Annotated in this window: 51 protein-coding genes and 1 tRNA gene (2 of these 52 only partly in view); 27 read left to right on the plus strand and 25 right to left on the minus strand. The window is 59.6% G+C overall.

Going from position 1 to position 56,189, the window contains the following annotated elements; all coding sequences use genetic code 11:
- Positions 1-637, minus strand: partial view of a sterol desaturase family protein gene (locus BK658_RS05665; protein WP_123581444.1) — the 5' portion only. 239 nt of this gene lie to the left of the window's left edge; the window shows 637 of its 876 coding nt (coding positions 1-637); the start codon lies at positions 635-637; the stop codon falls past the left edge of the window.
- A gap of 69 nt (positions 638-706) precedes the next feature.
- Between BK658_RS05665 and BK658_RS05670 the strand changes: the two genes are divergently transcribed.
- Entirely contained in the window at positions 707-1,690 is a 984-nt protein-coding gene (locus BK658_RS05670; protein ID WP_123581445.1) for an AraC family transcriptional regulator ligand-binding domain-containing protein, read from the plus strand.
- A gap of 79 nt (positions 1,691-1,769) precedes the next feature.
- On the opposite strand, the gene BK658_RS05675 is transcribed toward BK658_RS05670, so the two are convergent.
- Positions 1,770-1,846: transfer RNA gene (locus BK658_RS05675), tRNA-Arg, on the minus strand.
- A gap of 349 nt (positions 1,847-2,195) precedes the next feature.
- Between BK658_RS05675 and gabD the strand changes: the two genes are divergently transcribed.
- The 3 genes from gabD to BK658_RS05690 all read left to right on the plus strand — a co-directional run bounded on the left by gabD (position 2,196) and on the right by BK658_RS05690 (position 6,443).
- On the plus strand, positions 2,196-3,638 hold the full coding sequence (gene gabD, locus BK658_RS05680; protein ID WP_123581446.1) for an NADP-dependent succinate-semialdehyde dehydrogenase: 1,443 nt from the start codon (positions 2,196-2,198) through the stop codon (positions 3,636-3,638).
- A gap of 176 nt (positions 3,639-3,814) precedes the next feature.
- Complete coding sequence (gene gabT, locus BK658_RS05685) at positions 3,815-5,092, plus strand: 4-aminobutyrate--2-oxoglutarate transaminase (RefSeq protein ID WP_103319459.1); 1,278 nt, start codon at positions 3,815-3,817, stop codon at positions 5,090-5,092.
- A gap of 136 nt (positions 5,093-5,228) precedes the next feature.
- The gene (locus tag BK658_RS05690; RefSeq protein ID WP_123581447.1) at positions 5,229-6,443 is read left to right on the plus strand and encodes a response regulator; all 1,215 of its coding nucleotides are present in this window, start codon (positions 5,229-5,231) and stop codon (positions 6,441-6,443) included.
- 142 nt (positions 6,444-6,585) lie between these two features.
- On the opposite strand, the gene BK658_RS05695 is transcribed toward BK658_RS05690, so the two are convergent.
- The gene (locus BK658_RS05695) at positions 6,586-7,575 is read right to left on the minus strand and encodes a GGDEF domain-containing protein (protein WP_123581448.1); all 990 of its coding nucleotides are present in this window, start codon (positions 7,573-7,575) and stop codon (positions 6,586-6,588) included.
- 245 nt (positions 7,576-7,820) lie between these two features.
- Positions 7,821-8,999, minus strand: a complete 1,179-nt coding sequence (gene desA, locus BK658_RS05700) for a delta-9 fatty acid desaturase DesA (RefSeq protein WP_123581449.1) — start codon at positions 8,997-8,999, stop codon at positions 7,821-7,823.
- Between the two features lie 147 nt (positions 9,000-9,146).
- On the opposite strand from desA, the gene dibA reads away from it, so the two are divergent.
- The 6 genes from dibA to BK658_RS05735 all read left to right on the plus strand — a co-directional run bounded on the left by dibA (position 9,147) and on the right by BK658_RS05735 (position 15,493).
- The gene (dibA, locus tag BK658_RS05705; RefSeq protein WP_123581450.1) at positions 9,147-11,066 is read left to right on the plus strand and encodes a phosphodiesterase DibA; all 1,920 of its coding nucleotides are present in this window, start codon (positions 9,147-9,149) and stop codon (positions 11,064-11,066) included.
- Positions 11,067-11,384: 318 nt separating this feature from the next.
- A complete protein-coding gene (oscA, locus tag BK658_RS05715; protein WP_007899630.1) occupies positions 11,385-11,567 on the plus strand; it encodes a sulfur starvation response protein OscA in 183 nt (60 codons plus the stop codon).
- Between the two features lie 143 nt (positions 11,568-11,710).
- Positions 11,711-12,724 (plus strand): sulfate ABC transporter substrate-binding protein, encoded by a 1,014-nt coding sequence (locus BK658_RS05720; RefSeq protein WP_123581452.1) that lies wholly within the window; start codon positions 11,711-11,713, stop codon positions 12,722-12,724.
- A 71-nt stretch (positions 12,725-12,795) separates the two neighbouring features.
- A complete protein-coding gene (gene cysT / locus BK658_RS05725; protein ID WP_019691172.1) occupies positions 12,796-13,614 on the plus strand; it encodes a sulfate ABC transporter permease subunit CysT in 819 nt (272 codons plus the stop codon).
- Between the two features lie 13 nt (positions 13,615-13,627).
- Positions 13,628-14,500: a sulfate ABC transporter permease subunit CysW gene (gene cysW / locus BK658_RS05730; protein ID WP_054595058.1), complete on the plus strand. Its 873-nt coding sequence runs from the start codon at positions 13,628-13,630 to the stop codon at positions 14,498-14,500.
- Positions 14,501-14,503: 3 nt separating this feature from the next.
- Positions 14,504-15,493, plus strand: a complete 990-nt coding sequence (locus BK658_RS05735; RefSeq protein WP_123581453.1) for a sulfate/molybdate ABC transporter ATP-binding protein — start codon at positions 14,504-14,506, stop codon at positions 15,491-15,493.
- A 117-nt stretch (positions 15,494-15,610) separates the two neighbouring features.
- Here BK658_RS05735 and BK658_RS05740 read toward each other — a convergent pair whose 3' ends face one another.
- Complete coding sequence (locus BK658_RS05740) at positions 15,611-16,135, minus strand: Mpo1 family 2-hydroxy fatty acid dioxygenase (protein WP_123581454.1); 525 nt, start codon at positions 16,133-16,135, stop codon at positions 15,611-15,613.
- 85 nt (positions 16,136-16,220) lie between these two features.
- On the opposite strand from BK658_RS05740, the gene BK658_RS05745 reads away from it, so the two are divergent.
- Positions 16,221-16,907 (plus strand): Crp/Fnr family transcriptional regulator, encoded by a 687-nt coding sequence (locus tag BK658_RS05745; RefSeq protein WP_123581534.1) that lies wholly within the window; start codon positions 16,221-16,223, stop codon positions 16,905-16,907.
- Between the two features lie 88 nt (positions 16,908-16,995).
- A complete protein-coding gene (locus BK658_RS05750; RefSeq protein ID WP_123581455.1) occupies positions 16,996-17,361 on the plus strand; it encodes a response regulator in 366 nt (121 codons plus the stop codon).
- Positions 17,362-17,522: 161 nt separating this feature from the next.
- Here BK658_RS05750 and BK658_RS05755 read toward each other — a convergent pair whose 3' ends face one another.
- A complete protein-coding gene (locus BK658_RS05755) occupies positions 17,523-18,527 on the minus strand; it encodes an AraC family transcriptional regulator (protein WP_123581456.1) in 1,005 nt (334 codons plus the stop codon).
- A gap of 100 nt (positions 18,528-18,627) precedes the next feature.
- Here BK658_RS05755 and BK658_RS05760 point away from each other — a divergent pair, with 100 nt between their 5' ends.
- The 9 genes from BK658_RS05760 to BK658_RS05800 all read left to right on the plus strand — a co-directional run bounded on the left by BK658_RS05760 (position 18,628) and on the right by BK658_RS05800 (position 27,064).
- On the plus strand, positions 18,628-19,701 hold the full coding sequence (locus tag BK658_RS05760) for a fatty acid desaturase (RefSeq protein ID WP_123581457.1): 1,074 nt from the start codon (positions 18,628-18,630) through the stop codon (positions 19,699-19,701).
- A 246-nt stretch (positions 19,702-19,947) separates the two neighbouring features.
- Complete coding sequence (locus BK658_RS05765) at positions 19,948-20,274, plus strand: hypothetical protein (protein ID WP_123581458.1); 327 nt, start codon at positions 19,948-19,950, stop codon at positions 20,272-20,274.
- A 652-nt stretch (positions 20,275-20,926) separates the two neighbouring features.
- Positions 20,927-21,508 (plus strand): alpha/beta hydrolase, encoded by a 582-nt coding sequence (locus tag BK658_RS05770; RefSeq protein WP_123581459.1) that lies wholly within the window; start codon positions 20,927-20,929, stop codon positions 21,506-21,508.
- Between the two features lie 55 nt (positions 21,509-21,563).
- On the plus strand, positions 21,564-22,499 hold the full coding sequence (locus BK658_RS05775) for a sigma 54-interacting transcriptional regulator (RefSeq protein ID WP_123581460.1): 936 nt from the start codon (positions 21,564-21,566) through the stop codon (positions 22,497-22,499).
- 203 nt (positions 22,500-22,702) lie between these two features.
- Positions 22,703-23,485 (plus strand): MetQ/NlpA family ABC transporter substrate-binding protein, encoded by a 783-nt coding sequence (locus tag BK658_RS05780; RefSeq protein ID WP_123581461.1) that lies wholly within the window; start codon positions 22,703-22,705, stop codon positions 23,483-23,485.
- Between the two features lie 613 nt (positions 23,486-24,098).
- Positions 24,099-24,764, plus strand: a complete 666-nt coding sequence (locus BK658_RS05785) for an amino acid ABC transporter permease (RefSeq protein ID WP_123581462.1) — start codon at positions 24,099-24,101, stop codon at positions 24,762-24,764.
- Positions 24,745-25,404 (plus strand): amino acid ABC transporter permease, encoded by a 660-nt coding sequence (locus BK658_RS05790; RefSeq protein ID WP_123581463.1) that lies wholly within the window; start codon positions 24,745-24,747, stop codon positions 25,402-25,404. The genes BK658_RS05785 and BK658_RS05790 overlap by 20 nt, the downstream gene beginning before the upstream one ends.
- Positions 25,401-26,183, plus strand: a complete 783-nt coding sequence (locus tag BK658_RS05795; protein WP_123581464.1) for an amino acid ABC transporter ATP-binding protein — start codon at positions 25,401-25,403, stop codon at positions 26,181-26,183. The genes BK658_RS05790 and BK658_RS05795 overlap by 4 nt, the downstream gene beginning before the upstream one ends.
- Positions 26,180-27,064: a transporter substrate-binding domain-containing protein gene (locus tag BK658_RS05800; protein ID WP_123581465.1), complete on the plus strand. Its 885-nt coding sequence runs from the start codon at positions 26,180-26,182 to the stop codon at positions 27,062-27,064. Before BK658_RS05795 ends, BK658_RS05800 begins: the two co-directional genes overlap by 4 nt.
- 57 nt (positions 27,065-27,121) lie before the next feature.
- On the opposite strand, the gene BK658_RS05805 is transcribed toward BK658_RS05800, so the two are convergent.
- A complete protein-coding gene (locus BK658_RS05805; RefSeq protein WP_123581466.1) occupies positions 27,122-28,282 on the minus strand; it encodes an AAA family ATPase in 1,161 nt (386 codons plus the stop codon).
- 159 nt (positions 28,283-28,441) lie between these two features.
- Between BK658_RS05805 and BK658_RS05810 the strand changes: the two genes are divergently transcribed.
- The 3 genes from BK658_RS05810 to BK658_RS05820 are packed head-to-tail and all read left to right on the plus strand — an operon-like array spanning position 28,442 to position 33,656.
- Positions 28,442-29,542, plus strand: a complete 1,101-nt coding sequence (locus BK658_RS05810; protein WP_123581467.1) for an efflux RND transporter periplasmic adaptor subunit — start codon at positions 28,442-28,444, stop codon at positions 29,540-29,542.
- A complete protein-coding gene (locus tag BK658_RS05815) occupies positions 29,539-30,606 on the plus strand; it encodes an efflux RND transporter periplasmic adaptor subunit (RefSeq protein WP_123581468.1) in 1,068 nt (355 codons plus the stop codon). The genes BK658_RS05810 and BK658_RS05815 overlap by 4 nt, the downstream gene beginning before the upstream one ends.
- The gene (locus BK658_RS05820) at positions 30,606-33,656 is read left to right on the plus strand and encodes an efflux RND transporter permease subunit (protein ID WP_123581469.1); all 3,051 of its coding nucleotides are present in this window, start codon (positions 30,606-30,608) and stop codon (positions 33,654-33,656) included. Before BK658_RS05815 ends, BK658_RS05820 begins: the two co-directional genes overlap by 1 nt.
- Before the next feature lie 116 nt (positions 33,657-33,772).
- Here the strand turns inward: BK658_RS05820 and BK658_RS05830 are convergent, their stop codons facing one another.
- The 12 genes from BK658_RS05830 to BK658_RS05885 all read right to left on the minus strand — a co-directional run bounded on the left by BK658_RS05830 (position 33,773) and on the right by BK658_RS05885 (position 46,193).
- Entirely contained in the window at positions 33,773-34,399 is a 627-nt protein-coding gene (locus tag BK658_RS05830; protein ID WP_123581535.1) for a class I SAM-dependent methyltransferase, read from the minus strand.
- A gap of 106 nt (positions 34,400-34,505) precedes the next feature.
- Positions 34,506-35,150, minus strand: a complete 645-nt coding sequence (locus BK658_RS05835) for a methionine ABC transporter permease (RefSeq protein WP_103318299.1) — start codon at positions 35,148-35,150, stop codon at positions 34,506-34,508.
- Positions 35,140-36,264: a methionine ABC transporter ATP-binding protein gene (locus BK658_RS05840; RefSeq protein ID WP_123581471.1), complete on the minus strand. Its 1,125-nt coding sequence runs from the start codon at positions 36,262-36,264 to the stop codon at positions 35,140-35,142. The genes BK658_RS05835 and BK658_RS05840 overlap by 11 nt, the downstream gene beginning before the upstream one ends.
- Positions 36,265-36,266: 2 nt before the next feature.
- The gene (locus tag BK658_RS05845; protein WP_123581472.1) at positions 36,267-37,076 is read right to left on the minus strand and encodes a MetQ/NlpA family ABC transporter substrate-binding protein; all 810 of its coding nucleotides are present in this window, start codon (positions 37,074-37,076) and stop codon (positions 36,267-36,269) included.
- A 117-nt stretch (positions 37,077-37,193) separates the two neighbouring features.
- On the minus strand, positions 37,194-38,561 hold the full coding sequence (locus BK658_RS05850) for an LLM class flavin-dependent oxidoreductase (RefSeq protein ID WP_123581473.1): 1,368 nt from the start codon (positions 38,559-38,561) through the stop codon (positions 37,194-37,196).
- A complete protein-coding gene (locus BK658_RS05855) occupies positions 38,561-39,754 on the minus strand; it encodes an SfnB family sulfur acquisition oxidoreductase (RefSeq protein WP_123581474.1) in 1,194 nt (397 codons plus the stop codon). Before BK658_RS05855 ends, BK658_RS05850 begins: the two co-directional genes overlap by 1 nt.
- Before the next feature lie 24 nt (positions 39,755-39,778).
- Positions 39,779-41,020, minus strand: a complete 1,242-nt coding sequence (locus tag BK658_RS05860) for an SfnB family sulfur acquisition oxidoreductase (RefSeq protein WP_123581475.1) — start codon at positions 41,018-41,020, stop codon at positions 39,779-39,781.
- Positions 41,021-41,302: 282 nt separating this feature from the next.
- Positions 41,303-42,124: a hypothetical protein gene (locus BK658_RS05865; RefSeq protein ID WP_123581476.1), complete on the minus strand. Its 822-nt coding sequence runs from the start codon at positions 42,122-42,124 to the stop codon at positions 41,303-41,305.
- A 479-nt stretch (positions 42,125-42,603) separates the two neighbouring features.
- On the minus strand, positions 42,604-43,350 hold the full coding sequence (tcyN, locus tag BK658_RS05870) for an L-cystine ABC transporter ATP-binding protein TcyN (RefSeq protein WP_123581477.1): 747 nt from the start codon (positions 43,348-43,350) through the stop codon (positions 42,604-42,606).
- 4 nt (positions 43,351-43,354) lie between these two features.
- Entirely contained in the window at positions 43,355-44,020 is a 666-nt protein-coding gene (gene tcyL, locus BK658_RS05875; protein ID WP_123581478.1) for a cystine ABC transporter permease, read from the minus strand.
- Positions 44,020-44,814, minus strand: a complete 795-nt coding sequence (gene tcyJ, locus BK658_RS05880; RefSeq protein ID WP_123581479.1) for a cystine ABC transporter substrate-binding protein — start codon at positions 44,812-44,814, stop codon at positions 44,020-44,022. The genes tcyL and tcyJ overlap by 1 nt, the downstream gene beginning before the upstream one ends.
- A 386-nt stretch (positions 44,815-45,200) precedes the next feature.
- A complete protein-coding gene (locus BK658_RS05885; protein WP_123581480.1) occupies positions 45,201-46,193 on the minus strand; it encodes a D-cysteine desulfhydrase in 993 nt (330 codons plus the stop codon).
- Positions 46,194-46,387: 194 nt separating this feature from the next.
- Here BK658_RS05885 and epsC point away from each other — a divergent pair, with 194 nt between their 5' ends.
- A complete protein-coding gene (epsC, locus tag BK658_RS05890; protein WP_123581481.1) occupies positions 46,388-47,314 on the plus strand; it encodes a serine O-acetyltransferase EpsC in 927 nt (308 codons plus the stop codon).
- A 344-nt stretch (positions 47,315-47,658) separates the two neighbouring features.
- On the plus strand, positions 47,659-49,620 hold the full coding sequence (gene betT / locus BK658_RS05895) for a choline transporter BetT (RefSeq protein WP_185019785.1): 1,962 nt from the start codon (positions 47,659-47,661) through the stop codon (positions 49,618-49,620).
- A gap of 16 nt (positions 49,621-49,636) precedes the next feature.
- Here betT and BK658_RS05900 read toward each other — a convergent pair whose 3' ends face one another.
- Positions 49,637-49,894, minus strand: coding sequence for a hypothetical protein (locus BK658_RS05900; RefSeq protein WP_123581483.1), 258 nt, complete (start codon positions 49,892-49,894; stop codon positions 49,637-49,639).
- Between the two features lie 241 nt (positions 49,895-50,135).
- Here BK658_RS05900 and mgrA point away from each other — a divergent pair, with 241 nt between their 5' ends.
- A complete protein-coding gene (gene mgrA / locus BK658_RS05905) occupies positions 50,136-51,173 on the plus strand; it encodes an L-glyceraldehyde 3-phosphate reductase (RefSeq protein ID WP_123581484.1) in 1,038 nt (345 codons plus the stop codon).
- 117 nt (positions 51,174-51,290) lie between these two features.
- Here mgrA and tauD read toward each other — a convergent pair whose 3' ends face one another.
- The 5 genes from tauD to gshA all read right to left on the minus strand — a co-directional run.
- Positions 51,291-52,133, minus strand: a complete 843-nt coding sequence (gene tauD, locus BK658_RS05910; protein WP_123581485.1) for a taurine dioxygenase — start codon at positions 52,131-52,133, stop codon at positions 51,291-51,293.
- 124 nt (positions 52,134-52,257) lie between these two features.
- The gene (gene tauC / locus BK658_RS05915) at positions 52,258-53,097 is read right to left on the minus strand and encodes a taurine ABC transporter permease TauC (RefSeq protein ID WP_123581486.1); all 840 of its coding nucleotides are present in this window, start codon (positions 53,095-53,097) and stop codon (positions 52,258-52,260) included.
- Positions 53,094-53,888, minus strand: coding sequence for a taurine ABC transporter ATP-binding subunit (gene tauB, locus BK658_RS05920; protein WP_123581487.1), 795 nt, complete (start codon positions 53,886-53,888; stop codon positions 53,094-53,096). The genes tauC and tauB overlap by 4 nt, the downstream gene beginning before the upstream one ends.
- Positions 53,889-53,904: 16 nt before the next feature.
- Positions 53,905-54,882 (minus strand): taurine ABC transporter substrate-binding protein, encoded by a 978-nt coding sequence (tauA, locus tag BK658_RS05925; RefSeq protein ID WP_123581536.1) that lies wholly within the window; start codon positions 54,880-54,882, stop codon positions 53,905-53,907.
- 274 nt (positions 54,883-55,156) lie between these two features.
- Positions 55,157-56,189, minus strand: partial view of a glutamate--cysteine ligase gene (gene gshA / locus BK658_RS05930; protein ID WP_123581488.1) — the 3' portion only. 551 nt of this gene lie beyond the right edge of the window; only the last 1,033 of its 1,584 coding nucleotides appear in the window; its start codon lies beyond the right edge, outside the window — the gene reads right to left on this strand; the stop codon is at positions 55,157-55,159.

Below are 56,189 nucleotides of genomic sequence, written 5' to 3' on the forward strand. Positions count from 1 at the left end.
CGTTCAAACCATGATGGGCCGCATGGGTGGCGGGGGTCGAAATGGTTCGTTCGAGGACCCACATCAGCGGACGCAAGGCCGGAATGCGGTAGAGTTTTTCGTCCCAGGCGACGCCGCTGTGCGCGGCGAAGATTACCGTCATCTTGACGATCAAGTAACCGTAGTAAACCGGTGCCAGGCCCAGGTAGATGAGGGCTCCGGCCAGCCAGATGCCTGGCATCAGCAGGTAGTAAAAGCTGTTGTTTCGGTAAACGATGCGAATGCTCATGTAGGGCGCCGAATGATGAGCGCGATGCAGGGCATAGAGAAACGGCAATCGATGGGTCAGGCGATGCCACCAGTACTGGGTCAAGTCATCGAACAGCAGAAACAACCCGAGGCCGGCCACCCAGTGAATGTTGGCCAGGCTGTTCTTGAGTTGAGGAACCAGACCGCCGAGCAGCAGGTTGCTGAGGAACATCACCAATGGAAAGGTGACACCCAGCAGGAGCGACGAACCAATGACCTCGATCAGCGTATCGCGGCGCTGACCTTTGGGTTGGCGGAAACAGGCGCACGCAATTTCCAGCAGGATGAAGCCCAGAAAAATTCCGGCGACGACCAGAATTGGATTGTTGACGAGCATTATTGTATTCATGGCAATCTCGAGTCAGGCCCGACTTGGGCATTGCCTGAGCAATAAGAAACCATGAGCCTTCCGGACAACATGTGCGAAATGGACAAAATCACTCGAGAAGAGGCCAATCAGCCAGCCCGCCGTTTTCATCGAGGGCAGCTCGGACAGGTTCTGGAACGTGTACTGCATAAGCAGACACGCAATAACCGACGTGATTACAGCCTGCTTGAGCTTGAGCAATTGTGGACGGCGGCGGCACAACAAGATCCCGCCATAGGCCTGCACCTGTTCGCCGGGTTCACGCCGCAGGACTGCCACGAGCTGACGTACATCTGCATGTATTGCCCGGACGTCAGCGCAGCCATCCAGTGCTGGTGTGACTATGCGGGGCTGGCGTCGGATATGGACAGCGTCAAGCTGATCAACGATGCCAATGGTCTGGGCGTAGAATTGCGTATCGACGCCCCCGCCAAACTGGCCCGCTACGTGGTGGAACATTACTGCGTGATGGCGGTGACCCAACTGCGCAAAGCCACGGGCGAACCGGTCCGGCCGGTGCTGGCTCACTTCGCCCATCCGCGACCAACCTACCACGCCGAATACGCCCGATGGTTCGGGGATAACATCGTGTTTGAGTGCGCGCATAACTGCCTGTATTACGACCCGAGCGTCTTGCGGTTACCTTTGCTGACGCGACACGATGGAATGGCGGAGTTGTTGCGCAGTGAAATGGACCGACGGATTGCCCGGCATCTCCAGCTCAATGGCTGGACCGGAAAAGTCGCGGCCGGCATGCGACAAAGCCTGGCGCGCGGCGTGGTACCCAGCCTGGAAAATCAGGCAGAGGCTCTGCACCAGAGCCCGCGTACTCTGCGCCGGCGCATGGAAGAGCAAGGCATGACATTCCGCCTGCTGCTCGACCTGGTGAGGGCCGAGCTGGAACAGCATCTTGAATTTCTGGGTGAGAACCGCGCGCAAATTGCCAGTCAGCTGGGTTACGGGGACCTGGCTGCGTATCTGCATGCGCGTAAACGATGGAGGCGTGACGTTATAGGGGCAGACAGGGAAGGATAGCCAGAAACAAGAAAGCCCGCACGGGGCGGGCCTCTTGGGGTGTTTCGTAGACTGTCTGAGACAGATCTAGACTGCTATATGGTGCACCAGGCGGGATTCGAACCCACGACCCCTGCCTTCGGAGGGCAGTACTCTATCCAGCTGAGCTACTGGTGCAATGCGGGCGCCATGATACTCATATGCGCTGCGGGCGTCCATGCTGCTGAATAGCCTGATGTTTCGCGCCCGCTGAGCGGGTGGTTACTACGTTGATCAGAAAAATAGGGCAAATGCGGCGTTTTCGTTCTTTTTTTCGAACAGCCTATTGTCCTTTACCCCCTTTGATCCTAGGATTCGTTTGAGATTTCAAACGCTCTTGTCTGGGTGCTGAACCGCACGAGCTTCAATAGTGCGCTATTTATGTGCTTCAGCCCGGTGAATGATTTCCCTGACGGCAGCCTTCAAGGCGCCTTTCAACAATCATAATTTGCTCCGCGCGTGCGCGGTGCTGTTAAGGAAAGCCGACATGCAGCTTAAAGACACCCTGTTGTTCCGCCAGCAAGCCTTCATTGATGGCGCTTGGGTCGATGCGGACAGCGGTCAGACGATTAACGTCACCAACCCGGCAACGGGCGAAATTCTGGGCACCGTGCCGAAAATGGGCGCTGCCGAAACCCGCCGTGCCATCGAAGCCGCTGACAAAGCGCTGCCGGCCTGGCGTGCACTGACCGCCAAAGAGCGCGCGAACAAGCTGCGTCGCTGGTTCGAACTGATCATTGAGAACCAGGACGACCTGGCTCGCCTGATGACTCTGGAGCAGGGCAAGCCATTGGCCGAAGCCAAGGGCGAAATCGTTTACGCCGCATCCTTCATCGAATGGTTCGCCGAAGAAGCCAAGCGCATCTACGGTGACGTGATTCCGGGCCACCAGCCAGACAAGCGCCTGATCGTGATCAAGCAGCCGATCGGCGTGACCGCTGCGATCACCCCGTGGAACTTCCCGGCTGCGATGATCACCCGTAAAGCCGGCCCGGCCCTGGCCGCAGGCTGCACCATGGTGCTCAAGCCTGCTTCGCAAACGCCTTACTCGGCCTTTGCCCTGGCTGAACTGGCCCAGCGTGCAGGTATCCCGAAAGGCGTGCTGAGCGTTGTGACCGGCAGCGCCGGCGACATCGGCAGCGAGCTGACCAGCAACCCGATCGTGCGCAAGCTGTCCTTCACCGGCTCGACCGAAATCGGTCGTCAGCTGATGGCCGAATGCGCCAAGGACATCAAGAAAGTCTCCCTGGAACTGGGCGGCAACGCTCCGTTCATCGTGTTCGACGACGCGGACCTGGATAAGGCCGTCGAAGGCGCGATCATTTCCAAATACCGCAACAACGGCCAGACCTGCGTCTGCGCCAACCGCCTGTACATCCAGGATTCGGTGTACGACGCGTTCGCTGAAAAACTCAAAGTGGCCGTGGCCAAACTCAAGATCGGCAACGGTCTAGAAGAAGGCACCACCACTGGCCCGTTAATCGACGGCAAAGCGGTGGCCAAGGTTCAGGAGCACATTGCTGATGCCCTGAGCAAAGGCGCGACCCTGCTGGCCGGTGGCAAGGTCATGGAAGGCAACTTCTTCGAACCGACCATCCTGACCAACGTGCCGAAAAGCGCTGCTGTGGCCAAGGAAGAAACCTTCGGTCCATTGGCGCCACTGTTCCGCTTCAAAGACGAAGCCGAAGTGATCGCGATGTCGAACGACACCGAGTTCGGTCTGGCCTCGTACTTCTATGCGCGTGACCTGGGCCGTGTGTTCCGTGTGGCTGAAGCCCTGGAATACGGCATGGTCGGCGTCAACACCGGGTTGATCTCCAACGAAGTCGCGCCGTTCGGCGGCATCAAGGCCTCGGGCCTGGGCCGTGAAGGCTCCAAGTACGGCATCGAAGATTACCTGGAAATCAAATACCTCTGCCTGGGCATCTGATCAGGTAAGGAATTAAACGCAAAGGGCACGAGAGCGCTGTCCCTTTGCGGGCTTTAAACGTTATTTCTCGGTGGCCGGGAAAGCTGTGGCAGTCGATCATCGCATGCTGCCGTAGTTGCCTCCCCGCCACGTATTCCTTGGACCACGCCGCCCGATGAGCGGTGAATGAGGACTTTATGAGCAAGACCAACGCATCCCTGATGAAACGCCGCGAAGCTGCTGTACCACGCGGTGTTGGCCAGATTCACCCGATCTTCGCTGACCACGCGAAGAACGCTACCGTGACCGACGTTGAAGGTCGCGAGTTCATCGACTTCGCCGGCGGTATTGCCGTGCTGAACACCGGTCACCTGCACCCGAAAGTCATCGCAGCCGTGACCGAGCAGTTGAACAAGCTGACTCACACCTGCTTCCAGGTGCTGGCTTACGAACCGTACGTAGAGCTGTGCGAAAAAATCAACGCCAAGGTTCCAGGTGATTTCGCGAAGAAAACCCTGCTGGTGACCACCGGCTCCGAAGCCGTGGAAAACTCCATCAAGATCGCCCGTGCCGCCACTGGCCGTGCCGGCGTGATTGCCTTCACCGGCGCTTACCACGGTCGCACCATGATGACCCTGGGCCTGACCGGTAAAGTCGTGCCTTACTCGGCCGGCATGGGCCTGATGCCAGGCGGCATCTTCCGCGCGCTGTACCCGAACGAACTGCATGGCGTGAGCATCGACGATTCGATCGCCAGCATCGAGCGTATCTTCAAGAACGACGCCGAGCCGCGTGACATCGCTGCGATCATCATCGAGCCGGTTCAGGGCGAAGGTGGTTTCTACGTTGCGCCGAAAGAGTTCATGAAGCGTCTGCGTGCCCTGTGCGACCAGCACGGCATTCTGTTGATCGCTGACGAAGTACAAACCGGCGCTGGCCGTACCGGTACCTTCTTCGCCATGGAACAGATGGGCGTTGCGGCCGACCTGACCACTTTCGCCAAATCCATCGCTGGCGGCTTCCCGCTGGCCGGTGTGTGCGGCAAGGCTGAATACATGGACGCCATCGCTCCAGGCGGCCTGGGTGGCACCTACGCCGGTAGCCCGATCGCTTGCGCCGCTGCGCTGGCGGTGATGGAAGTGTTCGAAGAAGAGCACCTGCTGGATCGCTGCAAGGCAGTCGGCGAGCGTCTGGTCACTGGCCTCAAGGCTATCCAGGCCAAGTACCCGGTGATCGGTGAAGTGCGTGCCCTGGGCGCGATGATCGCGGTTGAACTGTTTGAAAACGGCGACAGCCACAAACCTAACGCCGCCGCCGTCGCCAAAGTCGTGGCCAAGGCGCGCGACAAGGGTCTGATCCTGCTGTCGTGCGGTACTTACGGCAACGTGCTGCGTGTACTGGTGCCGCTGACTGCGCCGGACGAGCAACTGGATAAAGGTCTGGCGATCATGGAAGAGTGCTTCTCCGAGCTCTGATTGCCCAGTGTGACCTGATCGACAGAAAACCCGCTTCGGCGGGTTTTTTTTGTCACTTGAAACACATCGGTGGCTTTTGCGCTGTATCGAATGGCCAGCATTGTCTAAGGTGCAAGCATTGTCTCGGAGTGAACTGATGACCGCTGTTGATTTACCGGTTGTACCGCGAGTGCTGATTGCCGAGGCTGACCCTTGGTCTCGAGACCTGCTCAAGCAGGTGTTGCTGCACGTGCGCTGCGATGCGCGGCTGGATCTGTGTGCTGATGGCCAGCAGGCGCTGGAGCTGCTGAGTGAAAATCCTTATGACCTGGTGATCGCCGATTGGGAGCTTTCCGGTGTCGATGGCCTGGGTTTGCTGCGCAGCGTGCGTCAGCGGCGACGTAACCCGGTGTTGCCGTTCATTTTGATGAGCAGCCGCAACGACAGTGCCAGTGTGCGCGAGGTATTGCCGCTGGCCCCGACGGCCTATCTGACCAAACCCCTGAACATGGAAGGTCTGACTCAGCGCCTGCAGGACTTGCTCCTGAGCGCCGGCCAGACGGTTTCCTGTGACGTCCCGGCGCTGGCGCCCGGCATGACCTTGTCGACCTTCCTTGAGCGTCGGCGTGAGTTGGCGGACGGCGCGCCGTTGCTCACTGACGTGCAACTGGCGGTCAAGCGCAGCCTGAACCCCAATGGCCTCGATCTGAAGCTGCTGGAGGAAGAAGTGCGCACTGACCCACAGATCACCGCCGTGCTGATCGCCGCCGCCAACAGCGCCTCGCAGCACCTTGGCGATACCGTGCAGACCGTGTCGCAGGCCTTGCATCGCCTGGGCACCGGACAAAGCATGAACCTGATCCTTGGCCTGGCCCTCAAGCGCAGTGCGAAGTTGAGTGATCCGTGCCTGGCCGATTACGCCGAGCGTTACTGGGAGCTGTCACTGCACACCGCCGAATATGGGCGGAGCCTGGCGCGCTTGCTCGATCTCGATCAGGAGCGTTGCTATTGCGCCGGCATGCTCCATCGTCTCGGCGATCTGGCGCTGTTACGTTGCTTGCAGGAGTGGATACAGGCGGGGGGCGAACTGGACGAGTTGGAAGAGGTCGGCGACGCGCTGGCTGAATTTGGCGCGGCCTACGGTTCGGCGTTGCGCACCCGCTGGCGGCTTCCGCTGGAGTTGCGAGAGCTGATTGCGGCGGTCTATCAGCTCGGTGGCGGGGTTTATTCCCGTGAAGCGCTGGTGATGAACCTGGCGGCGCAACTCGCTCGCCTGACCGAGCATGAAGGCGTTGAAGAACTGGCCAAAAGCCGAACGGCGCGCCTGCTAAAAATCGGCCTGCCGGAACTGATGCGCCTGCGCAAAAAGTAGGAACAAGGCTTGCCGCGGTGATCGTTCCCACGCTCTGCGTGGGAATGCCGCCCGGGACGCTCCGCGTCCCTTCACAGGCGTGACGCAGAGCGTCACAGGATGCATTCCCACGCGGGAGCGTGGGAACGATCGGCACTCAGCTTCAGCCGGAGGTGATGCGGTTCTTGCCCTGGCGTTTGGCTCGATACATCGCGGCGTCGGCGCGAGTGTAGAGGTTGTCCAGGGTGACATCTTCAGCCGTGAGGCTGGTCAGGCCCTGGCTGATGGTGATGCCAAACGTCTGCCCGTGATGGCTGAAACTCAAACGCTGGATTTCCCGTTGCAGGCGCTCGGCGACCTGTCTCGCCATCTCTGGCGCGCAGCCAGGGAATACCGCTGCAAACTCTTCACCGCCAATGCGCCCGAACAGGTCACCACGGCGCAATGCAGCACGCCCGCATTCGGCGAGTTGTTGCAGCACCTGGTCACCTTGCTGATGGCCGTACGTGTCGTTGATGAGTTTGAAGTCATCGATATCCAGCAACAGAAACGCCAGCGGTGAACCTTGCAGGAGAGCCTGTTCGAACTCGTGGCTGGCGCATTCGAAGAAGTGTCGACGGTTGCTGCTTTGGGTCAGCACATCGGTGGTGGCGAGGCGTTGCAGCTCGGTTTCCAGCTGCTTCTTTTCGGTAATGTCCTCGGCGAAGCCGACCACGATCAGCGGTTGCCCGGGTTCGGCCTGACGATTGATGAAACACTTGTCGCTGAGCCAGCGCACCTGGCCGTCGGCGGCGACGATTCGGTATTCGCGGTCTTCAACGGCGCCTTTTTCCAGCACTTGGGCCAGGCTGCGTTCGGCGTAGTCCAGATCGTCCGGGTATACGCTGTCGCGCCATTGGTGATAGTCAGCCAGCAGCAGGCCGGCCGAGCGACCGAAAATCCGTTCATAGGCCGGGCTGACATACAGCACCTGACGCGTTTCCCAGTTGAAAGCCCAGAGCACGGCATTGACGCTGACCAGCAACGAACTGAACAACTGTTCACGCTCGCTCAGGCGCGCGACCTCACCTTGAGCATGCATCAACGCCATCAGGGTTTGTGCGGCCTCGGGCCACTGCGGGTAGGGCAGGTCTTCCAGGTTTTTATTGACCATCGGCACAACTCTCAAAGGGCGTGCCGCGAGTACGATAGCGGCCACAGCAAAGCCCGCCTGGATGGCGAAGTGCTCTTTGAGATAGGGGATTTGGAGCTTAGTTCCCGCTTTTTGTGGCGAGGGAGCTTGCTCCCGCTGGGCGGTATACCGCCCCAATCTGACGACTGCGTTTTGTCAGTTAAAACGTGTCGCCAGGATTGCGAATGCTCTGCATTCGAGCGCGAGCAAGCTCCCTCGCCACAAGATCAGGCAGGGCGCAGCGAGTAGGTTTTCAACTGGTGGGCGAAGTCGCGCAGCGATTGAATACCGCTGGCTTCGGCTTCGTGAACCCAGTCCTTGATGGCCGCCAGCATGTCGTGGCCATTTGAGCTGGTCTTGATCCAGATCTGCTGCAAGGCCAGGCGTTTCTCGTAAATTACCTTCAGCGCCTGGCTATGCTCGAGCATGGTCTGGATGCGCACATGGTGCTTGTCATCCAGCAGGCTGGTTTCTCGCGAGAGCAGGCGCTTGGCGCGATGGAATTGGTGGCGAACCGAATGGTCGACCTTTTCCAGCTCTTGCTTGACCAGCGGGCCGATCACCAGCTTGCGGTACTGGGCCATGATCTGGAAGCGGTTGTTGAGGATCGCCATGGCGGTGTCCATGTCCAGGCTGCCTTTGCCTTCGACACGGTGGGCGATCGGCGCAACCCGCTGAACCTTGGCCAGGCGCAGGAAGCTGAAGACCTGGATCCATGCCCAGCCGAGGTCGAATTCCCACTTCTTCACCGACAGTTTTGCCGAGTTAGGGTAGGTGTGATGGTTGTTATGCAGTTCTTCGCCGCCGATCAGAATGCCCCAGGGCACCAGATTGGTTGCCGCATCACGGCATTCGAAGTTGCGGTAGCCAATGGCATGACCCAGGCCATTGACCACGCCAGCGGCCCAGACCGGGATCCACATCATCTGGATTGCCCAGATGGTGATGCCGATGGTGCCGAACAGCAGCAGGTCGATGACGCCCATGATCGCCACACCCAGCAGCGGATAACGGCTGTAGAGGTTGCGTTCGATCCAGTCTTCAGGGCAGTTCTTGCCGTAAATGCGCAGGGTTTCGGTGTTCTCCGCTTCGGCGCGGTACAGCTCGGCACCTTTGCGCAAGACCGTGGACAGGCCTTTGATCACCGGGCTGTGCGGGTCGTCGACGGTTTCGCATTTGGCGTGATGCTTGCGGTGGATGGCAGTCCACTCGCGGGTGTTCTGCGCCGTGGTCAGCCACAGCCAGAAGCGGAAAAAGTGTTTCAGGCCGGCATTGAGCTCAAGGGAGCGATGGGCTGAATAACGATGCAGATAAACCGTGACGCCCACGATGGTGATGTGGGTCATTAACAGGGTGACTGCCACCAGTTGCCAGGGCGACAAGCCGAGTAAACCTTCGTACCACATAGGCTGTATGGCCCTCGATAAAGAAAAAACAGCTCGCGCATTATCACTCAGCACACAGATAAAACCAGTCGCGCTTTCAGATATGAGTAGCGGGATGTTTCTTTAATCTATAATTCCAACCTTTTTTGTAAGGCCATGGACGACCGAATGTCTGCTTCTTATCGCGATGCCTTGCGTGCAGCGCTGCTCTACTTGGTGTTTTCTGTCGTTTGGCTGGAATTCACTGGTTATTTATTAACCAATTTATTCGATGAATCCGCTGATCTTCAGCGATGGCAACTGATCAACGGTTATGTCTGGGCGGTGCTTAGCGCGGGGGTTATCTTCATTGCCCGAGCGCATTTGCTGTGTTTTCTCGGGATCGGTGCCAAATTGCGCCACCGTAACGAAGATCGCACCCGATTGCGCCAGGCGCAGGCGGTGTTCGATTGCACCCGTGAAGGGGTATTGGTCACTGATCGTCAGAGGGTAATCGTCCACGTCAATCGGGCCTTCATGGAGATCACCGGTTATCAGGCCGAAGAGGTGTTGGGCCAGAGGCCCAGCCTGTTCAAGTCCGGCCATCATCCGCCAGATTTCTATCAAGCGATGTTCGAGAGCCTGAAACGCACCCGCGAATGGAGCGGCGAGATCTGGAACCGGCGCAAAAGCGGTGAAATTTATCCGCAATGGCAGAGCATCCGGGTCATTCACGATGACCATGGCCAGCTTAGCCACTATGTGGCGGTGTTTTCCGACATCAGCGCGATCAAAAACTCCGAACACGAACTCGCGCATCTGGCGCACCACGACCCGCTGACCGACCTGCCCAATCGTCTGCTGTTCAGCGATCGCGTCGAGCAGGCGCTGGCGTCGGCGCAGATCCACAAGCGTGGGTGTGCGTTGCTGATGATCGATCTGGACCATTTCAAGATGATCAACGACAGCCTCGGACATAACGTTGGCGATCAATTGCTCAAAGCGACGGCGGTGCGCCTGCAGGGCCTGTTTGGCCCCGGTATTACACTGGCGCGTTTGGGCGGCGACGAGTTTGCCGTGCTGGCCGAGAGCTGCCCGCAAGTGGTGCAGGCTGCCGCGTTGGCACAGCGGATCATTGATGGTCTGAAAGAGCCGTTTTTCATCGCTGCTCACCCGTTGTTCATCAACGCCAGTGTCGGTATCAGCCTGTTCCCCAGCGACGCGCTGAGCGCCGAACAATTGCTGCGCAATGCCGATTCGGCGTTGTTCAAGGCCAAGAATTCGGGGCGCGACGGTTATGCCTTGTACACCGAAGAGTTGACCGCCCACGCCCAGCACCGGGTCGAGATGGCCTTCGAATTACGCCGCGCGCTGGAGCAGCAGGAGTTGCGGGTGTACTACCAGCCGGTGCATGACCTCACAACCCGCCGTTTGATCGGTGTTGAAGCACTGGTTCGCTGGCAACATCCGCAGCGTGGGTTGGTGCCGCCGGGTGAGTTCATTCCGATTGCCGAGCGCACCGGGTTGATCGCCGAGATTGATGCGTGGGTGATGCAGCAGGCCTGCCAGCAGATGTGTGCCTGGCAGAACGCCGGGGTGGTGTTGTCGTTTGTTGCGGTGAACGTTTCTACCCGCCTGTTTGCCCGGCGCGAACTGTTTGAGCGGGTTGCCCAAGTGCTGCACGACACGGGATTGGACCCTGCGTGCCTGGAGCTGGAAGTGACCGAAAGCGCGGTGATGGACGATCCGGAAGTCGCGCTGGAACAAATGCACCGCTTGCGCGAACTGGGCGTGCGGCTGGCCATCGATGACTTTGGTACGGGGTATTCATCGTTGCTGCGACTCAAGCGTCTGCCGGTGCAGAAACTCAAGATCGACCAGGGCTTCGTTGCTGGCTTGCCGTTAGATGAGGACGATGCGGCGATCGTCCAGGTGATCATCGCCCTCGCGCAAAGCATGGGCATGCAGGTGCACGCCGAAGGCATCGAGCAGGTCGAGCAGGCGGCGTTTTTGCTCGAACAGGATTGTGATCTGGGCCAGGGTTACTGGTTTGGTCGGCCGATGCCGGCCGAGCAGCTGGACTGGGCTCGGGCGCCGGTGATTCGGTAAACACCGCGCTCTTGTGGCGAGGGGGCTTGCCCCCGTTGGGCTGCGCAGCAGTCCCGATATCAGCAGCCCGGTTCTTTCAGACATATCGCGTGTTCCGATTTTACGGCTGCTTCGCACCCGAACGGGGGCAAGCCCCCTCGCCACAGAGGCTGCGAAATTTTCAAAATCTGCAAACCCTTGTCCTGTCAGTTAATGCCTTTAAGTTATATAAACATTCTTAAATAGTATTTTTAAGAATATCTGCGCCTATCTACTATTGCCCTCACACCGTAAGCAGTGCCGCCACTGCCAGGCACATCTCATTGAAGGAGCAGCACCATGAGCGCATCTCTACGTAGCGTTGACGGCCAGGACGAAGCAACCATTTTGCGCGAGATCCAGAGTGCACTGCGCGATCTGCGCTTTGGGGCAGTGGAGATCACCGTGCACAACGCGCAGGTGGTTCAGATCGAACGCAAAGAGAAATTCCGTTTGCAGAGCCCGGGCAACAAGCCGAGCTGAAGCAAAGATCAAAAGATCGCAGCCTGCGGCAGCTCCTACGGGGGATTGGTGTGTAGGAGCTGCCGCAGGCTGCGATCTTTGAACAGGCAACCCGATTCCAGACCATAAGAACAGCCAACACAAAAGAATTCAGGAGCTGCACCATGTCGTCGATTCGCCGTTACGCTTTGGCCGCTCTGGCCAGCGCTATTTTTGCCGGTTCCGCGGTTGCCAAGGATTACGAACTGCTCAACGTGTCGTACGACCCGACCCGCGAGCTGTATCAGGACTACAACGCCGAGTTCATCAACTTCTGGAAGAAAGACCACGCTGGCGACAACGTGAAGATCCAGCAATCCCACGGTGGTTCGGGCAAACAAGGCCGGGCGGTGATTGATGGTCTGCGGGCCGACGTGGTGACCCTGGCCCTGGCCGGTGATATCGACGAAATCGCCAAACTCGGCAAAATCCTGCCAGCCGACTGGCAAAAACGCCTGCCGGACGCCAGCACGCCGTACACCTCGACCATCGTGTTCCTGGTGCGCAAGGGCAACCCCAAAGGCATCAAGGACTGGGGCGACCTGACCAAAAACGGTGTTGAAGTGATCACCCCGAACCCGAAGACCTCCGGCGGTGCGCGCTGGAACTTCCTCGCCGCCTGGGCCTATGGCCTGAAAGCCAACGGCGGTAACGAAGCCAAGGCCAAAGAGTACGTGCAGACCCTGTTCAAGCATGTCCCGGTACTCGACACAGGCGCTCGCGGTTCGACCATTACCTTCGTCAACAATGGTCAGGGTGACGTGTTGCTGGCCTGGGAGAACGAAGCCTTCCTGGCGCTGAAAGAACAGGGCGGTGCTGACAAGTTCGACATCGTCGTGCCTTCGCTGTCGATCCTCGCCGAACCGCCCGTAGCGGTCGTCGACAAGAACGCCGAGAAGAAGGGTAACGAGCAAATCGCCGAAGCCTACCTCAAGCACCTGTACAGCCCGGCTGGTCAGGAAATTGCTGCGAAAAACTTCTACCGCCCGCGTGACAAGGATGTGGCCGACAAGTACGCCAAACAGTTCCCGACCCTGGAGCTGGTGACCATCGACAAGGATTTTGGTGGCTGGAAATCCGCCCAACCGAAATTCTTCAATGACGGCGGCGTGTTCGACCAGATCTATCAGGCGCAGTAACCTGAAATAGATCGACAAACGAGCCCCGAATTCACCGTCGGGGCTTTATGCGTTCTCAACCAAGGACTTTTATGTCGCGTCGTATCTCCCCCGTCATACCCGGCTTCGGGCTGACGCTGGGCTACACCTTGGTGTACCTCAGTCTGATTGTGCTCATACCATTGGCGGCGATGTTCGTGCATGCCGCTCAACTCACCTGGGATCAGTTCTGGGCAATCATCTCGGCGCCACGGGTGCTGGCGGCGTTGAAGCTCAGTTTCGGCACCGCGCTGTACGCCGCGATCATCAACGGCATCATCGGCACGTTGCTGGCCTGGGTGCTGGTGCGTTACACCTTCCCCGGACGCAAGATCATCGACGCGATGATCGACCTGCCGTTTGCACTGCCGACGGCCGTGGCCGGTATTGCGCTGACGGCGCTGTACACGCCGACCGGTCTGGTCGGGCAGTTCGCGGCGGACCTGGGGTTCAAGATCGCCTACACGCCGCTCGGCATCACGCTGGCGCTGACCTTCGTCACGCTGCCATTCGTGGTGCGTACGGTGCAGCCGGTACTGGCCGACATCCCGCGAGAAATCGAGGAGGCTGCCGCGTGCCTGGGCGCCAAGCCGTTGCAGGTGTTTCGCTACATTCTGGTGCCGGCGTTGCTGCCGGCCTGGCTGACCGGATTTGCCCTGGCGTTCGCACGGGGCGTTGGCGAGTACGGCTCGGTGATTTTCATTGCCGGCAACATGCCGATGAAAACCGAAATCCTGCCGTTGCTGATCATGGTCAAGCTCGACCAATACGACTACACCGGCGCGACCTCCATTGGCGTGCTGATGCTGGTGGTTTCCTTCGTCCTGTTGCTGCTGATCAACTTGTTGCAGCGGCGCATCGAAACCCCATAAGGAGGCGCGCATCATGTCCCAATCGTCTATTGCTGCTGCGTCTTCGGCCAACGCCGCCCGTCGTGGCAGCGCCGTTTCACGACGGATTCTGATCGGCCTTGGCTGGCTGATTTTTGCGCTGTTCCTGCTGCTGCCACTGTTCATCGTGGTGTCCCAAGGCTTGAAGCTGGGCCTCGGCGCATTTTTTACCGCGATCTTCGAACCGGATGCTCTGTCGGCCCTGAAGCTGACCGTCATTGCGGTGCTGATTTCGGTGCCGTTGAACCTGGTGTTCGGCGTCAGCGCGGCCTGGTGCGTGAGCAAATACTCGTTCCGTGGCAAGAGCATGCTGGTGACCCTGATCGACTTGCCGTTCTCGGTATCGCCGGTGATCGCGGGTCTGGTCTACGTGCTGATGTTTGGTGCCCAGGGGATTTTTGGCCCGTGGCTGCAGGACCACGATATCCAGATCGTCTTCGCCTTGCCGGGCATCGTGCTGGCGACGATTTTCGTCACTGTGCCGTTTGTAGCGCGTGAGCTGATCCCGCTGATGCAGGAGCAAGGCACGCAGGAAGAGGAAGCCGCACGGTTGCTCGGCGCCAACGGTTGGCAGATGTTCTGGCACGTGACGGTGCCGAACATCAAGTGGGGCCTGATCTACGGCGTGGTGCTGTGTACCGCGCGGGCAATGGGTGAGTTCGGTGCGGTGTCGGTGGTGTCCGGGCACATTCGCGGGGTGACCAACACCCTGCCGCTGCACGTCGAGATCCTCTACAACGAATACAACCACGTTGCCGCGTTTGCCGTTGCGAGCCTGTTGCTGATCCTGGCGCTCTTCATCCTGCTGCTCAAGCAGTGGAGCGAAAACCGTATTAACCGCCTGCGCGCCAGCGCCGCGGAGGAATAAGTCATGTCGATCGAAGTCCGTAATGTCAGCAAGAACTTCAACGCGTTCAAGGCGCTGAACAGCATCAACCTGGATATCCAGAGCGGCGAGCTGGTGGCGTTGCTCGGCCCGTCCGGCTGCGGCAAGACCACCTTGCTGCGGATCATCGCCGGTCTGGAAACCCCGGACGCCGGCAGCATCGTGTTCCATGGCGAAGACGTCTCCGGCCACGATGTGCGTGATCGCAACGTCGGTTTTGTGTTCCAGCACTACGCGTTGTTCCGCCATATGACCGTGTTCGACAACGTCGCGTTTGGCCTGCGCATGAAGCCGAAAAACCAGCGGCCGAGCGAAAGCCAGATCGCGGTCAAAGTTCACGAACTGCTGAACATGGTGCAACTGGATTGGCTATCGGATCGCTACCCGGAACAACTGTCTGGCGGTCAGCGCCAGCGCATCGCCCTGGCCCGTGCCTTGGCGGTTGAGCCGAAAGTCTTGCTGCTCGACGAACCGTTCGGCGCACTGGATGCCAAGGTCCGTAAAGAACTGCGGCGCTGGCTGGCGCGGTTGCACGAAGACATCAACCTGACCTCGGTGTTCGTGACCCACGACCAGGAAGAGGCGATGGAAGTTGCCGACCGCATCGTGGTGATGAACAAGGGTGTGATCGAGCAGATCGGCTCACCGGGCGACGTCTACGAAAACCCGGCCAGCGATTTCGTCTACCACTTCCTCGGCGATTCGAACCGTCTGCACCTGGGTGACGACAACCACGTGCTGTTTCGCCCTCATGAAGTGTCGCTGTCGCGCACCGAGCTTGCGGATCACCACGCGGCGCAAGTACGTGATATCCGCCCGCTGGGTGCAACCACACGCATCACCTTGAAGGTCGAAGGCCAGAGCGAACTGATCGAAGCGGAAGTGGTGAAAGATCATGACAGCCTGACCGGGCTGGCCAAGGGCGAGACGTTGTTCTTCAAGCCCAAGGTCTGGCAGAAAGTCGCCAGCCTCTGAAAAACATCGTCGGATCGCCGCCCGGAGCAAGCTCGCTCCCACAATGGACCGGTGCTGACCACAAATCCTGTGATCAACCGAAAATCCTGTGGGAGCGAGCTTGCTCGCGATGGCATTCTACGCCGCAGCGCGTTTCCGATTGATCCGCACCCCGCCAACCCGCGCTTCGATCTGCTCTTTGAGCTCATGCCGCAAACCCAGCAAAAACGCCAATTCCACCACCACAAACAACGGCCCGACGATCAATCCCGTCACATCATCGACAAACGCCGGTTTGCGTCCTTCGTAGTGATGGCCGACAAACTGGATCGCCCAGCCGACCACAAACATCGCGATGCCACTGCTCAACCAGAGCAAGGTGCTTTGCGCTGCGAGAATTTGACCTAGCCAAACGGACAGGCCCAGCAGCACCGTCATCACCCCACCAAGGCGTACTTCAAGGCGCAAATAGAACCACGCCGACGCCAGTGCCAACAGCACCGCTGGAGACAGCCAGAGCCCGGCCACCGGCCATCCTGGCCGTGACAGCAATACCGCGGCGGCGACCACGATCAGCGGAATGCCAATGAAGTGGCTGGCGATGTTGCGCGGGTCACGGTGGTACGCGGCGTATTGACTGAGGTGGTCAACGAGGCTTTTCATTGTTATTCCTCCTGTAGGGATCCCGATCATGCCCTGCGGTCAGTCGTTGCTCTGTCAGCCAGACGACAATCATCTCGGAGTTTTCATGGATATGCAGGCCTGGCGGTCACGCCTGATGAGAGGCCAGTGGTTCAGCCATTTGCCGCCCTTGTTACAGGATAGTCTGCTGTCCCAGGCCCGCGTGCGGCGGTTGTCGCCGGGGCAACGGCTGTTCAAGCGCGGCGATCCGCCGTGTGGTCTGTACGCGGTGCTCGAAGGTGCGATACGCGTGGGCGCCGTGAGCGAGCAGGGCAAGGAGGCGTTGTTGAGCCTGATCGAGCCGCCGCACTGGTTCGGCGAAATCAGTCTGTTCGATGGCCAGCCACGCACCCATGACGCCTATGGTGTGGGCCACTGTATTCTGTTGCACATACCGCAGACAGCGCTGCTCACCTTGCTCGAAGAACAGCCGCACTACTGGCGACAGTTGGCCTTGCTGATGAGCCATAAATTGCGCCTGACGTTCATCAACCTCGAACAGTTGACCCTGCTGCCGGCCCCGGCCCGCGTGGCGCATCGCTTGCTGATGATCGCCGACGGCTACGGTGAGATCGAACCGGCACGGCGCTCCTTGCAGCTGCCGCAGGAGCAGTTGGCGTTGCTGCTTTCGCTGTCGCGGCAGACCACCAATCAGATCCTCAAGGACCTGGAGAGCCAGGGCATTCTCAACCTGAGTTATGGCGAAATCGAGATCCTCGATGCGCAGCGGTTGCGGGCTTTGGCGAGCGTTTGAGCCCGTCACCCCATCCGAAATAACCGTTAGTGATGGGCTTTGTGCGCCAAGGCGCCTAGCCTGTGGCGATGAATATTCGAGGTGTGCCATGCGTTTGCTGTTAGTGGAAGACGAACCCGAGACCGCGAAACATCTGGCCCAGGGTCTGAGTGAAGCCGGTTATGCAGTTGATGTGGCGGACAACGGCATGGCCGGACGACGTTTCATCGAAACGGGTGAGTACGATCTGATCATTCTCGATGTGATGCTGCCCGGTCTCAACGGCTGGCAGCTGTTGCAACAGATCCGCCAGCTCGGCGCAACGCCGGTGCTGTTCCTGACCACCCACGACGGCATAGAAGATCGGCTGCGTGGGCTGGAGTTGCATGAGGATGACTACCTGCTCAAGCCGTTCGCCGTGAGTGAGTTGGTGGCGCGGGCGCGCAAGTTGCTGCGCCGTGATCGGGGGCGCTGAGAGAACGATGGTTTTTTAGTGCCTGTTCAATTGCTATCGCGAGCAAGCCCGCTCCCACATTCGCTTTGCGTGAAGCACCGCTAGTGTGCACACCGACGATCCACTGTGGGAGCGGGCTTGCCCGCGATGAGGCCGGCAAAACCGGCGCAAATCCCGACGTTTTACCGCAACCCATCCCGAAACTGCCCCGGTGTCATCCCGGTCCAGCGTTTGAAGGCGCGGCTGAAACTGCTGGTGTCGGCAAATCCGAGCAGGTAGCTGATTTCGCTCAACGAGCACTGCGGGTCTCGCAAGTGCAGCAGTGCCAGATTTTCACGACACTCATTGAGCAGCGTATCGAACCGACAACCTTCGTCCGCCAGGTGCCGTTGCAAGCTGCGCAAACTCAAGTGCAAGGTCTCGGCGATTCGTTCGGCGCTGGGTTCACCTTCCGGCAGTTGTGCTTCGATGGCATCGAGCACCTTGCGCTCCCAGGTCAGCAGGCGCAGTTGCGTCAGGGCGCGCTTGAGTACGGTTTCGTTGTGTTCGGCCAGCTCCGGGTTGGCATCATCCAGATGGCTTTCGAAGTCTTCGATGGAAAACTCCAGGCGGTCTTCATCAGCAGCAAAGAAGATCGGCGCGCGGAACACCGCGTGCCATTGTTTCGGGTCGGCCGGTTCCGGGCGACGCAGGTACACCGCCAGCGGTGCGTAGTCCCGGCCCAGACGGTTGCGACAGGTGCGCACGTAGATCGCAGCGAAGGCGTCGATCGCTTCCCGTGCTGGCGCCGGGCTGCCTTCGGGAACCTTGAGGGTGAAGTAATAGCGGTCTTCGCCACGGGTCAGGTGCAGATCCAAAGCGTCGCTGATTACCTGGTGATAACGCACGATGCGCTCGAACACCTCACGCAGACTGCCACTGGCCACCAAGGCATAACCCAACGCGTGGAAGGTGGTCGGGCTGACGAACCGCGAAACCCGCAAACCAATCGCCGGGTCGCCGCTGACCTCGACCGCCAGCTCCCATAGCCGGGTGGTGGCCGATAACGGATAGCGGGCATTGGGGTCGTCCATCAGTTTTGGGTCGAGCCCGGCTTGCAGGCACAGAGCGTTGCTGTCGAGGCCAAGGGCGTCGAGTTGTTTGCGCAAAGCGCGGGTCCAGCTGGCGAGTGAGGTAGGTACAATCATGATGATTGGCGCTTCCGGTCAACAGGTTGGCGTTCACAGCTAACGCCCGAAGCAATCGCACAGGGCAGGATGCGAACATCAATAACTAGAGGATGGAAGCATGTACGGTACTTCTGCAAGTCCTGAACGCCTGAATGCACAACAACGATCTGCACATATTCGTGAAGTGGTGCTCGACCGCGGTGTCGAATTGCGCAAGCGCTACCCGATTCTCAATCATCAGGACGCCTTGGGCGTGGGCATTCTGGCCGTCGCTCTGGCCGGGATGATCGGTTCGGCGGGGCTCTACATGACCGGACACATGGCCTGGTGGGCGTGTTTGCTGCTGAATGCGTTTTTTGCCTCGCTGACCCATGAGCTGGAGCACGACCTGATTCACAGCATGTATTTTCGCAAGCAACGCCTACCGCACAACCTGATGATAGGACTGGTCTGGCTGGCGCGGCCAAGCACCATCAACCCATGGATCCGCCGTCATCTGCACCTCAACCACCACAAGGTGTCCGGCAGCGAAACCGATATGGAAGAGCGCGCCATCACCAACGGCGAACCCTGGGGCTTCGCCCGTTTGCTGATGGTCGGCGACAACGTGATGTCGGCGTTCATCCGCATGCTGCGGGCCAAGACCTGGGCGCACAAATTCAGCATCATCAAGCGCACCCTGAAGGTTTACGCGCCACTGGCGCTGGTGCATTGGGGCGCGTGGTACCTGTTTCTCGGTTTCCATGCGGCCAACGGCATTGCGTCTTTGCTGGGCTCCTCGGTGGAGTGGTCGGCGACCACGCTGTCGGTGATGCAAGTGATCAATCTCGCCGCCGTGGTAATCATCGGCCCGAACGTGCTGCGGACCTTTTGCCTGCACTTCGTCAGCTCGAACATGCACTACTACGGCGACATCGAGCCGGGCAACGTGATCCAGCAGACCCAGGTGCTGAATCCCTGGTGGATGTGGCCGTTGCAGGCGTTCTGCTTCAACTTCGGCAGCAGCCACGGCATCCATCACTTTGTGGTCAAGGAGCCATTTTATATCCGCCAGCTGACCGTGCCGGTGGCGCACAAAGTGATGCGAGAGATGGGTGTGCGCTTCAATGATTTCGGCACCTTTGGACGGGTGAACCGGTTTGTGCACAAGGAGCAGCAGACAATCGACGCGGTGCAGGAAGCCCAAGCGTAGATCGGTCACTATGATGTCTGATGGAAGTTGTAAAGTTTAATGACTTAGCGTGAACGGCAATAAGCGGACTTGTTCGAAGCATAAGTTATGAACAGTGTGTGCAGTGACTATAGCGTTTTCGTCCTAGCATAGGTTGATTTCGCGTGGACAATAAATGAATGTCCGGCCATGCTCTTTTTTGTGAGTTCTCAGGAGAGCACTTGCACTCATTGGATGATACTTATTTCACGGCAAAGGAAATCTATCATGTCGAGTATTAACGGAACTTATGTAAATGCCAACGCTGGCGCCAAACTGGTTATTACTGATGGCAATGATTCAAATGGGACCTTCAGCGGCAAATTGAGCCAGAACGGTGTGAATTATGATGTCAGTTATGGGCACTACCACTTCCAGAACAGCACAGGCCAGCCAACCATCATCACGATCGCAGCCCTTAACGATGGCACTGGCTATCAGGCGTGGACACTTTTCTCGCCCGATCATAATTACTCAAAACTCAAGGCTTTTGGTTCTCGCAATAACTTCGACGGCGATGTAGTAGGCTTGGCTGGCGAGTTCGTCAAACAATAAATTTCACGGTCAATGCTTCCCGGCTGCCCGCCTGTAAAAAGTGCGGGCGGCTTGTGTGTGTTTTTTGATTTTTAATCAGTCGGTGTTTATAGGTTTTGGCTGTTTTAGTTTGTTTGGTCCTGCCGCTTCGATAGTCGCAACGCTCCTTTTCTCTCTCGAAAAACCGTGCTTTCTCCGAATAGTTTTTATGCCTGCAAAGAAGGGTATTTACTGCATTCCTCTGTAGCCCTTTGGTTCCAGGGCCAGCAGGAGATATAGCCTTTGTTATGCGACATTGATCTATGTAAAGCATAAAATATTACTTTCGGAAATAAGCCATTGAAGCAATGATTCATCCATCGAAGCGGTCTGTGGGGGTGTCAGGCGCAGGCAGATCGATTCATTGAACCGCAACCTGTCCGTGTTAAACATTTGAGGGGTACCGAGCTGTCGGTGATTACCGCGGGTTAACAGATTTTCGATTTCCGGGGCCGTCTCCTTGGCAGGGTGCGGCCCCTTTTTTTGTCCTGAATAAACTGTCAACCCGTAACCCTGTGGGAGTACGGACTTATATTCGATATGGATCTTAATAAATAGCTTCTTATTCCTTAACGAATATAAATCCCGTCCCTATACTCGATCAGGAACAGACACGCACAGGAGAGCTCCCCCCATGCGCAACGAATCAATTCGCTACCTGATTGTGCCGGGCTGGCAAGGATCGCCAGAGGATCATTGGCAAAGCCATTGGCAGAACAGCCTGCCGAACAGCGCGCGGGTTGAGCAGGCCGACTGGCTGACGCCGCGTCGCGAGGATTGGGTCGCGGCGCTGGCCGAAGCGATTGATGCCGACAGCATGCCGGTGATCCTGATTGCCCACAGCCTGGGTTGCATCACCGTTGCCCATTGGGCTGCTACTGCGCCGTTGCAGGCGTTGCGTCAGGTTCGCGGGGCGTTGCTGGTGGCGCCTGCCGATGTCGAACGCCCGGCCTGCGCGCCTGCGTTGCGCAACTTTGCACCGATTCCGACGCACCTGCTGCCGTTCCCGAGCCAGGTTGTGAGTTCCGACAACGACGGCGCGGTCAGCGCTCCACGGGCGCTTGAGCTGGCGCGTAACTGGGGCGCCGAGGCGGGCATTCTGGCGGGGGCTGGGCACATCAATGTGAAGTCCGGTCACCATCGTTGGGAGCAGGGTTTTGCTTACCTGTATCGCCTGCAAAACCGCATGGAACATCACGCCCTGCGCCGCGCTTGAACATTTTTTTATTTAAACGCCCCCGTCTCCCGGCGGTTATGGGCGGGAGTCTGCCATGAGTTTGCATGAGTCTTTCGGTCAGCCCTTGCTGACCTTTCCCGACGCTGAAAAAAGCCCGTTGAGCATTCGCGCCAAGGCGCTGGTGTTTGTCGACCCGCGTTCGCGGCAGCTGCGCCAGGAGCTGGAGCAACTGGCACCGCGCTCGATCTCGGTGTTGATTCGCGGTGAAACCGGCAGCGGCAAAGAGCTGTTGGCGCGACATATCCACCGTGCCAGTGATCGCGGCGGTTTATTCGTATCGGTCAACTGCGGCGCCATTAGCCCGACCTACGCCGATGCCGAGTTGTTCGGTTATGCCGGCGGCAGTTTCAGTGGTTCGGCCAGCAGTCGCGCCGGCTGGTTTGGTTCGGCCAATGGCGGGACGTTGTACCTGGATGAAATCGGCGATTTGCCATTGCCGATTCAGATCAAACTGCTCGCCGCCTTGGAGAATCACGAAGTCACTCGCGTCGGCGCGCAGCAACCGAGTCCGGTGGATGTGCGCCTGGTGGCGGCAACCAGCATCGATCTGGCACAAGCAGTGGCGGCCGGTAAATTCCATGAGCGGCTCTATCACTACCTCAGCGAAGGTCAGCTCGAATTGCCGGCCTTACGTGAGCGAGTCGGTGACATTCAGTCATTGGCCGAGTATTTCCTCGGCATCTACAGCCAGCGCCTCAACCTGCCGGTGCCGTTTATCAGCGATGCGGCCCAGCAGGTTCTGGAGCGGCACAGCTGGCCGGGCAATACCCGTGAGCTGGAAAACGTCATTCACTTTGCCTTGCTGGTGAGCAGTGGCGAGGAAATTCTTCCAGAGCATTTGAATTTGCCTCAGGTGCTTGCGCCATTGGAGTTGATCGAACGACAGGCAACGCAGGTGATCACATCCGGTTCTGTCGGTGAGCGCGCAGCGCTTAAACGTTTGCTCGAAAGCCTGACGCAAGCCCTTTAACCCCCCGTGGCGAGGGAGCAAGCCCCCTCGCCACGGGGGTTAAGTGCCTTTTTTGGTGCATGAACAAAATGGAATATGAAAGTGAATAAAAGATATTGTTCGGGAATAAAAAATCCCGGTATTGTCCGCACCACACCAGCGATAGCACTTCACTGGCATTTCATTTTTTAGCCGTTGTCGATAACGACAAATAAGGACACTGCATGAAAAAGGTTCTGTTGTTCACCGCATTGGCGGCTGCCCTGACTGCGGGTTTGGCTCAGGCTGGCGAAAAACTGGTGGTTGCCGCAACGCCGGTGCCGCACGCCGAGATCCTCGAGCTGATCAAACCGACCCTCGCCAAAGAAGGCGTGGATCTGGAAATCAAGGTCTTCACCGACTATGTACAACCGAACGTGCAGGTCGATCAGAAGCGTCTGGACGCCAACTACTTCCAGACCCTGCCATACCTGCAAAGCTTCAATGAAGGCAAAGGCACTCACCTGGTAACCGTGATCGGCGTACACGTCGAACCGTTCGGCGGCTACTCGAAAAAGGTCAAAACCCTGGCTGAGCTGAAAGACGGCGCAACCATCGCTATCCCGAACGAAGGCAGCAACAGCGGCCGTGCGCTGATCCTGTTGCAGAAAGCCGGCCTGATCGAATTGAAAGACCCGAAAAACGCCCTGGCTACCCCGAAAGACATCGCCAAGAACCCACACAACTTCAAGTTCAAGGAACTGGAATCGGCGATGCTGCCGCGTGTGCTGGATCAGGTCGACCTGGACATGATCAACACCAACTACGCGCTGGAAGCGGGTCTGAACCCGGCTAAAGACGCACTGGTGATCGAAGGTGCGGATTCGCCCTACGTGAACTTCCTGGTCGCGCGTCCAGACAACAAGGACAGCGAAGCGATCCAGAAACTGGCCAAGGCCCTGACCAGCCCTGAAGTGAAGGCATTCATTGCCAAGAAGTACAACGGCGCGGTACTGCCGGCGTTCTGATTGAGCAGTAAACCCCTTCGAGGTTTCAACGCCGACGGCTTTCGATAGCGTCGGCGTTTTTTTGCTCGACCTGTGGCGAGGGGGCTTGCCCCCGTTGGGCCGCAAAGCGGACCCGAGACCTGCCACTGCGTTTCATCAGGCTCACCCGAGATGCTGGATTTACGACTGCTACGCAGCCGAACGGGGGCAAGCCCCCTCGCCACAAGATCAAAAGCCTGGGAGCTGGGGGCTTGAGTCAGGCCACTCTGGCCTTCAACGCCCGGCGTAACGCCGTCAATAACTTCACGATGTCCTGCGGATCCAGCCGCTGGGGTGTTTTCACGTCTGCCATTTTTATCGTCCTTGTGATGGTTCGGCCGGGGAGTGTGGCCGCACGCTGCTTATCCTTGGAGGGGCAATCTGAAAAAAAGATCCCTCCTACAGCGCAAAGGAAAATAGCTGTCTCCCGCTGCCGCCGCCAATCCACCGGATAGTTTTTTGCGTGATATCAATATGCTTTATCGGTATTTAAATGTTTATTTTTATACCTTTAAAGTTAGTGCCTGCCGGGTTGTTATCCACAGCCCAATGGACTGCGCCACCGTCGCTTACCCTGCGGCGTTCAGGATCTTCAATGACGTTCGATTACGCTTTCATCCTCAGCACCCTGCCGGCGTTTCTGCGCGCCGTGGGCGTGACGCTGCAGGTTGGTCTGATCGCCATCGGCACTTCGTTGCTGGTCGCCCTGATCAACGCGACGCTCCTGGTGTTCCGCGCGCCGTACTTGCAGCGCCTGGTGGCGTTGTACGTGGAGCTGGCGCGCAACACCCCGCTGCTGATTCAACTGTTCTTCGTCTACTTTGCGTTGCCAGCGCTTGGGGTGAAGGTTTCAGGTTTTGCCGCGGCGATCATCACCATGACCTTTCTTGGCGGCGCCTACCTCACTGAAGTGCTGCGTGCCGGCGTTGAAGCGGTGCCTGCGGCGCAACTGGAGTCGGGGCGCTCCATCGGCTTGTCTCGCTGGCAATTGCTGCGCTATGTGATCCTGCCGCAAGCGGGGATCCTCAGCTTGCCATCGCTGTTCGCCAACTTCATTTTCCTGCTCAAGGAAACCACCGTGGTCTCGGCGGTGGCGGTGCCGGAGATTCTCTACACCACCAAGAGCTACATCGCGCTGTATTACAAAACCTACGAAATGCTCGCCGTGCTGACGCTGATCTGCGTGTTGCTGTTCTTGCCGTTGTCGCTGCTGCTCAGCCGCCTGGAAAGGAGGCTCCAGCATGGCCAGTTCGGGTCTTGAGTTGCTTTGGGTGTCCTTGCCGCAGTTAGGTAAAGGCGCTGCGCAAACCTTGTCGATTTCGTTTTTGAGTATCGTCATTAGCACGGTGGGCGGGGTGCTCTACGGGGTGCTGTGCAGTCTGAATTCGAAAGGGTTGAACGTGTTGCTGCGGGTCTATCTTGAGCTGTTCCGGGCAATTCCGGTGCTGGTCTGGATGTATTTGCTGTTCTTCGGCCTGCCGATTTTTTTCGGCCTGAGCCTGCCGAGTTTCTGGTGTGCGGTGCTGGTGCTGTCGTTGTGGGGCGCCAGTGAAGTCGGCGAAGTGGTGCGCGGCGCCCTGCATTCCTTGCCTCGTGGCCAGCGTGAAGCGGGGTTGTCGATCGGGCTGTCCGGCCCCCAGCTGTTCGGTTACGTGTTGCTGCCCCAGGCACTGAAACGCATGACGCCACCGACGATCAACGTCTACACGCGAATCATCAAGACCAGCTCGCTGGCGGTGTTGATCGGCGTGGTCGACGTGATCAAGGTCGGCCAGCAGATCATCGAGCGTACCTACGAGTCGGTGTTGATCTACGGCGCGTTATTCCTGTTTTTCTTCTTTATCTGCTACCCGCTCTCGGCCGCTTCCCGCGTGCTGGAACGGCGCTGGACGCAAGCATGAGTGCATTGATCGAGTTCAAGGGTTTCAACAAGTTCTTCGGTGAGCATCAGGTCCTCAACGGGATCGATTTGAGCGTCGAAACCGGCGAGGTGATCGTTATTCTCGGCCCCAGCGGCTGCGGCAAAAGCACCTTGCTGCGTTGTCTCAACGGTCTGGAAACCGCCCACAGCGGCGAGTTGCGTTTCGCCGGACGCGAGTTGCTGAGCAAGACCACCGATTGGCGCGAAGTGCGTCAGCAGATCGGCATGGTGTTCCAGAGTTATCACCTGTTTCCGCACATGAGCGTGCTCGACAACCTTCTGCTCGGCCCGCTCAAGGTGCAAAAACGCCCACTGCGTGAAGCCCGCGAGCAAGCGTTGGCGTTGCTCGAACGGGTCGGTCTTTTAGACAAGCGCGAGGCTTTCCCGCGCCAGCTTTCCGGTGGTCAGCAGCAACGCATCGCCATCATCCGTTCACTGTGCATGAACCCGCAGGTGATGCTGTTCGATGAGGTCACTGCGGCCCTTGATCCGGAGATGGTCAAGGAAGTGCTGGAAGTGATTCAAGGCCTGGCCCGCGATGGCATGACGCTGTTGATCGTGACCCACGAGATGGCCTTCGCCCGCGCGGTGGCCGACCGCATTGTGTTCATGGACGCCGGGCGCACCCTCGAACAAAACCCTCCCGAGATTTTCTTTACGAACCCGCAAACCGCACGAGCGCAGCAGTTCCTGGAGAAGTTCTCCTACGTCGAAGCACTGCCCAAAAAGACTCTTGAAAAGGAATTGGAACTGTCATGAAAACTGCCAAGTCTTCACTGCTGCTACTCCCCCTGTTCGGCCTCGCGTTACTGGCCGGGTGCAATAAACCCGAAGAGCCTGCCAAACCTGCGGCCTCTACTGCCAGTGCGGCGCCGGCGGCCAGCTACCTGGAAAAAATCAAGGCACGGGACAAGCTGATCGTCGGCGTGTTCACCGACAAACCGCCGTTCGGCTTCGTCGATGAGGCCGGGCGCTACGTGGGTTTTGATACCGACATCGGCCGGCAGTTTGCCAAGGATCTGCTGGGCGACGAGAACAAGGTCGAGTTCGTAGCGGTCGAGCCAGCGAGCAGGATTCCCTTCCTGCAAAGCGACAAGGTCGACCTGATCCTCGCCAACATGACCGTCACCCCGGAGCGCAAGGAAGCGGTGGAATTCACCAACCCGAACCTCAAGGTCGCGGTGCAGGCGCTGGTGCCGCAGGCAAGTTCGGTCAAAAGCCTCGATGACCTGGCGACCCGCACCACTATCGTGACCACCGGCACCACTGCCGATATCTGGCTGACCAAGAACCACCCGGACTGGAAACTGCTCAAGTTCGAGAAAAATTCCGAGTCCCTGCAAGCCTTGGTCAATGGTCGCGGCGATGCGTATGCGCAAGACAACCTGGTGCTGTTCAGTTGGGCCAAGCAGAACCCGGGCTACCGCGTGCTGACCGAAACCCTGGGTGCCGAGGCACCGATTGCGCCTGCGGTAAAGAAGGGCAACATCGAACTGCGTGACTGGGTCAATGCCGAGCTGGCCAAGCTGGGTGAAGACAAATACCTGCTCAAGCTTTACGACCAGTACGTGCGTAAAGAACTGAGCGATGACACTCAGCCTGAAAGTGTGATTGTCGAAGGCGGGAAGTGGCAGGGCTGAATCGTCACGGCTGCACTGATCGTTCCCACGCAGAGCATGGGAACGATGTGTATGGGGCTAGTCCGGCCAATTCCACGCAGGTTCATCGAGCATCCCCTGACCAACGATCCCGGTCTGGCCAAAAGTTTTCTCCAGCACGATGGCGTTGCATTCGGGGGCTTGCTGCAACGCCGCGATCAAGCGGCTGGCGTGGGACACCACCCACACCTGACACTGCTCCGAGGCGCGAATGATCAGTCGTGCCAATGCCGGCAGCAGGTCCGGGTGCAGACTGGTTTCCGGCTCGTTGAGCACCATCAGCGTCGGCGGCCTTGGTGTCAGCAGCGCGGCGATCAGCAACAAGTAACGCAAGGTCCCGTCCGACAGCTCGGCGGCGGATAGCGGTCGCAATAATCCTTCCTGATGAAATTCGATGGCAAACCGCGCGCCTTGTAGCGGCTGGATGTTCAGCCGGGCGCCGGGGAACGCGTCGCTGATCGCCGCGTGCAGAGCCTCGGGATCACCGACTTCAATGATGGTTTGCAACGCTGCCGACAGGTCGCGGCCATCGTGATGCAATACCGGCGTGCGTGTACCCAGTTGCGGTTGACGAACCGGGGCGTCGGCGTCGCTGCGAAAGTGATCGTAAAAGCGCCAGCGGCGAATGAACTCACGCAGCTGCAATACCTCTGGCGAGGCGTGCAGGCTGCCGACCTGATCGAACAGGCTGTCGAATGCCGGTGTGTGCTGGGCCAGCACCTCCCAATCGCGCTCGACCCGCGAGCGAATCACCGCCCCTGCACGATTCACCAGCAGACTCGCCGGGCGGTACAGCGGCCCCGACCAGATGCATTCACGCTTGATCTCCGGGTCCAGGGAAAACGCTGAGCCCGACGGTTCCGGCAGGCCAAGGGCGATTGCGTAACTGAAGTCCTCACCGGCAAAGCCCAGGCGCAAGCGCTTGGGCGACCGGCGCACGCTGGCTTCGACCGCCACCTCACCGTTGCGCATGCGTCGGCTGATGTTTTCCGGCCCGGCCCAGAAGGTCGAGTCCAGTCCACCCTCGCGCGCCAGTGCGTTGACCACGCCGCCCTGAGCGGTTTCGGCCAACAGCCGCAGAGCGCGGTAGAGGTTGGACTTGCCGCTGCCATTGGGCCCAGTGATGAGATTCAAGCGCCCGAGCGGGATCACCAATTTATTGATCGAGCGGTAATTGGCCACCGCGAGGGTTTTGAGCATAGAAGACTTTCTCTGTGGCCCTGAGTCGGCATCAGGATAACTGCGTCGTAGGGGACCCTATCAGGCCGAGGCGAAACTGGAACCCTGATCTAAGCTCTCACTCGTATCGTCATGTGTCCGCACGCATCACGCCCGCCCGTACGACGCAAAGGAGCCTGCATGGCTGGTCCCGGATTCAAGTTTGTCGTTGGTCTGAGTGTCTTTGCCCTGCTGACCGCATGCGGTGATAAAAAGCCGGTCGAAAAGCAACGCCCACGGGTGTTTGTGCAAGAGGTTAAACCGACGAACTTCGCCGCTTCGGTGACCCTGACCGGGGATGTTCAGGCGCGGGTTCAGACCGAGTTGTCGTTTCGCGTTGCGGGCAAGATCATCCAGCGCATGGTGGATGTCGGCGATCGGGTTTCTGCCAAACAAGTGTTGGCCAGACTCGACCCGAAAGACTTGCAGACCAACGTTGATTCGGCCCAGGCCCAGGTGGTCGCCGAGCAGGCGCGGGTCAAACAGACTGCCGCCGCATTTGTCCGCCAGCAAAAACTCTTGCCCAAGGGTTACACCAGCCAAAGCGAATACGATTCGGCCCAGGCTGCGTTGCGCAGCAGCCAAAGCGCCTTGACCGCCGCGCAGGCGCAATTGGCCAATGCCCGCGAGCAACTGAGTTACACCGCGCTGATTGCCGACGCGCCCGGCGTGATCACGGCGCGTCAGGCTGAAGTCGGCCAGGTGGTGCAAGCCACGGTGCCGATTTTCAGCCTGGCCCGGGATGGCGAGCGTGACGCGGTGTTCAATGTCTATGAATCGCTGTTGAGCGCGCCGCCATCGGAGCGGTCGGTGGTGGTCAGCCTGCTCGACAACCCGACGATCAACACCACCGGCACGGTGCGCGAAATCACCCCGGCGGTGTCGGCGCAAACCGGGACGGTGCAGGTCAAGGTCACCCTCAGCGCATTGCCTGAAGGCATGCAGTTGGGCTCAGTGGTCAGTGCCACGGCCAAGGTACTGGGCACGTCTGTGATCGAATTGCCTTGGGCCGCGCTGACCAAGAATCTCAGTGATCCGGCGGTGTGGTGGGTGGATGCCGATGGCAAGGCACAGTTGCAGACCGTCAAGGTGGGGCGTTACCTGACCGGCAAAGTGATCATCAGCGAGGGCCTGAACGGCGGCGAGCGAGTCGTCACCGCTGGCGGCCAGTTGTTGCACCCCGACGTATCGGTCGAGATCGTTACGCCGCCCGCCGAAGGTTCGACGGGAGTCCAGCCATGAAGCGCGTGTTGCTGCTGTTGTCGGCGGGCTTGCTGTTGGCGGCCTGCTCGAAAAAGGAGGCACCCCCGGAACCGGTGCGCCCGGTGCTGTCGATCGAAGTGCAGTCTCTTGACCAGCAAGACCTCGGGCGTTTCGCCGGGAGCATTCAGGCGCGCTTCGAAAGCAATATTGGCTTCCGTGTGCCCGGGCGTATCGCCAGCCGCAATGTGGATGTCGGCAGCGAAGTCAGGAAGGGCGCGTTGCTGGCAACCCTCGACCCGACCGATCAGCAGAACCAGTTACGTGTCGCTCGGGGCGATCAGGCGAAAGTCGAGGCCCAGCTGATCAATGCCAAGGCCAATGCACGCCGTCAGCAGGAACTGTTCAACAAGGGGGTGGGCGCCCAGGCGCAACTGGATATTGCCCAGACTGACCTGAAAACCACCCAGGCTTCACTGGATCAGGCTAGGGCGGCGCTCAGTCAGGCCAGGGACCAGCTCAATTACACCGAGCTGCATACCGATCACGACGCTATCGTGACGGCCTGGAGCGCCGAGGCCGGACAGGTGGTGACGGCCGGACAGCAAGTGGTGACGCTGGCGCGGCCTGACATCAAGGAAGCGGTAATCGATCTGCCGGCGGGCCTCGCCGAGCAACTGCCCACCGACGTTGTGTTTGAAGTGGCTGTGCAACTTGATCCAAGTATCCACACCACGGCCACCATCCGCGAGATCGAGCCGCAGGCGCAAAGCGCGACCCGTACCCGTCGCGCCCGTCTGACCCTGGCCGAGACGCCGCGGGGCTTTCGTCTCGGTACGGCGATCAGCGTCACCCTGAGCTCGGCCATCGAGCCGCGTATCGAATTGCCGCTGACGGCCTTGCAGGAAGTCGGCGGTAAAACCCGTATCTGGGTGGTCGACAAACAGACCCAGACCGTTTCCCCGCGAGACGTCACCGTGCTCAGTCGTGGCGCCGACAGCGTAACCCTCGCGCACGGCGTCAAAAGTGGTGAACGAGTGGTCAGCGCCGGTGTGAACAGCCTGAAACCGGGGCAAAAAGTCAAAATCGACGAGGACCACCCGTGATGAAAGGGAGCTTCAACTTATCCGAGTGGGCCATCAAGCATCAGTCGTTCATCTGGTACCTGATGTTCGTCGCGTTGCTGATGGGGGTGTTTTCATACCTCAACCTGGGACGCGAAGAAGACCCGTCGTTCACCATCAAAACCATGGTCATCCAGACCCGTTGGCCCGGTGCGACCCAGGAAGAAACCCTCAAGCAGGTCACTGACCGCATCGAGAAAAAACTCGAAGAGCTCGACTCGCTCGACTACGTGAAAAGCTACACCCGCCCCGGCGAATCCACGGTGTACGTCAACTTGCGTGACACCACCAGTGGCAAGGACATCCCGCAAATCTGGTACCAGGTGCGCAAGAAGATCAACGACATTCGCGGCACGTTCCCCCAGAGCATACAGGGCCCGTCGTTCAACGATGAATTCGGTGATGTGTTCGGTTCGATCTACGCCTTTACCGCCGACGGCCTGTCGATGCGCCAGTTGCGCGACTACGTCGAGCAGGCCCGCGCCGAGATCCGTGACGTACCGGGGCTGGGCAAGATCGAGATGGTCGGCCAGCAGAACGAAGTGCTCTATCTGAATTTCTCCACCCGCAAACTGGCGGCGCTCGGGATCGATCAGCGTCAGGTCGTACAAAGCCTGCAAACCCAGAACGCGGTGACACCGGCCGGGGTGATCGAGGCCGGTCCAGAGCGGATTTCCGTGCGCACGTCCGGGCAGTTCACGTCGGAAAAAGACCTGGAGACGGTCAATCTTCGGCTCAACGATCGCTTCTACCGTTTGGCCGATATCGCTGACATCAGCCGTGGCTACGTCGACCCGGCGTCACCGATGTTCCGCTTCAACGGCCAGCCGGCCATTGGCCTGGCAATTGCCATGCAGAAGGGCGGCAACATTCAGGTCTTCGGCAACGCGCTGCACAAACGTATGGACGAACTTACTGCCGACCTGCCGGTGGGCGTCGGCGTGCACAAGGTTTCGGATCAGGCCGAAGTGGTGGAAGAGGCGGTCGGAGGCTTCACCAGTGCGTTGTTCGAGGCAGTCATCATTGTGCTGGTGGTCAGCTTCATCAGCCTTGGCGTGCGCGCCGGGTTGGTGGTGGCCTGCTCGATTCCGCTGGTGCTGGCGATGGTCTTCGTATTCATGGAGTACAGCGGCATCACCATGCAGCGGATTTCCCTCGGGGCGCTGATCATCGCCCTCGGGTTGTTGGTGGATGACGCGATGATCACCGTCGAGATGATGGTCACGCGCCTGGAAATGGGTGAAACCAAGGAGCAGGCGGCGACGTTCGCGTATACCTCGACAGCGTTCCCGATGCTCACCGGGACCCTGGTGACCGTCGCGGGCTTCGTGCCGATTGGCCTGAACGCCAGCTCCGCCGGTGAGTACACCTTTACCCTGTTTGCGGTCATCGCCGTGGCCATGATCGTCTCGTGGATTGTCGCGGTGCTGTTCGCCCCGGTGATCGGCCTGCACATCCTCAGCGCCCATGTGAAACCGCATGGTGCGGAGCCCGGGCGGATCGGCAAGGCATTCAACAGTGGCTTGTTGTGGAGCATGCGCAACCGCTGGTGGGCCATCGGCATCACGGTGCTGTGTTTCCTGCTGGCGGTGTTTTGCATGCGTTTCGTGCAGAACCAGTTCTTCCCGTCGTCGGATCGCCCGGAAATTCTCGTCGACCTGAACCTGCCGCAAAACGCCTCGATGGATGAAACCCGCAAGGCCGTCGACCGTCTCGAAGCGACCCTCAAGGGCGATCCGGACATCGTGCGCTGGAGCACCTACATCGGTCAGGGCGCGATTCGTTTCTACCTGCCGCTCGATCAGCAATTGCAGAACCCCTACTACGCGCAACTGGTGATCGTCAGCAAGGATTTCAAAACCCGCACGCTGCTCAGCGAGCGCTTGCGCGAACGTCTGCGCAAGGACTTCGTCGGCATTGGTAGCTACGTGCAAGCCCTGGAAATGGGCCCGCCGGTGGGCCGGCCGATCCAGTACCGGGTCAGCGGCAAAGACATCGATCAGGTACGCAAGCATGCCATCGACCTGGCCAGCGTGCTGGACAAGAGCCCGCACATCGGCGAGATCATTTTCGACTGGAACGAACCAGGTAAAGTCCTGCGCATCGACATCGCCCAGGACAAGTCGCGGCAACTCGGGCTGTCGTCCGAAGACGTGGCGAACCTGATGAACAGCATCGTCAGCGGCTCGGCGGTGACTCAGGTCGACGATGACATCTACCTGATCAACGTGGTCGGACGCGCCGTGGACGCCGAGCGTGGCACGCCGGAAACCCTGCAAAACCTGCAAATCGTCACACCCGGCGGAACGTCGACCCCGTTGCTGGCCTTCGCCACCGTGCGGTATGAACTGGAGCAGCCACTGGTCTGGCGCCGCGATCGCAAACCGACCATCACCATCAAGGCAGCGGTGCGCGACGAGATACAGCCGACTGACCTGGTGAGGCTGCTGAAGCCGGATATCGACACGTTTGCCGCGGGTTTGCCGGTGGGCTACAAGGTCGCCACCGGCGGTACGGTCGAAGAAAGCGGCAAGGCCCAAGGGCCGATCGCCAAAGTCGTGCCGTTGATGCTGTTCCTGATGGCGACTTTTCTGATGATCCAGTTGCACAGCGTGCAGAAGCTGTTTCTGGTGGCGAGTGTCGCGCCGCTGGGCTTGATCGGCGTGGTGCTGGCGCTGGTTCCGTCGGGGACGCCGATGGGTTTTGTGGCGATTCTCGGGATTCTCGCGCTGATCGGCATCATCATTCGCAACTCGGTGATTCTGGTGACCCAGATCGACGAATTCGAACGCAGCGGCCTCTCACCCTGGGACTCCGTGGTGCAAGCCACCGAACACCGTCGCCGGCCGATTCTGCTGACTGCCGCAGCCGCGAGCATGGGCATGATTCCGATTGCCCGGGAGGTGTTCTGGGGGCCGATGGCCTACGCAATGATTGGCGGGATCATCGTCGCCACCTTACTGACGCTGCTGTTCCTGCCAGCGCTGTATGTGGCGTGGTACAAGATCAAGGAGCCGAAGAAGTCCTCGTGATGATCGTTCCCACGCTCCTGCGTGGGAATGCCTCACGGGACGCTCCGCGTCCCTGCGGTGGTGACGCAGAGCGTCACTGGCTGCATTCCCACGCGGAGCGTGGGAACGATCGGATCTCAGCTACGCCGCCAGACACTCGCCAACCAGGGCTGCTGATCCCTCGGCAATCCTGCCGGCCGGTAGTAATGCTCTAACTCGACAAACCCCGCCGCCGTCAGCAGTTCCTGCCACGCCGCCAGATCGTGATACGCCCCAAAGCGCGGGCCATTCCAGCCTTCGCGGTTATCCCCGCGCGGATTCGAACTGAATAACACACCGCCCGGCTTCAACGCTCCGTGCAGCTGTTTCAACACCCGTGGCAATTCCTGAACCGGAACATGAAACAGCACCGCGTTGGCGAAGATCCCGTCGAAGCGTTCGGCCGGCAGATCGAGTTTCAAAAAGTCTTGCTGCCAAACCTCACAGCCGCTGTCCTCGCGGGCCATCTGGGCGAAACGTTCGGAGCCGTCGAGGCCGATGGCGATGTGGCCCATGCGGGTGAATGTCTGCAAATCGCGTCCGGGGCCACAGCCGAAATCGAGCAGGGTGTACGGCGCCGTGCCCTGAATATGCCGCAACAGTGCGTCGATATTCTGGCTGACATCGTGGTCGCGTGTGCCTTCACGAAAATTCTCGGCCACCTGGTCGTAATGACCCAGAGTGGTCGCGGTGATCTGTTTGAGGTCATCCGGGGTGTGCTTCATGATCGGCTGCGCAGGCAAAGGGTGAGTCCGCCGAATATACCCCTTGAAGATGATCGTTCCCATGCCGATGATCGTTCCCACGCAGTGGGAACGATAGGTAAGGGGGTCAGCGCTTGTTCAACCCCCGAGCCAACCGATCCCCACCCAACTGAATCACCGCCACCAGAATCACCAGCAACACAATCACCGTCAGCATGATCTGGCTATCAAAGCGCTGATACCCGTAGCGGTACGCGATATCCCCCAACCCCCCGGCACCAATCGCACCGGCCATGGCCGAGGAGTTGATCATCGTGACCAACGTGATGGTGAACCCCCCGACGATTCCCGGCAGCGCCTCCGGCAACAACACATGCCAGACGATATGCCAGCGTCGGCAGCCCATGGCCTGGGCGGCCTCGATCAAACCGTGGTCGACCTCGCGCAAGCTGACTTCGGCGATGCGCGCAAAGAATGGCGTGGCGGCGATGGTCAGCGGCACCACGGCGGCCCAGACGCCGTAGGTGGTGCCGACGATCAAGCGGGTGAAGGGGATCAGCGCGACCATCAGGATCAGGAACGGGATCGAGCGGAACAGGTTGACGAAGGCCCCCAGCGCACGATTCAGCGCCGGTGCCTGGTAGATCCCGCCCTTGGAACTGGTGACCAGAATCACCGCCAGCGGAATGCCCGCCAACAGCGCGATCAGCGACGACACGCCGACCATCAGAAAGGTGTCGATAACGCCCTGCAGCAATCGATCAAACCACATAACCCAGCACCTCCACCTGTTGCGCCCAGTGGCTGGCGCGTTGACGCAACTCTTCAGCGCCCAAGGACGAACCGGTTACCGCCAATAACAATTGCCCGAGGGCATGCCCCTGAATCCGTTCAACGCCGCCTTGCAGCAAGCGCACGCGACCGCCGAGGGCACTGAACAGCGCCGCCAGGTCTGGCTCATCATTGCTGTTGCCGGTGAACTGCAACCGCAGCACTACCGCAGATTCCGACGATTGCGGCTGCGCCTGCAATCGGCTTTGCAGTTCTTCCGGCAAGCCATGTTGCAGAGGCGCCAGCAAGGTTTTGCTGACCTCGTGCTGCGGGTTGCCAAACACTTCCCAGACCGGTCCTTGCTCGACGATTCGTCCGTGTTCGAGCACCACTACCCGATCACAGATATCGCGGATTACCGCCATTTCGTGGGTGATCAGAATGATCGTCAGCCCGAGGCGCTGATTGATCTCGCGCAGCAGGCCGAGGATCGACTGCGTGGTCTCCGGGTCGAGGGCCGAAGTGGCCTCGTCGCAGAGCAGAATCGCCGGGTCATGCACCAGCGCCCGGGCGATGCCGACGCGCTGCTTCTGCCCGCCCGAAAGTTGCGCCGGATAGGCCTTGTGTTTGCCTTGCAGGCCGACCAGTTCCAGCAGCTCGCGGACCTTCTGTTCACGCTCGGGTTTCGGCACGCCCGCGACCTTGAGTGGCAGCTCGACGTTCTGCCACACGGTTTTGGCCGACATCAGGTTGAAGTGTTGAAAGATCATGCCGATCCGCCGCCGCAGCGCCACCAGACGGTCTTCATCGAACTCGCCGATGTCCACCTGATCGATCAGCACCCGACCGGTGCTCGGTTGTTCGAGGCGGTTGATGGTGCGGATCAGCGAGGACTTGCCCGCACCGCTGCGGCCGATGATGCCGAACACTTCACCGCGCTGGATCGCCAGGTCGATGCCGTGCAGCGCAGCGACCGGGCCTTGCTGGCCGTTGTAGGTTTTACCCAGGCCGATAAAGCGCACATGGGCGCGATTGAGCTCGGGATGCAGTTCAGTCTGTTCAGCGTTGCGAGACGGCGGGATTTGCAGTCGAAGCTGGGCGTTGGCGGCATTCATGGTCAGCCTTCCCAGCCAGCTTGGTAGAGCTTGCCGTGGGCTTTATCCAGCGCGGCGCGAACCACCGGCGAATGCTGGTAGATGTCGACGAACTTGATCAGGCGCGGGTCGGTTTTGCTTTTTGGCTGGATCACGAACTGGATCACGTATTCCTTGTGGTCGAGGCCGTCGAACAGCAGCGCCGAGCCGGCATCGAAGGTCTTGGCCAGACGAATGTAGGCCGGGTAGCCCTGCACCAGATCGGCGTCGTCATACGCACGCACCAGTTGCACGGCTTCGACCTGAAGGATTTTCAGTTTTTTCGGATTGGCGACGATGTCGTCTTCGGTCGCCTTGTAGCCCACCCCCGGTTTGAGGCTGATCAACCCGGCCTTGGCCAGCAGTTGCAGGCCACGACCGCTGTTGATCGGGTCGTTGGCGATGGCCACGCTGGCACCGATTGGAAGCTTGTCAAAGCTTTTGTATTTCTTCGAGTACAGGCCGACGTTGTTGATGATGCCCGGCGCAAACGGCACCAGATCAAACCCGGCAGCGGCCTTGGCGTTTTCCAGGAACGGAATGTGTTGGAAGTAGTTCACATCGATGTCGCCCGAGGCCAGGCTGACGTTCGGTGCAATCCAGTCGCTGAACTCCACCAGCTCGACCTTCAGGCCTTGTTTGCCGGCTTCTTCGACCGCGGCTTCCAATGGAATGGCGAAGGCTGCGGTGGTGCCGATTTTCAGCGGTGCGCCAGTGGCGAACGCTACCGAGCTGAAGAGGCCGAGGGCCAGGGCAAGTGCTTTGACTGGGAGGGTGAGCAGGTTGTTTTTCATGGCGGGGTTCCAGTCAGTGCATGAGTGTGTGGTGTCTCGTCGGGCCTCATCGCGAGCAGGCTCGCTCCCACAGTTGGAATGCGTTCCCCTGTGGGAGCGGGCTTGCTCGCGATGCTTTTAGCGTCGGAACGCCGAGCCGGTGTGTTGCTCAGGCAAATACGCCTGCGCATGAAACAGCTTTTCGCGCAAGGTGCCGTTGTCATAAGCAGTCTTGTACAACCCGCGGCGTTGCAGCTCGGGAATCACCAGGTCGATGAAATCGACATAGCTTTCCGGGGTGACGATGCGGGTCAGGTTGAAGCCGTCCAGGCCGGTTTCCGCGATCCAGGATTCCAGCTCATCGGCGACTTGTTCAGGCGAGCCGACCACGGTGATGTAGCGGCCGCCCAATGCGTGTTGCTCCAGCAACTTGCGTCGGGTCCAGTCGTTGTTTTGCAGGTTTTTGGTGGCGGACTGGATGGCGTTGTTTTTCACGTACTGGATGGGTTCATCGAGTTCGTATTCGGAAAAGTCGATCCCGGTGGACGCCGAGAAATGCGCCACCCCGGCCTCGGCGCTGGCGTAGCTCAGGTATTCAGCGTGCTTGGCCCAGGCCAACGCCTCGGTCGCGCCGACGATTACGTTGAGCCCCATGAAGACCTTGATGTCCTCGGGATTACGCCCGGCAACGGCGGCGCTGGCGCGGACCTTGTCCACCTGCACCTTGGTCGAGGCCTTGTTCTGGCCACTGATGAATACGCACTCGGCGTGTTGCCCGGCGAATACCAGGCCGCGATCCGAACTGCCGGCCTGAAACAGCACTGGCGTGCGCTGCGGCGAGGGTTCGCAGAGGTGATAACCCTCGACCTGATAGAACTCGCCGTGGTGTTCGACCTTGTGGACTTTCGCAGGTGTCGCGTAGACCCGCTGCTCGCGGTCGTTGATGACCGCATCGTTTTCCCAACTGCCTTCCCAGAGTTTGTATAGCACTTCAAGGTACTCATCGGCCTGGTCGTAACGCCGGTCATGCTCGACCTGTTCGCTCAGGCCCATGGCCTTGGCGGCGCTGTCGAGATAGCCGGTGACGATGTTCCAGCCGACTCGGCCACGGCTCAGGTGATCGAGGGTCGACAGGCGACGGGCGAACAGGTACGGCGGCTCATACGTCAGGTTGGCGGTCAGGCCGAAGCCGAGATTTCTGGTCACCGCGGCCATGGCCGACACCAGCAGCAACGGGTCGTTGACCGGCAATTGGATCGACTCTTTGAGCGGCACGTCGACTGAGTTTTGATAGACGTCATACACCCCGACGATGTCGGCGATGAACAGCCCGTCGAACAACCCACGCTCCAGCAATTGCGCGAGCTCGGTCCAGTACTCGACGGTCTTGTACTGGGTCGAGTTGTCCCGTGGATGAGTCCACAGGCCGTGGTTGATGTGCCCGATGCAGTTCATGTTGAAGGCATTGAGCAGGATCTTTTTTCTCTTTGTCAGAGGCGAGGGCATCAAATAGTCCCTCGCAGCGGCGGGTTTTCATCGTTGAGGTAGTAGTTGCCAATCGCGTGGTACTTCCAGCGTACCGGGTCGTGCAGGGTGTGCACGCGGGCGTTGCGCCAGTGACGATCCAGCCCGTGCTCGGCCAGGGTGGCCTGGCTGCCGGCCAGTTCGAACAGCGTGCTGCCGGCCGCCAGGGAGATTTCCGTGCTGATGGCGCGCACTTCGGCCACGGCAATCGAGGCCGCCGCGATCGTTTCGGCGTTGGTGTCGGCCTGGGCGCGGTCGAGGAACTCTCCTGCACGTTCCAGCAGGGCTTCCGTCGCGTGCAGGCGAATGCTCAGGTGGCCAAAGCTTTTGATTGTCAGCGGGTCCTCGGTGGCGTTGTCATTGCCGGAGTCGATCCAGGGGCGGGTTTTGCTTCGCACGAAATGCAGCGCGTCTTCATAGGCGGCGCGAGCAATGCCGGTGTCGATGGCCGCATGAAGAATCTGCGCCAGCGGGCCGACCGGGGTTGGACGTTCGAAGGCGCTTTGAAAGGGGATCACGTCGTCTGCCGAGACGTAGACGTCTTCGAACACCACCGAACCGCTGCCGGTGGTGCGCTGGCCGAAGCCGCTCCAGTCATCGATAACCGTCAGACCCCGGCTGTCACGCGGGACGAAGGCCAGTTGCTGGACGCCGTTTTCATCGACCACCGTGGTCGGAATCCGTTGTGCGTAAATCGCCCCGGTGGAGTAGAACTTGCGGCCGTTGATGCGAAATCCGTCGCCGTCGGGAGTCAGGCTGGTGACCCGGTGGAGAGCGGTTTTGGTCCCGAGTTCGGCCAGCGCATTGCCGAAGCGTTGACCGGCGAGAACTTCGGCGTACAGGCGTTTTTTCTGCTCGGATGTACCGTTCACGCGCAGCACTTCGAGGGCATAAAAATGGTTCTGCGGGATCTGCCCCAGCGAACCGTCGGCCTGGGCGATCAGCGCGATGATTTTGGCCAGGGTGACGTTGGAAACCCCTGCACCGCCGAATTCCCTGGGCACGCTGATGCCCCACAGGCCGGAGCGCGAAAAGACTTCCAGTTCGGGGTAGGGCAGGCGTCGTTCACGGTCGCGCAGGGCGCTGTCGCGTTTGAAGTCTTCGGCCAGATCGCTGGCGACGACAAGGGCTTGTTCATCGCTGGTAATGACCGCGACGGGGTGAGAAAGAGTCATGTGTTTCTCCAGATGTCTGGTCGGTCAGATCCAGGAATGGCGGGCTGGTTTTGTGCCGTTCAGGTGATAAGTGCCCACGGCGTGGTATTTCCAGCGCACCGGATCGTGAAGGGTGTGCACGCGTGCGTTGCGCCAGTGACGGTCGAGGTTGAACTCGGCGAGGGTGGCGCGGCTGCCGGCCAGCTCGAAGAGCTTCTCGCTGGCCAGTAGCGAGATCTCGGTGGTCAGCACTTTGGCTTCGGCGACCGCAATTGAAGCGCGTGCGGCGGACTCGGCGGTGACTGGCGCGGCGCTGACTTGATCGAGCACGTTCCCGGCTTTGCGCAGCAGCGCTTCGGCGGCGTGCAGTTCGATTTTCAGTTTGCCGATGTCGGCAATCACGTAGAGGTCATCGCTGGCGCGTTCGACGTTGGCGTCGATCCACGGCCGTGCGCGTTCGCGAACGAAGCTGATGGCGTCATCGATGGCGCCGCGCGCAATGCCGGCGTCGATGGCCGCTTGAATCAGCTGTGACACGGCGCCCTGGATGTTCGGGCTGTCGTTGATCCGCCAGTTTTCTACCACCAGATCAGCATCGACCCGCACATTGTTCAGCAGCACGGTGCCGCTGGCCGTGGTGCGCTGGCCGAAGCCCGACCAGTCGTCGAATATGCGCAGCCCCGGAGTGCCGCGACGGACGAAGGCGATAACTTGTTTGCCGTCGTCGTTCAGTGCCTTGACCGCGACCCAGTGCGCGAACAGTGCTCCCGTGGAGTAAAACTTTTGACCATTGATGACGTAGCCATCACCGTCGGCGGTGATGCGGGCCTTGAGTTCCAGGGTGTTTTTGGTGCCGCGTTCCGGGCCTGCGTTGCCGATCCGCCAACCGTCGAGCACGCTCTGGAACAGCTGTTTTTTTTGCCGTTCGTTGGCGGTGTGCTGGAGCAGGTTAAGAATGCCAAAGTGGTTCTGCGGGATTTGCCCGAGTGCCGGGTCGGCCGCGGAAATGATCGCGAAGACTTCGGCGATGGTGACGAATGAAACATCGGGGCCGCCGAACGCCTTGCCAATGGCAATACTGCCCAGGCCACTGCGGGTGAATTGTTCAATTTCCGCCCAAGGCAACTTGCGCTGTTGATCGCGTCGCGCGGCTTGCAAGCGGGCGACCTGAGCAAGTTCACGGGCTGCTTCGAGGGCTTGTGCGTCGTTGCGCAAAACGTGCGCGGGCAACAACAGCGGAGGAATGTCCAGATCACTCTGAACGTTTGCATCTGCCAGATTAGACATCAGCGCCGCTCCTTGGCTGCACGCAATGCCCTGGCGATTTGCACCGGGGTGATTATGTTCCTGACCATACCTACCTCGCATCTCATGGATAAGCCGCAGCGTGCGGCGAAATCAAAATCAAGAATGTCCGGTGGTCCGGTTTATATACCCTAAGCGCGTATAAACAATTAATAAACTAACTTTTAGGAATATGCATAGAAGGCTAGCTCTGTACCCCTGTGGCGAGGGGGCTTGCCCCCGTTGGGTCGCGAAGCGACCCTTCAAGGCTAAGATCGCAGGTATTCAGGTGTAACGCGGGCGTGGGGTATGCGGGTGCTCCGCACCCGAACGGGGGCAAGCCCCCTCGCCACAGGGTTTGGCGGCTCGCCGCGTCTCTTTGAAGGGTACTTTGAGGCAAGTATTGGCGCAGCCGACTTTCAGCGTGCGCACCGGCGCCCAGCGTGAGTTATTGCCTGCTCGATCAAGGATGCAGTAGGTGACTTCCAGCCGATGGTCTTCGCCGGCTTCGAGAATCACTGCCGACGGCACCCAGACGTTGATCGGGTGACCGACTTCGCCGGGTTTGATCTTGGGCAGGTCCATGCGAACATCGCCCCAGCGCAGGGTGATTTCATCGTCAGCCGCCATATTCAGGTAGGGTTCGATGATCAGTGGCACGCCACGTTTGATCTGGTTCGGATTGACCCCGTGACGGCGAATCATCTCGGGAATACCCAATGGCTCCAGGCGCTGGTTTTCATCTGCGCACAGGGTGTGCGGCTGACCACCCGGGCAGTCGAGTTTGACCTGGACCTGTTTCACCGCGGACAGCGCCGGGCCTTGCCCGACTTGCATGAGCCGGTAGTGGATACGCGAGCTGCCGTTGCGGATAAAACTCTCGGGAACCCGCAGGTTGAGTGGCTGGCCGACATCTGCGCGGTTGAGCACCCTTGAGGCCACATAGCAGTTGTCCCAGAACAGTTCGATCAGATCACCTTCGTCCATGCCGGTATAAGGCGGTATTTCGATCAGCAGGTAAGCAGCGGAAGTGATGTTGATGGCAGAGCCGGGCGACTGCGTCAGGCCGGGAGCCGCCAGTTCAACTTTGTTCGACATACAAGTCATGTGTGTTCTCCTTGAAACATCGCAGCGAAGTCCATTTCGGAAGTGTCGAAGGCGTTAGGGTAGTAGGCGATTAAATATATTCAAGTACCGTGAAATACCTGTTAGCGCCTAGATAAGGGAGTGGCCGACGGGGTGTCAATAGACGCAAGTTGAGAACGCGGGAATGCCAGGCTATTCAGATATTTCCTACCTGTGATTAGCGATCGATGGACATGCCGTTCGGCTTTTTCCTGGATGTGCTCGATTTGTGAGCCAGTGTTTCCAGCGTTTTCTGGCATTGGATCAATCTGAGTGTGTTGGAGGTTACGTGACGGGAGGATGTTGCAGGAGGTATCTATATACCGCTTTCGACTGGGGTGATTAATTAGTTATGGACGTCGGCGGAAGGCGGGTGAGGCGAGTCAAGTCGTGTGATAAATGTCACTTCCGTCCGTGGAAGTTGACAGTGGTTAATATATTTCTGAAGGTGATTGTTAACTTCAGGAGTTGAGGAACTTATTGAGGAATTGTCGGGTTCGTTCTTCTTTTGGATTGGCAAACAATGCTTTTGCTTCACCTTGTTCGACGATGACGCCCTTGTCGAAAAACACCACCCGGTTCGCCACGTCACGAGCAAAACCCATTTCGTGGGTAACGATGACCATGGTGCGTTTTTCTTCAGCCAGACTGCGAATGGTCGCCAGCACTTCACCGACCAGTTCCGGATCAAGCGCGGAGGTTGGCTCGTCGAAGAGAATCACTTCCGGCTCCATGGCCAGCGCCCGGGCGATTGCCACGCGCTGTTGCTGCCCACCGGACAGCCTGCGCGGATAAGCGTCTTCCTTGCCTGCCAGGCCGACCTTGGCCAGCAGTTTACGACCCAGCGCCAATGCTTGATCCTTGGGCATTTTCTTCACCACCAGAGGGCCTTCGGTGACGTTTTCCAAGGCCGTGCGATGGGGGAACAGATTGAAGTTCTGAAACACGAAGCCGACATGCTGGCGCAACCGGCGCACCAGGCTCTGCTGCTGGTTCAGCGGGCGACTGCCATCGATCTCGATGTCGCCAACCTTGATCCGGCCGCTGGTGGGTTCTTCAAGGAAGTTCAGGCAACGCAGGAAGGTGGTCTTGCCCGAGCCGCTAGGGCCGATGATCGCCACCACCTCGCCTTCTTCAACCTTTAGATCGATGCCATTGAGCACCACTTGACCCTTGAACTGCTTTGTCAGTTTTTCCACGACAATCATGGGGTCAGGACTCCTGGTCGTGCCGATTGACCCGCTCTTCCAACTGGTTTTGCAAGTGCGAAAGCACCGTTGCAAGCACCCAGTAGATCAGTGCGGCGGCAAGATACATGGTGAAAATTTCGAAGGTGCGGGCGGTGATCAGCTGTGCCTGACGGAACAGTTCCGGCACCTGAATGGTCGCCGCCAGCGCAGTGTCCTTGACCAGCGAAATGAAGCTGTTGCCCAGTGGCGGCAGCGCCGTTCGCGCAGCTTGCGGCAGGATGGCCCGACGCAGGGTTTGCGCGCGGGTCATGCCGATACTGGCAGCGGCTTCCCACTGGCCGCGTTCGATGGAACTGATCGCGGCACGGAGGATTTCGCAGGCGTAGGCGGCCATGTTCAGCGAGAAGCCGATCAAGGCCGCCGGCAGCGGATCAAGTTCGATGCCCAATTGCGGCAAGCCGTAATAGATCACGAACAGTTGCACCAGCAACGGCGTGCCGCGAAAGAACGACACGTAGATGCGGGCAATCCAGCTCACTAGCTTGAAGCGCGACAGGCGCATCAGCGCCAGGCCGAAACCCATCACCAGGCCGAAGAACATCCCGCCCAGGCTGAGGATCACTGTGTAGTACGCGCCCTTGAGCAGAAAGGGCGCGGAATCCAGTGCGAGTTGGAAAGCTTCTTCCATTATTGAGTGACGTCAGCGCTAAAGTATTTTTCCGAAAGCTTTTTCAGCGTACCGTCGGCACGCAGCTTGTCGATGGCCTTGTTCACAGCAGCCAGCAGTTCAGGCTCGCCTTTGCGCAGGGCAATGCCGGCTTCCTGACGGGAGAACGCTTCGCCGGCGGCGGCAGTATCCTTGGCCTTTTTGGCGTATTCCAGCGCGGCGAGGCGGTCGATCAGAATGGCGTCGATACGGCCGACACGTAGGTCCTGGAATTTGGTCGGATCATCGTCATAGGTCTTGATGATGGCTTTTGGGACGTTGTCCTTGACCCATTGCTCGTAATTGGTGCCCAGGCCTACACCGACTTTCTTGCCGGCCAGGTCGGCGGCGGTCTTGATAGTGTCTTTGTTCTTGGTCAGGGTCAGCGCCTGAATCCCGGAAACGGTATACGGCTCCGAGAAGTCATATTTCTTCTTGCGCTCTTCGGAGATCGTCACCTGGTTGATCACTGCGTCCAGACGTTTGGATTCCAGCGCCGCGAGGATGCCGTCCCATTTCGTCGGTTGCAGTTTGACCTTCACGCCCAGCTCTTTGGCCAGGGCTTCGGAGAACTCCACTTCGAAGCCGGCCAGTTTGCCGTCGGCATCGACGAAACTGAACGGTGGATAAGTGCCTTCCAGGCCGACGTTGATCACGCCAGCTTCCTTGATTTTTTGCAGCTGCTCACCGGCCACTGCTTGCCCCAACAGGCCAGCACCGAGTACCAGGCCCAGCGAGCCCACCAGCAGATTTCGACGAAACGCGGAAAAATTCATGACAAGCCCCTGTGTTTTTTTATGAAGACATTTTTTTGAAGAAGCAGGCAAAACCGAGAATTGAACGGCTGCAACATCGTGCCCTAAAAGCAGCGTATGCGTCTCGCGGCAATTGCGCCTGCGGCGGGACTATATGATGCGGCTTTTAGATATTAAAAATAATATAAATTCACTTTGTTATTCTTTTTTGGAATATATATTTCTTACGCAACAACTGTGGCGAGGGGGCTTGCCGGAACGCCGCACCGCCCCGTCCCGCTGCGAAGCAGTGGTAAAGCCTGCCAACTCGATTGATCTGAAAGAACTCGTTTACAGGTTTTCAGGGGCGCTTCGCACCCCAACGGGGGCAAGCCCCCTCGCCACAAAAACCACTTCACCGGCAGGCATTAAAATGCCGAGTTATAGGCAAACAACGCCGGCGCGCCACCCGTGTGCAGGAAGATGATCGGGCCGTCATTGAAGCGCTGCCGGCCGATACCGTCGAGCAAACCGGCCATGGCCTTGCCAGTGTAGACCGGGTCGAGCAACAGCCCTTCCTGGCTGGCCAGCAACTTGACGGCAGCGAGGGTTCCAGCGTTCGGCTCGCCGTAACGCGGAGCGAAATACTCGTCCCACAATTGAACCTTGAAGCTCGCCGGCAAGCTCACGCCCAGCAGTTCGGCAGTGCGCTCGGCCAGGTCCTGGACCTTCGGCCGCTGCTCCTCGTCGCTGCGCGAAACGGTGACACCAATCACCGGCAAGTCCGGCAGTACTTCGCTCAGCGCCAAGGCCAGACCGCTGTGAGTCCCCGCGCTGCCTGAAGCCAGCACCACGGCGGCGAACTTCAGGCCGCTGTCCTCGATTTGCCCGGCCAACTCCAGTCCTGCACGTACATAGCCCAATGCGCCCAAGGCGTTGGAGCCACCAATTGGCACAAGATAGGGTTTCTTGCCGTTACTGCGCAGACGGTCGGCCAGTGCCTGCAACTGTTGGTCGGCGTTATCGAGGTTCTCTACCAGCTCGACCTTTGCATCGAACAAGTCCAGCAACAGGCGATTGCCGTTGCCCAGGTAATTACTGTCATCAGTGCCGATCGGATTCTCCAGCAAGGCGACGCAGCCCAGGCCCAGTTTGGCGGCAAGCGCTGCCGTCTGACGCACATGGTTGGACTGGATGGCGCCGGCGGTAATCAGCGTGTCGGCGCCTTGCGCAAGTGCTTCGGCGGCGAGGTATTCGAGTTTGCGCAGCTTGTTACCGCCCATGGCCAACGGTGTCAGGTCGTCACGTTTGACATAGACATCACGCCCTAGCCAGGCCGACAAGCGTTCGAGTTTTTCCAGGGCGGTAGCATTGGCAAGAAGGTCCAGACGATTAAAACGAGCCAGCTGTTGTTTGATCATGGGGCCGCACGGGTCGTGGGAGATGACTGGACTATAGGCAGGCCGATTTGCTCGGGCAACCGACAATATCGCTTATGCCAAAAAGTGCTTAATACAGTACTATTCGTTCTTAATTCCGCTTTGAGCGCATACCGTAAAGTGAACGCCGCTTAGGCGGCCTTTCCGTCCGGTCGCAGCACGTGAGGAGTTTTACCGTGAGCCAGCGTTCCAGCCATTGGCAATTACAGACCATCGTCAGCCAACTGCGCACCGCCCGCGACCAGTGGCGTGCGCAGAACGGTCGCATCAGCGGCGAGCAGGGCGGGCGTGAGCTGCCATCGCGTGCGGCGATGGCGGAGATTCTCGAAGCACTGTGCGGTGCGCTGTTCCCGATGCGCTTGGGCCCGGTGGATCTGCGTGAAGAGAGCGAAGACTTTTACGTCGGGCATACGCTGGATGTGGCGTTGAACGCGCTGCTGGCTCAGGCGCGGTTGGAGCTGCGCTATGTCGCGCGGCAAAGCGCCCGGGTCGATACCGAAGTCGAGGCGCGGGCGATCAGCCTGATCCAGGATTTCGCCCTGGCCTTGCCAGGTCTGCGCAGCCTGCTGGATTCCGATGTGCTGGCGGCGTATCACGGCGATCCGGCAGCACGCAGTGTCGATGAAGTGCTGCTGTGCTATCCCGGGATTCTGGCGGTGATTCACCATCGTCTGGCCCATCATTTGTACCGCGCCGGGCTGCCATTGCTGGCGCGGATCAGTGCGGAAATCGCGCACTCGGCCACCGGCATCGACATTCACCCGGGCGCGCAGATCGGCCGCAGCTTCTTCATCGACCACGGCACGGGCGTGGTGATCGGCGAAACCGCGATCATCGGCGAGCGGGTACGCATTTACCAGGCCGTGACCCTCGGCGCCAAACGCTTCCCGTCCGATGAAGACGGCCAGTTGCAGAAGGGCCATCCGCGCCATCCGATCGTTGAAGACGATGTGGTGATCTATGCCGGTGCGACCATCCTCGGTCGGATCACCATCGGCAAGGGTTCGACCATCGGCGGCAACGTCTGGCTGACCCGCAGCGTACCGCCCGGATGCAACCTGACCCAGGCCAATCTGCAGCACGATGACGGGACGCAGAAGTAGGTTTTCCTGACGTTGATCGTTCCCACGCTCTGCGTGGGAATGCCGCCAGGGACGCTCCGCGTTCCGCTCGGGAAGTGACGCAGAGCGTCACAGGATGCATTCCCACGCAGAGCGTGGGAACGAGAAAGCCCTCTCTCCACAGGGTACCGCCGAGCCTCGCGATTAGTCCTCACAGCCTATCCATGTTTAACTTGAACGTTCATTCAAGTTAAACCGGTGGTTCGCTGCCCGCTCACAACAGGAGGCTAGCCTTTGCTGAGTCCGTTATTGACAGCCACGTTTTACCCCCTCGAGGTGCACGCTTCATGAGTGCATCGTTCACCCCTCCAAGCGGTCAGATCCGCATGAATCCGCCGGTGTTCTACTTCGCGGCGACTTTCATTTTACTGTTCGGCCTGGTGGTCATCGCCTTCCCGCAACAGTCCGGCGCCTGGTTGCTGGCGGCGCAAAACTGGGCGGCCAACACGGTCGGCTGGTACTACATGCTGGCGATGACCCTGTATCTGGTCTTCGTGGTGGTCACCGCCTTGTCTGGCTACGGCAAGATCAAGCTCGGTGCCGACCACGACGAGCCCGAATTCAGTTACCTGTCCTGGGCCGGCATGCTGTTTGCCGCCGGGATCAGCATCACGTTGTTTTTCTTCTGCGTGTCCGAACCGCTGACGCATATGCTGCAACCGCCGCAGGGCGAGGCCGGCACGGCCGATGCGGCGCGCCAGGCGATGCAGATTCTGTTTCTGCATTGGGGCCTGCACGGCTGGGGCGTATTCGCTTTTGTCGGCATGGCGCTGGCCTATTTCGCCTATCGGCATAACCTGCCGCTGGCCCTGCGCTCGGCGCTTTATCCGCTGATCGGCAAACGCATCAACGGCCCGATCGGTTACGCGGTGGATGGCTTCGGCATCATCGCCACGGTGTTCGGTCTGGGCGCTGACATGGGCTTCGGCGTGTTGCATCTCAACTCCGGCCTCGACTATTTGTTCGGCATTGCCCATACCCAGTGGATTCAGGTCGGCCTGATCACGCTAATGATGGGCGCGGCGATCATCGTCGCCGTCGCTGGCGTCGATAAAGGCGTGCGGGTGATGTCCGACATCAACATGCTGCTAGCCTGCGCGTTACTGCTATTCGTGTTGTTCGCCGGCCCTACCCAGCACCTGCTCAACACCTTGATCCAGAACCTTGGCGACTACCTCGGCGCCTTGCCGATGAAGAGTTTCGACCTTTACGCCTACGACAAACCCAGTGACTGGCTCGGCGGCTGGACGGTGTTCTACTGGGCCTGGTGGATCGCGTGGTCGCCGTTCGTGGGCCTGTTCATTGCACGTATTTCCCGTGGCCGGACCATCCGCGAATTCGTCTTCGGCGTGCTGTTGATTCCGCTCGGCTTCACCCTGGCGTGGATGTCGATCTTCGGTAACAGCGCCATCGACCAGGTACTCAACCACGGCATGAGTGCCCTTGGCCTGTCGGCCATCGAGAACCCGTCGATGACCCTCTACCTGCTGCTGGAAACCTACCCGTGGAGCAAAACGGTGATCGCCGTCACGGTGTTCATCAGCTTCGTATTCTTCGTCACCTCGGCCGACTCCGGCACCGTGGTGCTCTCGACGCTGTCGGCCAAGGGGGGTAATGCCGATGAAGACGGGCCGAAATGGCTGCGGGTGTTCTGGGGTGCGATGACCGCGCTGGTCACCAGTGCATTGTTGTTTGCCGGCAGCATCGATTCGTTGAAGTCAGCGGTGGTACTGACCTCGTTGCCGTTCTCGCTGATTCTGTTGCTGATGATGTGGGGGCTGCACAAGGCGTTCTACCTGGAATCGCAGAAGCAGATCGCCCAGTTGCATTCGCTGGCGCCGGTCTCGGCATCGCGGCGCGGCAAGGGTGGTTGGCGTCAGCGCTTGAGTCAGGCCGTGCACTTCCCGTCGCGTGACGAGGTGTACCGTTTCCTCGACACAGCGGTGCGTCCGGCGATTGAAGAAGTGACGGCGGTATTCGCTGAAAAGGGTTTGAACGTGGTCACTCAACCAGACCCGGCCAACGACAGCGTCAGCCTGGAAATCGGTCATGGCGATCAGCACCCGTTCATCTACCAGGCGCAAATGCGCGGTTACTTCACGCCGTCTTTCGCCCGTGGCGGGATGGGCTCCAAAGAGCTCAACAACCGCCGCTACTATCGAGCTGAAGTGCACCTGAGCGAAGGTAGTCAGGATTACGATCTGGTGGGTTACACCAAGGAGCAAATCATCAACGACATCCTCGATCAGTACGAGCGGCACATGCAGTTCCTGCATTTGGTGCGCTGACCGACGCCGGTGGCGCTCAAGCGTTGTTCAAGGCCATGAACAGCACCAGAGCGGCCACCGGCACGCTGAACACCATGAAGCCCACCATCACCTCGGAGGTCAGCGGTTGCCCGGCGGTGATCATGCCGATGGCGCCGTTGATGACCGTCAGCGCCAGCCACAGGACGACGAAACTGTAGGTCAGGGTCTGGCGGCTGAAGCCGAGCTTCTCACCGATGAACAGCATCAGCGCCAGCAAGACCAGGCCGAAGGTGATGATGATCGTGGTGTGCATGATGGTGTGCTCCCTAGCCGGTGTTTGTCATACCGAGCATAGGCGTCGTTCAGCAGAATGGCGCTGGATTGGGTGGCGGTCAAAGGTAGCCACCCCTAATACAAACATTCGGAGTAAGGGCCAAATCAGGAGCAATGCGAAACGTTTCAGCATTTAGTCGAACACCCCGTTTTGAATGCGTTGCCTGAGCGTATGCTGGGCAACGCTGACGACTTCGTCGCTCACAACAAGAGAGGGTTCGATGACTTACACCGCTGCTGCTGATCGTTACGACTCCATTCCTTACCGCCGCGTCGGTCGCAGCGGGCTGGTGTTGCCGGCGCTGTCCCTGGGCCTGTGGCACAACTTCGGCGACAGCACGCCGATCGATACCCAGCGATCCTTGCTGCGTACTGCCTTCGACCTGGGCATCAACCACTTCGACCTGGCCAACAACTACGGCCCGCCGTACGGCAGTGCCGAGATCAACTTCGGCCGTTTGCTGCGCGAAGATTTCAAGCAGTACCGCGACGAGCTGATCATCTCCAGCAAGGCCGGTTGGGACATGTGGCCGGGCCCTTACGGCCAGGGCGGTGGCTCGCGTAAATACGTGCTGGCCAGCCTCGACCAGAGCTTGCAACGCCTGGGCGTCGACTACGTGGATATTTTCTACTCCCACCGTTTCGACCCGGACACTCCGCTGGAAGAAACCGCTAGTGCGCTGGCCACCGCCGTGCAGCAGGGCAAAGCGCTGTACATCGGTATCTCGTCTTATTCCGGGGCGAAAACCCGTGAAATGGCGGCGTTGTTGAAAGAGTGGAAAGTGCCGCTGTTGATCCACCAGCCGGCTTACAACTTGCTCAACCGTTGGGTGGAAAAAGACCTGCTGGACGCCACCGATGAACTCGGCGCGGGTGTGATTGCGTTCACGCCGTTGGCTCAGGGGCTGCTGACCGACAAGTACCTCAATGGCGTACCGAAAGATGCACGGGTCAACCGTCCGGGCGGTGACTCGTTGCAAGCCTCACACCTGTCCGATGCCAACATTGCCCTGGTGCGCGCCCTCAACGAAATCGCCAAACGCCGTGGCCAAAGCCTGGCGCAAATGGCCCTGGCCTGGACGCTGCGCGACCCGCGAGTGACCTCGGCACTGATCGGCGCAAGTCGACCGGAGCAGATTATCGAGAACGTCGCGGCGTTGAAGAACTTGAGCTTCAGCGTTGAGGAACTGGCAGAGATTGACCGGTTTGCCCGGGAGGGCGGGATCAATTTGTGGGAGAAGCCTTCGACGGCGGAGTAACCCCGTAATGATCGTTCCCACGCTCCCGCGTGGGAATGAATCCCGTGACGCTCTGCGTCACAGTGGACGCAGAGCGTCCATGGCGGCATTCCCACGCAGAGCGTGGGAACGATCATCTCATCTGAAAAACGGCACATCCCCCAATACCGTCGCCCGGTGCATCACCCGCCGTGCAGGCCGGTAATCGTCCACCGCAAAATGCTGGGTCACACGGTTATCCCAGAACGCCACGTCGTTCTCCTGCCAGCGCCAGCGAATGGTAAATTCCGGTCGCGTAGCATGGGCGAACAGCAGCTTCAGAATCGCTTCGCTTTCTGTTTCCGAGAGCTCATTGAGCTTCGTCGTGAAGCCTTCATTGACGAACAACGACCTGCGCCCACTCACCGGGTGCGTGCGGATCACCGGATGCGACAGCGGCGGATTTTTCTTGCGGGCGGCCTCCCACTGAGCCAAGGCTTCAGGCGTGGTTCCAAAACGCTCCAGCGGGAAGGATTTGACGAAATCGTGGGTCGCGGTCAGGCCCTGCAGCAGGTTTTGCAGAGGCGTTGACAGTGCTTCGTACGCTGCAATGCCGCTGGCCCACAAGGTGTCGCCACCAAACTCCGGCAACAGCTTGGCGCTGAGTACTGCACCGAGGGCCGGGGTCGGCAGGAAGGTGACGTCGGTGTGCCATACGGCGTTGTCGCGCACGTCGGTTTCGGCAGTGTCGAGGATCAATACTTCCGGTTGTTCCGGCACATTCGGATAGATCGGGTGAATGTGCAGGTCGCCGAAATTCGCCGCGAAGCGTGCCTGCTGCTGCGGGTTGATCGGCTGCTCGCGGAAGAACAGCACTTGATGCTTGAGCAGCGCTTGCACGATTGCATCGCGCTGTTCGAGGTTCAGCGGTTGAGAGATATCGACGCCGCTGATCTGCGCGCCGAGGGCGGTGCTGAGTGGGTTGATGGTCAGGCTGCTCATGGCGTTCTCTTCAATTCGGGGGGCCGACTGTGGGAGCGAGCTTGCTCGCGAAAGCGGTTCATCAGTCAAAGCAATGTTGCCTGACACACTGCCTTCGCGAGCAAGCTCGCTCCCACATGAATATTTAGTGCGACTGGCCATGCCACGGCACCAGTTTGCGTTGCAGCGCACGCAGGCCCATTTCCATGGCGAAGGCGATCAGCGCGATCACCAGAATCCCCAGCACCACCACATCGGTGACCAGAAATTGCGCAGCCGACTGCACCATGAAGCCCAAACCGCTGGTGGCGGCGATCAGTTCGGCAGCCACCAGCGTCGACCAACCCACGCCAAGACCAATGCGCACGCCGGTCAGAATGTCCGGTAACGCACTTGGCAAAATCACATGGCGAATCAGTTGGGCCCGGGTTGCACCCAACGACTGCGCGGCGCGCAATTTTGCGGGGTCGACGGTACGTACGCCGGTCGCGGTGGCGATGGCGATCGGGGCGAAGATCGCCAGATAGATCAGCAACACCTTGGACAGCTCACCGATGCCGCACCAGATCACGATCAGCGGCAGGTAGGCCAACGGTGGAATTGGCCGGTAGAACTCGATCAGCGGATCGAGAATGCCGCGTGCGATGCGGTTGTGACCGATGGCGATACCAACCGGCACGGCGGTCAGGACTGCAAAGCCCAAGCCCAGACCAATCCGGCTGAGGCTCGCGCCCAGATGTTGCCAGAGGCTCGAGTCCATATAACCCGTGGTCGCCAGCAACCAGCCTTTTTGCAGGATGGCCGACGGCGGTGGCAGGAACAACGGCTCGATCAGGCCACTGGCAGTAACAGCCCACCAAACAGCGAGCAAAGTGATCAGCGTCAGTACGCTGATCCAGCGTGTACCGAGGCTGCGACGCAGCGGAATAAACGTCGATGGGGTGGCCGGGCTGGCCGTCGTGGCCGGGATTTCATAGCTGCTCATGCGCGCTCCTGCCGCTGGGCGGCGCTGCGTTGGGAGAACACACGGGCGAGTACGTGTTCGCGGGTTTCGATAAAGCGTGGGTCGGATTTGATCGCCCGAGCCGATTCGCCAGCGGCATAGCGCTGACCGAAATCCAGCGACAAGCGCTCGACGATTTGCCCAGGGTTAGGGGCCAACAGAATCAAGTCTGTGGCCAGGAACACTGCTTCTTCAATGTCGTGGGTAATCAGAAACACCGGTTTGGCGGTGCGCCGCCAGACTTGCAACAGCAGTTCCTGCATCTGTTCGCGGGTGAACGCATCAAGGGCGCCGAAGGGTTCGTCCATCAGCAGCACGCGTGGGTCGGCAGCGAGGGCGCGGGCCAAGCCGACACGCTGCTTCTGACCGCCTGAGAGCTGCCAGATGCGGCGCGCGTCAAAGCCTGCGAGGTCGACCAGCGCGAGCATTTCCCGGGCGCGGATTTCGCGTTTATCACGCGGTACACCGGCCAGTTCCAGACCGAAACCGACGTTGGCCAACACGTCCTGCCAAGGCAGTAGCGCATCGTCCTGGAACACCACGCCACGCTCGGCGCTCGGACCTTTGACTGGCACGCCGTCGAGGGTGATGCGCCCGGCGCTGGGTTCGACGAAGCCGGCGATCAGGTTCAACAGCGAGGTCTTGCCGCTGCCGGACGGGCCGAGGGCGACCAGCAATTGCTGGGGCCCAAGGCTTAAGGAAATATCCGCCAGCACCGGTTCGGCAGTGCCGGGGTACTGTGCGCTGATGCGCTCCAGCTGTAGCAAGGCCATCGCGGTCAACTCCCGATCAATTAGTGATGTACTTGGCGCTGACGTAAGGGGCGTAGTCCGGCAGCACAGCCTCAACCTTGCCTTGTTCCTTGAGGAACGCCGCGGTATCGGTGATGGCCTTGGTGGTCGGCGCGCCGAGGGTGATCACCTGATCGGCCGCCAGCGGGTAGACGTTGCCCTGCAGCAGCAACGGGATGTCGCTGGCCTTGGCGCCAGAGAGTTTCACTAGCTTGTCGACATTGCCCTTATCCGCCAGCCAGGCTTGTGGGTCCTTGCGGTAGTGGGCGTAGGCGTCGAGGGTGACTTTGGCGAAGGCGCTGACGATTTCCGGGTGCTTCTCGGCGAAATCCTTGCGCACGATCCACGCATCGAAGGTCGGCGCGCCGAATTTGGCCAGTTCGCCGGAAGTGATCAGCACTTTGCCGTTTTCCTTGGCAACGCCCAGCGCCGGGTCCCACACGTAGGTGGCGTCGATGTCGCCGCGTTTCCAAGCGGCAATGATTGCCGGCGGCGCGAGATTGAGGATCTGGACTTTCGACGGGTCGATGTTCCAGTGCTTGAGCGCGGCCAGCAGGCTGTAGTGGCCGGTGGAAACAAACGGTACGGCGATTTTCTTGCCGATCAGGTCCTGCGGGGTCTTGATCCCGGAACCGTCACGGGCCACCAGTGCTTCGGCCGCGCCGATCTGGGTGGCGATGAGAAAGGTTTCGACCGGAACCTTGCGGGTGATTGCAGCGGTCAGCGGGCTGGAACCAAGGTAGCCGATCTGCACGTCGCCCGAGGCGATGGCGGCGATGATGTCGGCACCGTTGTCGAACTTGCGCCAGTCGATTTTGGCGTGGGTGGCGGTTTCGTAAGTGCCGTCAGCCTGAGCGACTTTGGCCGGGTCGACGGTAGTCTGGTAGGCGACAGTGACGTCAGCCGCTTGAGCGAAAAAGCTCGCTGCGGCCAGGGATGCGGCCGCCAGGAGGCGGAGGGGGAAGTGCAGTTTCATCATGAAAGTCCTCATCAGGCGGCCGGGGTTTCGGCAAGTGATGAGACTAAATGATCTAAGAATTCGAAAATAAATAACTTTTTCGAATGAGCTTATGAGCGGAAAACCCTGACAGCGACCGCTGTGTGCTCATCGCGAGCAAGCCTGTGTGGGGCACGCGACATGATCGTTCCCACGCTCTGCGTGGGAATGCCTCTAGGGACGCTCCGCGTCCAGTGACGCGGAGCGTCACGGGCTGCATTCCCACGCGGGAGCGTGGGAACGATCGGCGGATTTAGTTACTGATCGCCAGAATGCTCGCCTGGTACGAGCCGACAAACACGTCGAAATCACCGACTTCGTTCTGCTCAAGCTCAGTTTGCTGAGCCAGCGACGAGCGCGCCAACTCTTCAAAGCGTGCCTGCTCTTCGGCAGGCAGCGGCTCGCTGCGGAAGAACTCGGCGTGCGCCTGACTCTGGCGCAGGGAGAACTGGGCGAAGCTTTCCTTGTGCTCGGTCATCGCTGCCAGCACTTGTGCGGAAGGGGTCAGGGAAGGGTTCTGGATTTTCGCCAGTTGCGCGTCGAGGGCTTTGCTATGGGTGTCACCGCCATGGCTCTGATCGAGCAGCGCGGCCAGCGGGGCGATTTTTTCCAGCAGCTCCAAGGCCCACTCTTTCATGTCCACCGACTGACCATCGCGTTGCAGTTGCAGGCCCGGACGGCGACCTTCCTTGACCACGCTGAGGAAGTTCGAGGTGGCGTTGCCGCAGGTGTTGGCGGTCAGCAGCGGGCTTTCGTTCAGCGCGCAATACAGCAGGAACGCGTCGAGGAAGCGCGCTTCCGGCAGGTCGATGCCCATCGGCATGAACGGGTTGATGTCCAGCAGGCGCACTTCAACGTACTGGATGCCACGGGCCATCAGCGCCTGGATCGGCCGTTCGCCGGTGTAGGTCACGCGTTTCGGGCGAATGTTGGAGTAGTACTCGTTTTCGATCTGCAGGATGTTGGTGTTGAGCTGAACCCACTCACCGTCCTGGTGCGTGCCGATTTCGACGTACGGCGCGTAAGGCGTGGCCACCGCTTTGCGCAGGCTGTCGGTGTAGCTGTTCAGGTCGTTGTAGCACGGCGTCAGTCCGGCTTGCGCGTTGCTCTGGTAACCCAGATCGCTCATGCGCAGGCTGGTGGCGTACGGCAGGTACAGCGTCTCGGCGTCGAATTGCTCCAGCTGATGGGAACGACCGCGCAGGAAACCGGCGTCCAGCGCTGGCGAGGCCCCGAACAGGTACATCAACAGCCAGCTGTAGCGGCGGAAGTTGCGGATCAGCGCG

The organism is Pseudomonas brassicacearum (assembly GCF_003732175.1).
GTDB classification, from domain to species: domain Bacteria; phylum Pseudomonadota; class Gammaproteobacteria; order Pseudomonadales; family Pseudomonadaceae; genus Aquipseudomonas; species Aquipseudomonas brassicacearum_G.

What these genes read in the sequence shown, in the direction of transcription:
- BK658_RS05670 (WP_123581445.1), top strand. Translation starts at nt 707, where the DNA reads ATGTGCGAAATGGACAAAATCACTCGAGAAGAGGCCAATCAGCCAGCC.
- gabD (WP_123581446.1), top strand. Translation starts at nt 2,196, where the DNA reads ATGCAGCTTAAAGACACCCTGTTGTTCCGCCAGCAAGCCTTCATTGAT.
- gabT (WP_103319459.1), top strand. Translation starts at nt 3,815, where the DNA reads ATGAGCAAGACCAACGCATCCCTGATGAAACGCCGCGAAGCTGCTGTA.
- BK658_RS05690 (WP_123581447.1), top strand. Translation starts at nt 5,229, where the DNA reads ATGACCGCTGTTGATTTACCGGTTGTACCGCGAGTGCTGATTGCCGAG.
- BK658_RS05695 (WP_123581448.1), bottom strand. Translation starts at nt 7,575, where the DNA reads ATGGTCAATAAAAACCTGGAAGACCTGCCCTACCCGCAGTGGCCCGAG.
- desA (WP_123581449.1), bottom strand. Translation starts at nt 8,999, where the DNA reads ATGTGGTACGAAGGTTTACTCGGCTTGTCGCCCTGGCAACTGGTGGCA.
- dibA (WP_123581450.1), top strand. Translation starts at nt 9,147, where the DNA reads ATGTCTGCTTCTTATCGCGATGCCTTGCGTGCAGCGCTGCTCTACTTG.
- oscA (WP_007899630.1), top strand. Translation starts at nt 11,385, where the DNA reads ATGAGCGCATCTCTACGTAGCGTTGACGGCCAGGACGAAGCAACCATT.
- BK658_RS05720 (WP_123581452.1), top strand. Translation starts at nt 11,711, where the DNA reads ATGTCGTCGATTCGCCGTTACGCTTTGGCCGCTCTGGCCAGCGCTATT.
- cysT (WP_019691172.1), top strand. Translation starts at nt 12,796, where the DNA reads ATGTCGCGTCGTATCTCCCCCGTCATACCCGGCTTCGGGCTGACGCTG.
- cysW (WP_054595058.1), top strand. Translation starts at nt 13,628, where the DNA reads ATGTCCCAATCGTCTATTGCTGCTGCGTCTTCGGCCAACGCCGCCCGT.
- BK658_RS05735 (WP_123581453.1), top strand. Translation starts at nt 14,504, where the DNA reads ATGTCGATCGAAGTCCGTAATGTCAGCAAGAACTTCAACGCGTTCAAG.
- BK658_RS05740 (WP_123581454.1), bottom strand. Translation starts at nt 16,135, where the DNA reads ATGAAAAGCCTCGTTGACCACCTCAGTCAATACGCCGCGTACCACCGT.
- BK658_RS05745 (WP_123581534.1), top strand. Translation starts at nt 16,221, where the DNA reads ATGGATATGCAGGCCTGGCGGTCACGCCTGATGAGAGGCCAGTGGTTC.
- BK658_RS05750 (WP_123581455.1), top strand. Translation starts at nt 16,996, where the DNA reads ATGCGTTTGCTGTTAGTGGAAGACGAACCCGAGACCGCGAAACATCTG.
- BK658_RS05755 (WP_123581456.1), bottom strand. Translation starts at nt 18,527, where the DNA reads ATGATTGTACCTACCTCACTCGCCAGCTGGACCCGCGCTTTGCGCAAA.
- BK658_RS05760 (WP_123581457.1), top strand. Translation starts at nt 18,628, where the DNA reads ATGTACGGTACTTCTGCAAGTCCTGAACGCCTGAATGCACAACAACGA.
- BK658_RS05765 (WP_123581458.1), top strand. Translation starts at nt 19,948, where the DNA reads ATGTCGAGTATTAACGGAACTTATGTAAATGCCAACGCTGGCGCCAAA.
- BK658_RS05770 (WP_123581459.1), top strand. Translation starts at nt 20,927, where the DNA reads ATGCGCAACGAATCAATTCGCTACCTGATTGTGCCGGGCTGGCAAGGA.
- BK658_RS05775 (WP_123581460.1), top strand. Translation starts at nt 21,564, where the DNA reads ATGAGTTTGCATGAGTCTTTCGGTCAGCCCTTGCTGACCTTTCCCGAC.
- BK658_RS05780 (WP_123581461.1), top strand. Translation starts at nt 22,703, where the DNA reads ATGAAAAAGGTTCTGTTGTTCACCGCATTGGCGGCTGCCCTGACTGCG.
- BK658_RS05785 (WP_123581462.1), top strand. Translation starts at nt 24,099, where the DNA reads ATGACGTTCGATTACGCTTTCATCCTCAGCACCCTGCCGGCGTTTCTG.
- BK658_RS05790 (WP_123581463.1), top strand. Translation starts at nt 24,745, where the DNA reads ATGGCCAGTTCGGGTCTTGAGTTGCTTTGGGTGTCCTTGCCGCAGTTA.
- BK658_RS05795 (WP_123581464.1), top strand. Translation starts at nt 25,401, where the DNA reads ATGAGTGCATTGATCGAGTTCAAGGGTTTCAACAAGTTCTTCGGTGAG.
- BK658_RS05800 (WP_123581465.1), top strand. Translation starts at nt 26,180, where the DNA reads ATGAAAACTGCCAAGTCTTCACTGCTGCTACTCCCCCTGTTCGGCCTC.
- BK658_RS05805 (WP_123581466.1), bottom strand. Translation starts at nt 28,282, where the DNA reads ATGCTCAAAACCCTCGCGGTGGCCAATTACCGCTCGATCAATAAATTG.
- BK658_RS05810 (WP_123581467.1), top strand. Translation starts at nt 28,442, where the DNA reads ATGGCTGGTCCCGGATTCAAGTTTGTCGTTGGTCTGAGTGTCTTTGCC.
- BK658_RS05815 (WP_123581468.1), top strand. Translation starts at nt 29,539, where the DNA reads ATGAAGCGCGTGTTGCTGCTGTTGTCGGCGGGCTTGCTGTTGGCGGCC.
- BK658_RS05820 (WP_123581469.1), top strand. Translation starts at nt 30,606, where the DNA reads ATGAAAGGGAGCTTCAACTTATCCGAGTGGGCCATCAAGCATCAGTCG.
- BK658_RS05830 (WP_123581535.1), bottom strand. Translation starts at nt 34,399, where the DNA reads ATGAAGCACACCCCGGATGACCTCAAACAGATCACCGCGACCACTCTG.
- BK658_RS05835 (WP_103318299.1), bottom strand. Translation starts at nt 35,150, where the DNA reads ATGTGGTTTGATCGATTGCTGCAGGGCGTTATCGACACCTTTCTGATG.
- BK658_RS05840 (WP_123581471.1), bottom strand. Translation starts at nt 36,264, where the DNA reads ATGAATGCCGCCAACGCCCAGCTTCGACTGCAAATCCCGCCGTCTCGC.
- BK658_RS05845 (WP_123581472.1), bottom strand. Translation starts at nt 37,076, where the DNA reads ATGAAAAACAACCTGCTCACCCTCCCAGTCAAAGCACTTGCCCTGGCC.
- BK658_RS05850 (WP_123581473.1), bottom strand. Translation starts at nt 38,561, where the DNA reads ATGCCCTCGCCTCTGACAAAGAGAAAAAAGATCCTGCTCAATGCCTTC.
- BK658_RS05855 (WP_123581474.1), bottom strand. Translation starts at nt 39,754, where the DNA reads ATGACTCTTTCTCACCCCGTCGCGGTCATTACCAGCGATGAACAAGCC.
- BK658_RS05860 (WP_123581475.1), bottom strand. Translation starts at nt 41,020, where the DNA reads ATGTCTAATCTGGCAGATGCAAACGTTCAGAGTGATCTGGACATTCCT.
- BK658_RS05865 (WP_123581476.1), bottom strand. Translation starts at nt 42,124, where the DNA reads ATGACTTGTATGTCGAACAAAGTTGAACTGGCGGCTCCCGGCCTGACG.
- tcyN (WP_123581477.1), bottom strand. Translation starts at nt 43,350, where the DNA reads ATGATTGTCGTGGAAAAACTGACAAAGCAGTTCAAGGGTCAAGTGGTG.
- tcyL (WP_123581478.1), bottom strand. Translation starts at nt 44,020, where the DNA reads ATGGAAGAAGCTTTCCAACTCGCACTGGATTCCGCGCCCTTTCTGCTC.
- tcyJ (WP_123581479.1), bottom strand. Translation starts at nt 44,814, where the DNA reads ATGAATTTTTCCGCGTTTCGTCGAAATCTGCTGGTGGGCTCGCTGGGC.
- BK658_RS05885 (WP_123581480.1), bottom strand. Translation starts at nt 46,193, where the DNA reads ATGATCAAACAACAGCTGGCTCGTTTTAATCGTCTGGACCTTCTTGCC.
- betT (WP_185019785.1), top strand. Translation starts at nt 47,659, where the DNA reads ATGAATCCGCCGGTGTTCTACTTCGCGGCGACTTTCATTTTACTGTTC.
- BK658_RS05900 (WP_123581483.1), bottom strand. Translation starts at nt 49,894, where the DNA reads ATGCACACCACGATCATCATCACCTTCGGCCTGGTCTTGCTGGCGCTG.
- mgrA (WP_123581484.1), top strand. Translation starts at nt 50,136, where the DNA reads ATGACTTACACCGCTGCTGCTGATCGTTACGACTCCATTCCTTACCGC.
- tauD (WP_123581485.1), bottom strand. Translation starts at nt 52,133, where the DNA reads ATGAGCAGCCTGACCATCAACCCACTCAGCACCGCCCTCGGCGCGCAG.
- tauC (WP_123581486.1), bottom strand. Translation starts at nt 53,097, where the DNA reads ATGAGCAGCTATGAAATCCCGGCCACGACGGCCAGCCCGGCCACCCCA.
- tauB (WP_123581487.1), bottom strand. Translation starts at nt 53,888, where the DNA reads ATGGCCTTGCTACAGCTGGAGCGCATCAGCGCACAGTACCCCGGCACT.
- tauA (WP_123581536.1), bottom strand. Translation starts at nt 54,882, where the DNA reads ATGAAACTGCACTTCCCCCTCCGCCTCCTGGCGGCCGCATCCCTGGCC.